Genomic DNA, 57,084 nt, shown 5'->3' with positions numbered 1-57,084 from the left:
TAGCCGCATTCAGACCGGCCTTCATCACTTCATCATTGAGCGGCGTAATGCATAAATTGCTCGCCTCTTTCAGCAGCGGCAGCGCTTTATCCTGGAAATAATCAGCCGGATTGAGCTGCGGGTTGCTATCGGCAGCCGAGAGGTAAATATAGAAAATATAGGGTATTTTCGGGTCGCCGCCGCTCGGCGCTTTGCCGCCTGCCGGCGGAAGAATGTCGGCTGCGGTGGTCCTCTTCTCAAAATACGGCGTTCCGGTCAGCACCGTTGCGCGAACATTCAGCTCCGGCGCGTAGTGGGGTTGATATCCGGCGCTGGCGAACGCGGCGTGCGCGCCCTGCGACTGTCCGACCAGAATGAGTTCATTTTTCAGCGGGAACTGTTTCAGGGCGGCGCGAACGCTATCAAGCACGCTCCACGCTTCGCCGCGGGCATTAAGATAATGGTGCAGGCCAGACGAACCCAGACCGGCATAATCCGGCGCGACCACCGCGTAGCCCAGCGACAGCCAGGTGTTCAGGTACTGCTTATCGCGATCGCTGCGCGGGTTTAACGACGGCGCGCAGTGATTAGCCACGCCCACGGTACCATGGGCCCAGACCACGACCGGCCATCCCCCTTCCGGGGTGGCGCCAAACGGAATAAAGACCGCGGCGGTATCTTCGCGGGCGGTTTTGCCGTCCACGCCGCTGCGGGAGGGATAGCGCAGGAGATACTGCTTTGCCGCTTTGCTTAAGCCATTTCCGGCGCTGAGCGGAGAGACCGCGTCGCTATTATCGGCGGCGGCGCTGGCCGGGACCGCGCTCATGGAGAGCAGTAGCAGCGCAGAGGTGGCGGCGAGGAATTTTTTTGAGAGGGAATACGTCATAACATCCTGTTCCTGAGTGGGGATGCACTTAGTGTAGACCCTGGCAGTTGAATATCAGGTCAATGAAGCCAGCGCGGCGAAATGATTTTCCTGAAGTCTGACCCGCCTCGCTGTTTGCCTGTCACAATAATGATAGCTTTTTATCATTACCCTCAAAGGAAGAGAATCATGTCAGCAAAAAAAGTCACCATGGCGGATATCGCCAAAGAGGCCAGAGTCGGTATCGCGACGGTGGACAGGGTCCTCAATAAACGCACGCCCGTGAAAGAGAGCACCGAACGTAAAGTGCTGGAATCCGCGCGGCGCTTAGGCTTCGCGCTGGAGCAATCCCGCTATCGGCTGGCGGCGGATCGGCCGGCGGTAGCCCTCAGAATGGGCTTCATTCTGCTACAGCAGTCACACTCGTTTTACCATCAGCTGGCGCAGGCGCTGGAGCAGGCGGCGTTACCGTGGCATAGCCCGGCGCAGGCCCCCGCTTTTCTGCATTACGATATTAACGCCATCGACGATATGGCCGCCGCGATCGCCCGTCTGAGCGATACGGTCGACGTTATCGGTATTGTCGCGCTGGATAATCCGCTTATCCGCCATGCGGTCGTGCAGGCCATCGAGAAAGGCGTCCGCGTCTTCACCCTGCTCTCCGATATGAGTATCCCGCAGCGTACCGGCTATATCGGGCTGGATAACCAGAAAGCGGGCCGCACCGCCGGTTGGGCGGTGGACAGGCTGTGCCACGACGACGGCGAAATTGGCATTATCGTCGGCGATAACCGGTTTATTTGTCAGGAAAGCTGCGAGATAAGTTTCCGCTCCTACCTGCGTGAACAGGGCAAAGGCGATCGGGTGCTTGAACCGGTGCGCAGCCACGAACGCGCCGATGTCGCGCGCCAGGTCACGGAAGAGATGCTGCAACAGTACCCCGATCTGAAGGCCATTTACGCGCCCTGCGGCGGCGTGGAAGGGATTGTCGCCGCCCTGCGCGCGCGCCAGCGCCAGCATCAGGTCACCCTGATTTGTCATGGCCCGGTGGATAGCGGCGAGCTGGCGCTAATTGACGGCACTATCGATCTCATGCTTACCCACCGGCTTGATGAATTTGCCGCCGCCACCATCAACGCGTTTGTCCACGCCGCCAGCCAGCCGCAGGCGGCGTTTATCAACGCTCTGCAGCCGTTTGACCTCCTCACTAAAGAAAACCTCTGATTGCCGCAGGCGCGGGTAAAGTCGCCGCGCCCCGCTTCAGTGCTGCATTTGATAAAAAACTATCATTTACGCTATCAAAATAAACCTTGAATCCCATCAAAGAATTTAAATTTCATCATTGTTGGATATGAAATTTTCATTCAATACTGGTCATGTTTTCTCCTCATCTGAAAAGGAAGCCATCATGACCATACATATTGCCAACGCGCCGTGCAGCTGGGGCGTCGATGATCCCAAAAATCCTTATCTGCCGCCGTGGTCCAAGGTACTGGAAGAAGCGGCGACCGCCGGTTATAAAAGCATTGAACTGGGCCCGTGGAGCTATCTGCCGACCCGGGCCGATGAACTCAGCGCAGCGCTGAATAAACAGGGGCTGTCGCTGGTTGCCGGAACGATCTTCGACGATCTGGTCAGCGAAGAGAACTTCGCGAATATTGTCGAACTGACGCATAACCTCTGCCGCAACCTGTCGCAGGTGCCGTCGGCGGAAAAGACGCCGGGCAACCCCTTCCAGCCGCCTTATCTGGTCATTATTGATTTCGGCAATCCGCAGCGGGCGAAATATGCCGGGCGCGGCGAGCTGGCTCCCCGCCTGTCACCCGCCGACTGGCAGCGGATGGTCGACCACATTGTGACCATCAGCCGACTGGCGTGGCAGGAGTACGGCGTTCGCCCGGTTATCCATCCTCACGCCGGCGGCTGCATTGAGTTTGCCGATGAAATCGATCTGCTGGCGGCGCAAATCCCCCATGACGTAGCCGGTTTATGTCTCGACACCGGCCATCTCTTCTATTCGGGCATGGACCCCATCAGCTGGCTGGATCGCCATTTTGATCGCCTTGACTACCTGCACTTTAAAGATGTCGACCCGCAGGTATTCAGGAGCGTGATTTCCCGCGGCATCGACTTCTTCTCCGCCTGCGCGGAGGGGGTGATGTGCCCGCTCGGCAGCGGCGCCATTGATTATCCGGCGGTGCGCGCCTTTCTCGACAAGCGGGGCTATCAGGGCTGGATCACCATTGAGCAAGAGCGCGATCCGCGCAACGTCGAGGGCAGCCTGCAGGCGGTCACGGAAAGCCTGCGCTACCTGCGCTCGGTTGGTTTTTAATCGGGAGAAAACACATGATTAACGGTATTAAACCTGTTGGCCGCTCCTTGCGCTGGGGCATGGTGGGCGGCGGCGGAAGCAGCCAGATTGGCTATATTCACCGCTCTGCGGCGCTGCGTGACGGATCGTTTACCCTGCTGGCCGGAGCCTTTGATATTGACCCCCAGCGCGGGCGCGAGTTTGGCCAGCAGCTGGGCGTGGAGGCCGGGCGCTGTTACCCCGACTACCAAACGTTGTTTCGCGAAGAGGCGGCGCGGGAAGACGGCATTGAAGCGATCTCCATCGCCACGCCAAACAACACCCACTACGCTATTTGCCGCGCGGCGCTGGAGGCCGGACTGCATGTGGTCTGCGAAAAACCGCTCTGTTTTACCGGCGAAGAGGCCGATGCGCTGGTGGCCCTGAGCGAAAAACAGCGCAAAATCATCGGCGTCACCTACGGCTACGCCGGGCATCAGCTGATTCTGCAGGCGCGGCAGATGATTGAACAGGGGCTGCTGGGCGAGATCCGCATCATCAATATGCAGTTCGCCCACGGTTTCCATAACCAGCCGGTAGAGCAGGATAACCCCAGCACCCGCTGGCGGGTGGACCCGAAATTTGTCGGCCCCAGCTACGTGCTGGGCGATCTGGCCACCCACCCGCTGTTCCTGGCGGAGACCATGGCGCCGAAGCTCAATATCACTCGCCTGATGTGCTCCCGCCAGAGCTTTGTCAAAAGCCGCGCGCCGCTGGAGGATAACGCGCATGTGCTGATGGAGTACGACAACGGCGCCGTAGGGTCGATGTGGTGCTCGGCGGTCAACAGCGGCTCAATGCACGGACAGAAAGTCCGCATCGTCGGGGAGAAAGCCAGCCTGGAGTGGTGGGATGAACAGCCGAACCAGCTGCGCTACGAAATTCAGGGCGAGCCGGTGCGCATCCTCGAACGCGGAATGTCCTATCTCGATCCGCTGGCCCTGCAGGACGACCGGATCGGCGGCGGCCATCCCGAAGGGCTGTTTGAGGCCTGGTCGAATCTGTATCGCCGCTTTGCCATCGCCATGGATGCCACCGACCGTCGCGACGCGGCTTTGCTGGAAAACTTCTGGTATCCGGATGCCAGAGCCGGGGCGCTCGGCGTGCACTGGGTCGAGAAGTGCGTACGTTCAGCAGACAGCGGCGCCAGCTGGGTAGAATTTCACTGATCCTTTGATAATACGCGCCCGGCAAGGCATCAGCCGCCGCCGGGCTGCCACGATGCAAAAAGCCCTTTCTCGCGACTCTCACACGTGACAACGTCACCTTTCCTCATAAAATTCACAGCATTGTAATCAAAAAGGGAATGTCGTATAACAGGGGCCAAACCGAGGGGTGTCCCGTGAGGGCTGAGATGGCGTAAGCCGAACCCTTTGAACCTGATCTGGGTCATGCCAGCGAAGGGACGGATCGGCATTTCCGCCAGTTTTGCGCCATTGCCTGTTCACACTTCTTTCAGCACGCCCGGATCTCCCTTTTTTCAGGAGGTCCTGTGATTCTTCCCGCGTTTACCCAGGGTATTTATGGTCGTCTGCGTCAGCAGGCCGGCGCCGACTGGCAGCACTACGTCGCCCACCCCTTCCTGCGCCAGCTCGCCGACGGTACCCTCCCCGAGCCCGCTTTTCGCCGCTATCTGACGCAGGACTATCTGTTTCTGATCCACTTCGCCCGCAGCTACGCCCTGCTGGTCAGCAAGCTGCGCACCCTGGCGGAAATGCGCGCTGCCGCCGCGTCGATGAACGCCATTCTCGACGAACTGCCGCTCCACGTTGGCTACTGCCGGGAATGGGGGCTGGATGAAGCGACGATGGCCGCCGAAACGGAAGCCGCGGAAACCGTCAACTACACCCGCTACGTACTGGACATTGGCCACTCCGGCGACGCCCTGGATCTGCTGGCGGCGCTGATGCCCTGCGTTGCCGGCTACGCGGAAATCGGCCTCGGCCTGCTGCACGATCCGGCGACCCACTTAGCTGACAATACTTACGCCTCGTGGATCCGCAACTACGGCGATGAGGGTTACCTGAACGGCGTCAATAACGCCATCGGCCTGCTGGAAACCCTCTGGCAGCAGCGCGGCGGCGAGGCGCGTTTCGCTGAACTCAGCGCTATTTTCACCACCGCCACGCGTCTGGAGGCTAACTTCTGGCAGATGGGCCTTAACGCCGTCACGGAGCGCCCGGCGTGACGGCTCCCGGAATTGAGGTGCACGGCCTGGGCCTGCGCTTTGGCTCGCGGCAGATCTTCGACAATCTGACGTTCACTATCCCCGGCGGCCAGTGGGTATCGCTGCTGGGGGCCAGCGGCGCCGGAAAGACCAGCCTGCTGCGTATTATCGCCGGGCTGGCAAAAGCCACCGCCGGTGAGGTTCGCGCCAGCGACGGGCAGCCAATAGACAAGCGGCTGGCGTGGATGGGGCAAAAAGATCTGCTGTATCCGTGGTTAAGCGTGCGCGACAACGTCTCGCTTGGCGCGCGTCTGCGCGGGGAGCGCGTAGACCATCGGCGGGTTGCCGCGCTGTTACAGCAGGTTGGCCTTGAACACTGCGCCGGCGACCGCCCGGCCGCCCTCTCAGGCGGCATGCGCCAGCGTGCGGCGCTGGCGCGTACGCTCTACGAAGACCGGCCCATCGTGCTGATGGACGAGCCCTTTTCCGCGCTCGACACGATTACCCGCACGCGCATTCAGACCCTGGCCGCCGGGCTGCTGGTAAACCGCACCGTCGTGCTGATCACCCACGACCCGATGGAAGCCTGCCGCCTGAGCCACCGTCTGCTGGTCCTTTCCCCCGCTCCCGGCGGGATTGACGACGGGCATCACCTCTCCGGCATGCCGCCGCGCGCGCCGGACGACCCGGCGCTGTTGGCCAGCCAGGCGGAGCTGCTGCAACAGCTCATAAGGGCTAACGGATGAGCGCAAAACTGTTTCGCGCCGCCGTGGTGTTCTGCGGCCTGCTGCTGCTCTGGTGGCTGGCGACCCGCAGCGGCATTCCCGCTTTCCTGCTGCCTTCCCCCGCGGCGGTAGCAAGCGCTCTGTGGGTCAACCGCGCGTACCTCGGCGAACACACGCTGATCACATTAAGCGAGATCCTCAGCGGCCTCACGCTCGGCGTTCTGCTCGGCGTGATCCTGGCGCTGTGCATGATTGTCTCGCCTCGCCTTCAGCGCTGGCTGATGCCGCTGGTGCTGACCAGTCAGGCGATCCCGGTTTTCGCCCTTGCCCCGCTGCTGGTGCTGTGGTTCGGTTTCGGCATGAGCGCCAAGGTCATGATGGCGGTGCTGGTGATTTTCTTTCCCGTCACCTCGGCGTTTTTCGACGGTCTGCGCCGGGTTAACCACGACTATCTCGATCTGGCGCGCACGATGGGGGCCTCTTTTGGCGCGCAGCTGCGCCACGTTCGCCTGATGGCTGCCCTTCCAGCCCTCGGTTCCGGCCTGCGGATGGCGGCCGCCGTCGCCCCCATCGGGGCGATCATCGGCGAATGGGTCGGTTCAGCCGAAGGATTGGGCTACGTGATGCTTAACGCCAACGCCCGTCTGCAAACCGATATCTGCTTTGCGGCCCTGTTTATTCTGGTGCTACTGACCGTCCTGCTCTGGCTGGCGGTGGATGCTTTCTTACACCGGCTGATTAACTGGACGCCGGAATAACGCTCTTAAATAAAAGGACTAACCATGCGTAAACGTGTTTATGCCGGTATGACGATTGCCGCGCTGTTCAGCGGTCAGGCGCTGGCCAACGAGAAACTCACCCTGGTGCTGGACTGGTATATCAATCCCGACCACGCGCCGATCCTGGTGGCCGAACAGATTGGCGCCTTTAAAGACGCGGGGCTGGACGTCAACATTGTGCCGCCGTCCGACCCGGCGCTGCCGCCGCGGCTGGTCGCCGCCCGCCAGGCGGACCTGGCGATTACCTACCAGCCGCAGGTGCATTTTTTTGCTGATGAAGGGCTGCCGCTGGTCCGCGTCGGCACGCTGATTAATTCGCCGCTGAATACGGTGATCGCGCTGGATAAAAGCATAAAATCTCCCGCCGATCTGCAGGGCAAAAAAGTAGGGTATTCGGTGAGCGGCATCGAACAGGCGACGCTGGCCACCATGGCGCAGCATGCGAAAATCGATCCCAAAAGCATCAAGCTCATCAATGTTAACTTCCAGCTGACCAGCGCCCTGCTGGCCGGACAGGTCGACGCGGTCATTGGCGGCTATCGTAATATCGAAGCGCTGGAGCTGAAGCTGCAGGGGAAAGATCCGCAGGTGATGAACGTTGAGGATTACGGCGTACCGGCCTACGACGAGCTGGTGATTGTCGCCAACCGGGATGAAGTCCACGCGGCGAAAATCAGGGCCTTCCTCAAGGCGCTGCAAAAAGGCGTCGCTTACCTGCGCGCTCACCCGCAGGAGACCTGGCAGGCGTTTGCCGCCGCGCATCCCGAGCTCAACACCGAACTGAACAAGCAGGCATGGCTGAAAACCCTTCCTCTGTTTGCCAGCGATCCGGCGGCGCTGGATAAACCACGGTATGAAGCTTATGAACAGTTTTTATATAACAATAAGTTGGTGAAAAAAGTTACACCTTTAACGAATTATGCGGTTGAGCTGCATTGAGTCATGCCATTGCTGGCGGAAACTTTTCGCCAGCAATGGCCGCGCGGCAGTATTAAAAAACGAGAAACTTCCTCACTAATAATTACAATTTTAAAGGTCTTTTATCCTTTAAAACACCTGATTTAAATCAAGGGATTACGTTGGTTTTTGCCTGTGTAAAAATAACGTAAATATACCTTAATCAATAAAACGTTGAATGCGTATCTAAAAAGCCATATATTGTGCCCGCTTTAATGCATGGCGATTCAATTTCTTACACCAATTTATTCAACCAGCGCTCAACCGTAACGCTGGTTGTGGGAGTGATATGATGACGGATAAAGTCCGTATTGATACTTTAGGCGCAGATTTATTAGATGCAAACAACGATACCTTTTTGGCCCGTCAGGCTGAATTCGAATCGAATGTCAGGAGCTACCCGCGCAAGCTGCCCCTTGCGATTACCAAAGCGGAAGGCGTCTGGCTGACCGATGCGGATAATAAACAGTATCTGGACTGCCTTGCCGGCGCAGGTACTCTGGCACTCGGCCACAACCACCCTGATGTGCTGCAGAGCATCCAAAGTGTCATTACCAGCGGCTTGCCGTTACATACTCTCGATCTGACCACTCCGTTAAAAGATCGCTTCTCTGAATACCTGCTTTCCCTGCTGCCGGGCGAAGGCAAAGAATACTGCCTGCAGTTCACCGGTCCGTCCGGCGCTGACGCCGTGGAAGCGGCGCTGAAGCTGGCGAAAAAATACACCGGCCGTTCTTCCGTGATCAGCTTCTCCGGCGGCTACCATGGGATGACCCACGGCGCGCTGTCCGTCACCGGCAACCTGTCGCCAAAAGCGGCGGTTAACGGCATGATGCCGGAAGTGCAGTTTATGCCTTACCCGCACCAGTACCGCTGCCCGCTGGGTATCGGCGGTGAAGCCGGCGTGAAAGCGCTGACTTACTACTTCGAAAACCTGATCAATGACGTCGAAAGCGGCGTGCGTAAACCGGCGGCGGTGATCCTGGAAGCCGTTCAGGGTGAAGGCGGCGTGAACCCGGCTCCGGTCGAGTGGCTGCAGCGCATCCGTAAAGTGACTCAGGAACACGGCATTCTGCTGATCATCGATGAAGTTCAGGCTGGCTTTGCGCGTACCGGTAAATTCTTCGCCTTCGAACACGCGGGCATCGAGCCGGACATTATCGTGATGTCGAAAGCCGTTGGCGGCGGTCTGCCGCTGGCCGTTCTCGGTATCAAAAAGCAGTTCGACGCCTGGGAACCGGGTCACCATACCGGCACCTTCCGCGGCAACCAGCTGGCGATGGCCACCGGCCTGACTACCCTGCGCCACCTGAAAGACAATAACATTGCGGATAAAACCGCCGCTCAGGGCGAATGGCTGAAAGGCAAGCTGGCCGAGATGCAGAAACGCTATCCGGTTATCGGCCACGTTCGCGGTCTGGGCCTGATGATCGGCATCGAGATCGTTAAACCGAACGAAGCGCCGGACCACATGGGCTGCTACCCGGCGGATGGCGAACTTTCCGCGCTGCTGCAGAAGAAATGCTTCGAAGCGGGTCTGATCCTCGAGCGCGGCGGCCGCCACGGCTGCGTGCTGCGTCTGCTGCCGTCCCTGCTGATCAGCAACGCTGAGCTGGAAATTTTCTTCGACAAATTTGAACAGGCCCTGCTGGCCGCCGGCGTAAAACCGGTCTGAGTGGAGTAAGTGACCGCAATGTCCAAGTTGAATCCGATTCTTGCTGGTTCCGCGCAAAGTATTGATGCCTACCAGCAAGCGATCGCCCAGACCAGCCAGGCGGTAGCGCAGTGGCTGCAGCAGCCTGAAATGTATCAGGGGAAAAGCGTTGACGAACTGCGTGAGCGCATCACCCTTGATTTCAACGAACAGGGTCTGGGCAACCAGGCGGCGATTGAACGTGCGATCGAGTACTTCCTTAAAGACAGCCTGTCGGTACATCACCCGCAGTGCGTGGCGCATCTGCACTGCCCGAGCCTGGTGATTAGCCAGGCGGCGGAAGTGCTGATTAACGCCACCAACCAGAGCATGGACTCCTGGGACCAAAGCCCGTCAGCCACCATCATCGAGATCAAGCTGATTGAATGGCTGCGCGCTCAAGTCGGCTACGGCGCCGGCGATGCGGGCGTTTTCACCAGCGGCGGTACCCAGAGTAACATGATGGGCCTGATGCTGGCGCGCGATGCCTTCTTTGCCCGCCGGGGTCATTCCATCCAGCAGGATGGTTTGCCGGGCGATATTCGTCAGTACAAAGTGCTGTGTTCAGAAAACGCCCACTTCTCGGTGCAGAAGAACATGGCGCTGATGGGCCTCGGCTACCGTTCCGTGACGCTGGTGAAAACCGACGAATTCGCGCGGATGGACGTGGCGGATCTGAAAGCGAAAATCGCCGAGGCGCAGGCTAACGGCGAACAGATTATGGCCATCGTCGCCACCGCCGGCACCACCGACGCGGGGGCAATCGACCCGCTGCGCGAGATTGCGGCCGTCGCGGCTGAGCACCAGATCTGGCTGCACGTTGACGCGGCCTGGGGCGGCGCGCTGCTGATGTCCGAGAAGTATCGCGATCGTCTGGACGGCATTGACTTAGTGGACTCCATCACCCTGGATTTCCATAAGCAGTTCTTCCAGACCATCAGCTGCGGCGCGTTTCTGTTAAAAGAAGCCCGTCACTATGAGCTGATGCGCTATCAAGCGGCCTATCTGAACTCTGAGTTTGATGAAGAGCACGGCGTACCGAACCTGGTATCCAAATCGCTGCAGACCACCCGCCGCTTCGACGCGCTGAAGCTGTGGATGGGCCTGGAGGCGCTGGGCCAGAAGCAGTACGCGGAAATCATCGATCACGGCGTGACGATGGCGCTGAACGTGGCGGATTACGTCAAAACGCAGCCGACGCTGGAGCTGGTCATGCAGCCGCAGCTGGCGAGCGTGCTGTTCCGTTCCCGTCCGCAGCAGATGGCGGGCAGCGACGATGCCGCGATCGCCCTGCTCAACCAGCGGGTTGGCGATGCGCTGCTGGCTTCCGGTCGCGCTAACGTCGGCGTGACCGAGCACGACGGCGTCACCTGTCTGAAGCTGACGCTGCTGAACCCGATCGTGACGTTAGAGGACGTGAAGGTGCTGCTGAGTCTGGTAGAGCGTACCGCCCAGGAGCTGCTGGCGCAGTAAATTTGTTTTCGCATTAACCTTGAAAGCCGATAACTCACCTTATCGGCTTTTTTATTGGTTTTTTGCCCTGAATTTGTGACGTTGTCACGATATTGAGGCTACCGGCCTGAAGATGGCTGTGAACCTGTAGCCCAGACAGGTGCGCAGCACCGCCTCCGGGTATTCTGCCACTCAGCGCTCTTCTCCCGGGGGCGGCGCCGGGCTACCGGCCCGATGATGGCTGTGCGCAGCACTGCCTTCCAGAGGCACTGTATCCGTGCCGGGCGTGACATGGCGGGATGTTGTCGCACCGTGTATCGACTCTCCTTTCCGATACACGGTGCGACAAACTCACGATCGCGACAGGTAACGGGCCGCGGGTTCAGATTGCGCAAAGCCGGGGAGCATGGCCTGACGCGTCGCGTTCAGCGCCTGCCACTGCGTTTCATCATGCAGCGGCGGTATGGTCACCGATTCGCTGCGGTCGAACCCCACCAGGGCGGCATCCACCAGTTTATCCACCTCCATGACGCCGGGAATGGTATCCACGTCTTTGCCGCTGTGCTGCCAAATCTCGGTGCGCGTTGCCGCCGGCAGTACCGCCTGAACGTATACGCCTTTCGCGCTCAGCTCAACGTCGAGCCCCTGCGAGAGAAACAGCACAAAGGCTTTCGTGGCGCCGTAGACGGTCAACCCCATTTCCGGACCCAGCCCAACGACCGACGCAATGTTGACAATCGCCCCCTCTCCGGCCTCGGCCAGACGCGGCGCGATCGCGTTCGCCAGGCGAGCCACAGAGGTCACGTTGAGGGTAATCAGGCGAGTGATATCGTCACTGCTCTGGTGGAGGAAATCACCGGGAATCGAGGTGCCGGCATTGTTGACCAGAATCCTGATACGCGCGTCTTCCCGCAGCCGCTGCTCCACGGCGGCGATGTCGCTATCCTGGGTTAAGTCGGCCTGCAGGATGTCGACCTGAACGCCGGTTTCGTCGCGCAGCCGCTCGGCCAGCGCCGTCAGCCGCTCGTGATTACGCGCGACCAGCACCAGGTCGTGGCCGCGGCGGGCAAAACGTTCGGCATAGACTGCGCCGATTCCGGTCGATGCGCCGGTTACCAGCACCGCTGATTCACTGCTCATAGGTGTACTCCTCAATTTATACATGATGATCGTCATGTATAATGGCACGGGCTGGGTATGCTGTAAATAATGTTATATGATGGTCATCATAAATAATTTCGCAGCAGGACGACGCCATGAGAGTGAGCAGAAAACAGGTTGAAGAGAATAAGCAGACAATCCTGACCGCCGCCGGGCGGTTGTTTCGCGAGCGGGGTTTTGACGCGGTCACGGTCACCGATATTATGAAATCAGCCGGTCTGACCCACGGCGGATTCTACGGCTACTTCAAATCGAAGGATGACCTGATCGCCCAAACCCTCGCGGAACTGAAGATAGAGAACGACGCGGCGAAAAACGACGTCGTCGCGCAAATCGAGCGTTATCTTTCCCCCGAACATCGGGATAATTTTGCCAGCGGCTGCCCGCTGGCGGCGCTGGCGGCGGAAACCATCCGCCAGTCCGAACCCGCGCGTGACGAAATGAGCGCACGGCTGCAGCAGCAGATAGCGCAGCTCAGTGAAGCGATGGATGATCGGGACGCTCAAGCCAGCCGCCGCGCGGCGATTGGCAGCTGGTCGGCCATGGTCGGCGCGTTAATTCTGGCGCGGATGACCGCGGATGCAGCGTTTTCCGACGAAATCCTCGGTGAAACGGCGGCCTGGCTCGCGGAAAAACAGCGCTGAGGTTAAGCCGGGTTCAGGTCTGGCTGCAGGTAGCCTGCGACAAAGCGGGTCAGAATCGCCGAGGCCACCGGGCTCTCCACAACGTCACGACTCAGCCTGTCCGGGTCAACCCCCTCGTTGCGCAGCGCCGCCTGGCGGAACGCGATCAGCGAGCGGGCAATCGCCGGGGTGATCTCCGGATGAAACTGCGTAGAAACGGCATGCGCGCCGTAGCGTACAATCTGGTGAGGGTCGTGCTGCGACGAAGCCAGCACCTTTGCCCCTGGCGGTAATCGGGTGACCGTTTGCATATGCGTGAGGTGCGCGCTGAACGGCGCCGGGTGGTCAGCCAGCAGACGATCCGCCAGGCCGTGTGCGGACAGCGAAATGGTTTTACTCCCGGCTTCGCGTCCGGCTGGATGGTAGTCCACCTCACCCCCCAGGGCGTGCGCCATCAGCTGATGCCCGTAGCAGACGCCAAACAGCGGCATCTCTATCGCCATCGCCTCGCGGATCCAGGCCGCGGTCATTTCACTCCACGGCAGGCGTTCGGTCACCATATCCCAGGAGCCGGTAATCACCGCGATGGTCGCGTTATCCGGCGCGGGAAGCGGCTCTCCGGCATAGACGCGCGCCACGCTGATTTTATTGCGCCACGGCGCCAGTAAATTGCCAAACCAGAGGGGAAGATCGCCGTGGTCGGAGACGATTTCATCCGGCGGAGTCCCGGTTTGTACAAGAAGAAGCGTATTTCGGCTTAACGACATCAGAGCGCCTTTTTTCACAGCAACACAGAACGCTACTATGAGCAAAAGCGCCGGCGGCGGCAAATAACCAATCCGCTAACGCTTATGCTCAGAGTGAATAACGTTTACTGCGCGTCGGCGCTCTCCACCTGCGGCACCGTCGACGTCGCGCCCTGTTCCGCCGGCGCATTGGCCGGGTCGAAGATATGGTCGAGGATGGCGCGCGCCGTCGGTCCCGCAACCACGCCATCGCCGCCGCCGTTCTCCAGAATCAGCGCCATCGCCACCTTCGGATGCTGATAGGGGGCAAACAGGGTATAGAAGATATGGTCGCGCAGGCGCACCGGGATCATCTTCGCGTTGTAGGTCTGGTTCTCCTTCAGGCTGAAGACCTGGGACGTCCCGGATTTTGCGGCGATCTGGTACGGCGCGGTATGGAACAGCTTATAGCCGGTGCCGTTTGGCAGGTTCGCCATGCCGTACATGCCGTTGCGCACCACGCCCCAGTAGGGCGAATGCGGATCGCCAACCTGCGGCAGATCCTGCGGCGGCTGATAGCGCTCGACCTTATTACCCTGCTTCATGGAGTAAAGCAGATGCGGATTTTGCACTTTGCCGTTGTTAATCAGGGTCGTCAGCGCCTTGACCATCTGGATCGGCGTGGCAATCCAGTAGCCCTGACCGATACCGACGGAAATGGTATCCCCCTGATACCACGGTTTTTTATGCACCCGCTGTTTCCACTCCCGGCTCGGCAGCACCCCGGCATACTCTTCGTTAAGATCGATGCCGGTAGACTGACCGTAGCCAAACTTGCTTAGCCACTCGTGAATGCGGTCGATACCCATCTCAAACGCCACCTGATAGAAGAAAGTATCCGCCGATTCTTCTATCGCTTTGGTGACGTTAAGCATGCCGTGGCCGCTCTTCAGCCAGTCGCGGTAGCGGCGCTGGGTCCCTGGCAGCGTCCAGGTCGGCGCGCCGAAGAAGGAGGTGGTTGGCGTGATTACGCCCGCCGACAGCGCCGACAGCGCCATGTAGGGCTTCACCGTCGACGCGGGTGGATAGAGGCCCTGGGTGACCCGGTTAATCAGCGGCCGGTCCGGGTTATCGAGCAGCGAACGGTAGGCCTGATAGCCGATGCCCCTGACAAAGGGATTGGGATCGTAGCTGGGGCTCGACACCATGGCCAGCACGCCGCCATCGCGCGGATCGACGGCCACCACCGCCGCGCGCTGCCCCTTCAGCACCGATTCGATATACTGCTGCAGGTGCAGATCCAGCGTCAGGTAGATGTTCTTCCCGGCCACCGGCGGGACCTCTTTTAGCAGACGCACGACCCGCCCGTGGTTATCCACTTCCACTTCCTGATAGCCGGTGGTGCCGTGCAGCGCTTTCTCGTAGTAGCCTTCAATGCCCTGCTTACCGATATTATGGTCGGCGGCGTAGTTCTCTTCTTCCCCGGCTTTGGCCAGCTTTTGCAGATCGCTGTCGTTGATCTTCGAGACATAGCCAACCACGTGCGCCAGTTCGGCGCCGTAGGGGTAAGCGCGCTGCTGATAGCTTTCCACCGTGACGCCGGGGAAGTGAAACTCATTGACCGCAAAACGCGCTACTTCAACATCGCTCAGGTCCGATTTTAACGTCACCTCTTTGTAGCGGCTGTTGTGGTGCATATCGTCGCGGAAGTCGGCGATATCCTGCGGGGTTAAATCAACGATCGGCGTCAGCTGCTGCAGCAGCGCCGTCATATCGGCGATTTTGCTCGGGATCACCTGCAAACGGTAGAGGGTAATATTTTGTACCAGTGGGATGCCGTTGCGGTCGAAAATTAGCCCCCGGCTCGGCGCGATGGGCAGCATTTTAATGTCGTTCTGGTTTGAACGCGTCTGATAAAAGTCGTGCTGATCCACCTGCAGGCGGTAAAGATTAAGGATCAGGATGGCGAAGCAAATCACCACCAGTAGAAACGCAATGACGGCACGGCGGACAAATAGCATCTTTTCCGCTGAATGGTCGCGAATTTCATCTCTCATTAGGGACATTAGCGGTCATTTACCTGGGTTACAAAGTGCCTGAAAAGGGAAAAGCGGGGAAGAATAGCGTTATCGCAGCGGGAGCCCTACCGAAAGGTTGCTAATGATCTGGCAGAAATGTTTCAGCATGTTAGAAATTTAAGGTGACAGTGTCACCAATCCCCTCCATCAAAAAGCGATGGAGGGGTTGTAGTTTAACGTGCCAGCCAGGCGCGCCAGCCGCCGTAGGCGGTAATCTCCGTGGCTTCGCCTAATCCGTTGGCTTCGCAGATAAAGCCCGCTAACCGACGTCCGTCGGCAAGCTCAACTTTTCCCAGACCCAGCGGCGCGGGGATGGCCGCCAGCAGCGAACCGACCTCCGCGCTGGGTAGCTCCCACACTTCAACCGCGATCGACGCCCCGCCGCTATCGGCGCGAACCATCGCCGGGCGTTTGCCGTCCGCGAGAGCGTATAAACGATAGTGCGGCGCGCTGCGGGTCGCCTGCAGCAGCCGACCGCCCCGCGCCAGCAGCTGGCCGTTAAGCGGCAGGCCAGAGAGATGAGCGCCGCAAACAACCAGCGCCATTCGGTCATGGCCGGCGACGCGTTCAGGCGGCGGGGTCTCCAGCCGCGCTCCGCCCGCCAGCGGCAGCCGCTCAGCGCGCTGAAACGCATCGGCCAGGCCCAGTAAATACTGGTCGGTAAAGGCCCGGCCAAACAGCGTGACGCCCGAAGGCAATCCGTCCGGCATAAATCCGCATGGCACGCTCACCGCGGCATAGTCCAGCAGGTTCATAAAGTTGGTGTAGTACCCGAGATCGGCGTTGCGCGCGATCGGCTCCGCCTCCAGCTCGTCAAGCGTCACCGGGCGCGGATAGGTTGGCGTCAGCACGCAGTCCAGGGTCTCGAGTATCGCGTCGCACCGGGCTTTGTACTGCTGTAGCTGATAGATCGCCGTAAAGGTCGCCGTGGCGTCGGTGCCCGGCGCTTTTGCCAGCACGTCGCGAATAACCGGCAGTACCGCCTCCGGCTGCCGCGCCATCAGCGGGCCGACCACCGCGTAGCGTTCGGCGACCCACGGCCCGTCATACAGCAGCCGGGCTGCCGCCAGAAACGGCGTGAAATCAATCTCAACTGCCACCCCGCCCAGCGCCGTCAGCCGTTGCCGGGCCTGGGAAAACAGGCGTTCGCTTGCGCGGCAGCCGAGGAAATTGAGCTCGCGCGGAACGCCAAAACGAAACCCCGCGGACGGCCTGCCGAACGCCTGACGGCTGTTCCACTGAGGATTACGGCGGCTCCAGGCGTCCTGCGGATCGCACTGTGCGACGAGCGCCAGCAGCTGGCTGGCCTCGTCGGCGGTGGGGCTGAAAAAGGTCACGCAGTCTAACGTACGACAGGCGGGGACCACCCCTGCGGTGGATATCAGCCCTTTACTGGCCTTCAGACCCACCAGGTTATTCAGCCCTGCCGGGACGCGGCCGCTACCGGCGGTATCCGTGCCCAACGAGAAGCTGGCAACGCCCAGCGCCACCGCCAGCGCGGAACCGGCGCTGGAACCGCCGGAGGGATACTCCGCATGATAGCTATTGCGGCAGCGACCGTAGGGCGATCGGGTACCGTTCAGGCCGGTAGCGAACTGATCGAGATTGGTTTTACCGACCGGCACGGCGCCCAGCGCAATCAGCTGAGCGACAATCGTCGCACTCTGATCCGCCCGATACGCAAACGCCGGACAGGCCGCGGTGGTGACAATCTCCGCCAGATCGATATTGTCTTTGATGGCGAACGGCACGCCGTACAGCGGCAGCGCGGCCGGCGAGAGGTCATCCAGCGCCGCCAGAAACGGCTCCTGCTCCTCTTCGCTCAGAATATGGATAAACAACCGGAACTCGGGGTTAAGCGCCTGCGCCCGCTGGCGGATGTCCGCCAGCACGCTGCGCGGTGTGGTTTTACCGGTGCGGTAACGCTCCGCCAGGGTTGCCAGGCGTAAATCAAAGGTCTGCTGCATCATGCCTTCTCCTCAATAATCACCGCCACCCGCTGCCCGGCGCGTACCGCGCTGCCCGGCTGCACGTGAACCTGTTGAATAACGCCATCGCAGGGGGCCAGCAGCGGGATCTCCATCTTCATCGACTCCAGCACGACCAGCACATCCCCCGCGCGGACCCGGCTGCCTGCCGCCGTTTGTACTTGCCACAGGTTTCCGGAAATCGGGCTTTCCACCCCCTGTTCACCCTGCCGCAGCGGCGCGTCTCCGCCCTCATCCACGGCGCTCTCCTGGCTGTCAAAATGGGCCTGCCCGCTGGCTATCCAGCGATCGCGTTCGGCGTTAAACGCCTGCTGCTGATGCTCGCGAAACGCGCCGATGCTGTGCGCTTCACGGCGGAGAAACTGCTGGTATTCCGCCAGCCGCAGCGTGCTGTGCTCAATGCGCAGCGGGTAGCGTCCGAGCGGGAAATCGCGGCGAATTTGCAGCAGCTCTTCGGCCGAAACCGGATAGAAACGCAGTTGGTCGAAGAAACGCAGCAGCCAGGGTTTGCCGGCAAAATCCGCTACCTCGCGATAGCGATTCCACATCTGCAGGGTCCGGCCAACGAACTGATAGCCGCCGGGCCCCTCCATGCCGTAGACGCACAGATAGGCCCCGCCGATGCCGACCGAGTTTTCCGCCGTCCAGGTGCGCGCCGGGTTGTACTTGGTGGTAACCAGGCGATGGCGCGGGTCAAGCGGCGTCGCCACCGGCGCGCCGAGATAAACATCGCCCAGCCCCATCACCAGATAGCTGGCGTCAAATACCGTATTCCATACCGCCTGTTCATCGGGCAGATCGTTGATGCGACGGATAAATTCCAGATTACTCGGGCACCAGGGCGCGTCCTGGCGCACGGTGGTCATATATTTATCGATTGCCCTGCGGCAGGCCGGATCGTCCCAGGAGAGCGGCAGATGCACCACGCGCGTCGGCACCTGCAGATCGTCGCTCAGGCAGACCGTGGACCACTCGCCGCGCACCCACGCCAGCAGCGTCTCAAGGGGCAACGTTTCCGGCTGAAAATGGATTTGCAGCGAGCGAATCCCCGGGGTGATATCGATCGCGCCTTCCCTTGATTGCGCTTCCAGAGCCTGCATCAGGGCGTGAATGCGGAAACGCAGAACCAGATCCAGCTCCGGCTCCCCGGCTTCCAGCAGCAGATGCGTGTCGCCGGAGAGTCGCGCCACCAGGCGTTTGTCCGCCTCGCCGCAGGTCATCACGACAGGCGACGTCAGCGGCGCGGGCTGCCAGGCTATCGCCTGGTGACTTAGGGTCGCCAGCTCGGCGCGCCGTCCTTCCGCCAGCCGCCGGGCGGTGGGTAAATCCACCGCCACGAAACGCACTTTATCCCCGGCCTTGAGCTGGCCTAACTGCCAGAGGTCGGCTTCAATCACCGTTACCGGGCAGACAAAACCGCCGAGGCTCGGCCCGTCCGGTCCAAGGATCACCGGCATATCGCCGGTAAAATCGACCGCGCCCACCGCGTAAGGGTTATCGTGAATATTCGACGGATGCAGCCCCGCTTCGCCGCCGCTGTCGCGGGCCCACAGCGGCTTGGGGCCAATCAGGCGCACGCCGGTGCGGCTGGAGTTAAAGTGGACCTCCCACTCCGTGGCGAAAAACGTCGCAATATATTCCGGCGCAAAGAATTCCGGCGCGCCGTGGGGGCCGTAAATCACCCGCAGCGTCCGCACCTCAGCCAGCGCCGTGCGTAGCGCGGCGGGTAGTTGATCCCCGCTTCTGGCGGCGGCGTGCGGCGCCAGATGCAGCACGTCGCCTCCGCGCAGCGCCCGTCCGCCGTGGCCGCCAAACTGGCCGAGGGTAAAGGTGCTTTTACTCCCCAGATAGTCCGGTACCTGAATGCCGCCGCTCAGGCAGAGATAGCTTCTGACCCCCGCGCCGCTTATCGCGCCCAGCTTCAGGGTCGCCCCCGCCGGAATAGTCAATACGCAGTCCAGCGGCTGGTCTACGCCATCGAGCGTCACCGCCAATGGCGCGCCGCACACCACCGCCTGAACGTCGGTATTAAATTTCAGGGTCGGCCCGTTGAGGGTGATTTCCAGCGCGGCCGCTCCCTCGGCATTGCCCAGCAGGCGGTTGCCGAGACGCAGGGCGCGATCGTCCATCGGTCCCGACGGCGGTACGCCCACCGCCCAGTACCCCAAACGTCCCGGATAGTCCTGCACGCTGGTCTGGGTTCCGGCGCTCAGCACCTCTACGGTCGCCGCGCGGTAGCGCAGCTGCTCAAGGCAGCGGGTCCAGGGCTCGCCTTCGGTAAAGGGCGCAAAGCCAAGAATTTGTTGCAAGTACACGCGGTTAGTTTCTACGCCGTACAGGCGGGTCTCCGCCAGCGCCTGCGCCAGGCCGGCAATAGCCTCATCGCGGCTGGGGCGCCAGGCGATCGCTTTCGCCAGCATCGGGTCGAAGAACGGCGGGACTTCGCACCCGGCTTCCACCCAGCGGTCAATACGCAGGGCAGCGCCGTCCGCCGGCGGAAAGAAGACGTCCGTTAACAGTCCGGGAGAAGGCTGGAATTGCCGCCCCGGATCTTCGGCGTAAATTCGCGCCTGGATAGCGTGGCCCTGGGGCCGTAACCCGGCGGCCAGCTCAGGTAGCGGAGGCAGTTCCCCCGCCGCCAGCTCAATCATCCAGCGCACCAGGTCAACGCCCCACACCTGCTCCGTGACGCCGTGTTCGACCTGAAGCCGGGTATTTACCTCGAGGAAATAAAACTGCCGCGCCGCGCTGTCGTAGACAAACTCCACCGTCCCGGCGCTGCGGTAGCTCACCGCTTTACCCAACGCGATAGCCGCCGCGCATAGCGCCTGCGCCATCCCGTCAGGCAGATTCGGCGCGGGCGTCTCTTCAATCACTTTCTGGTTACGCCGCTGGACTGAACAGTCGCGCACGCCGAGCGCGATGACCTCTCCCCGCCCGTCGCCGAAGATTTGTACCTCCAGATGGCGGGCGCGTTCGATATATTTTTCGAGAAATACCCCGCCGTCGCTGAAGTTGTTTTGTCCCAGCCGCTGCACCGCGGCAAACGCCTCAATCAGCTCACGGGCGTCGCGACAGACGCGCATGCCAATCCCGCCGCCGCCGGCGGTGCTTTTGAGCATGACCGGATAGCCCACCGCCTCAGCCGCCCGGCAGGCTTCGCCGCTGTCGGCCAGCAGCTCGCTGCCTTCCAGCAGCGGCACGCCCTCGGCTTTGGCTAAGGCCCGAGCGGTATGCTTCAGGCCGAAGGTGCGCAGCTGTTGCGGAGTGGGGCCGACAAACGCCACCCCCGCCGCCTCGCAGGCCTCGGCGAAGGCCGCGTTTTCAGACAGAAAGCCGTAGCCGGGGTGGATCGCTTTGGCGCCGCTCTGCTGCGCGGCGGCAATGATCTTCTCCGTCACCAGATAGGTTTGCGCCGCCGGGCCGTCGCCGAGGCTTAACGCTTCATCCGCGTCGCGGATATGCAGACTACTCAGGTCGGCTTCGGAATAGACGGCGACGCCCTTCACCTGCATCGCGCGCAGGGTGCGCAGAATGCGGCAGGCGATGGCGCCGCGGTTGGCAATCAGTAAGGTATCAAACATAAGCGCAACTCACAGGGTCGCGGGTCGTCCCGCAAAAAGTCGATGTTCCCCTGAGGTCGTCCCCGGGGTGAACCGGCGCTTAAGGTTTGCGCGTCGGCGTACTGTTCAGGCGGTCGGCGCGGACGGCGAAGAGCCGAAAGGCCAGCAGACGCCAGCGCTGCCAGCGGGTCAGTTCCATACCAGCACCTCGGCGGGCGTGGGGTTCCAGCCATTGCAGGGATTATTTAACTGCGGACAGTTGGAAATCAGCACCACGGCGTTGCACTCGGCGCGCAGCTCAACGTATTTCCCCGCCGCCGATATCCCGTCCTCAAAGGTCAGACCGCCTTCCGGCGTCACCGGGACGTTCATAAAAAAGTTAATGTTGGCGCCGATATCGCGCTTATGCAGGCGGCCATCGTGCAGGCAGGCGCAGAGGAAATTATCCCGACAGCTGTGCATATAGCGTTTATCCTGGGCGTAGCGCACGGTGTTGCTCTCCTGGGCACAGGCGCCGCCGAGGGTATCGTGGCGACCGCAGGTGTCGGCAACGATGGTCAGCAGCGGATTGCCCAGATTGGAATAGAGTACGCTGCCGGTAGTCAGGTAGGCATTGCCCTGGCGGCGCAGCGTGCGCTGCGGATCGTAGCGTTCTCGGGGGTTATCGGCGTTGTAAAACAGGGTATCAATGGCCTGGTTGCCTTCGAGGTCAAGCAGGCGCAGGGTCTGCCCTTTTTGTACCTCAAACAGCCAGGGTTCCCCTGCCGGGATCACATGGCGATAGACGGCATCTTCGGGACGACGGTTACTGGCGATCAGGGTCATCGCAGCCTCCTTACAGGGCAAAAAGTTGGGTGTTGAGGAACGCGCGCTGGTTTTCATCGCGGGTAAAGAGCGCTTCCGCGGCCGCCTGCGCATCGTCAGCCTGGTACCAGCTCAGCTGGATCGGCCGCGGAGCGTACTCAGCGGCAGGGTCCTGAGGATGCGGCAGCGCGGTCAGCACCATGAGGACATCCATCGGCGCAAACAGCTCAACGTAATCTCCGGCGCGGCTGTTGGCGGAAATAAACTGAAAACGGCCATCCTCATCGACCGTGACTTTGCTGAAGAAGTTAACCACCATCAGCAGGTCCTCCAGGCCCAGATCCCATTTACCCATTTCAACCAGCAGGTTATCGACGCCGTTGCGGTAGAAGCCATTGCGCAGCTCCTGGTAGCGTCCTGCGCCATATTTTTCACGCGTCTCGTCGGCGTTGAGTATCCCGCCGAACGGGTCGTGCCAGCCGCAGCTGTCGGCAACAATCCCGGCCAGAACGCGCCCCATATCGGAGTAGAAACAGTGCCCGGCGGTCAGGCGCGCGGTGTGCTGCCCCTTGAGGGTATCCGGCAGATTCAGGCGCTCACTCTTCTCATAGGGATTCAGCATCATCATGCTGACGTTGGCTCCGCCGTCGATATCGGTCAGGCGCAGAATCTGCCCTTTGCGCAAAATCAACGAGGTGTGCGCCCCGCCGGGTAGCCGCTCTTCGCGCAGGCTGGGGGATGAGTGAAAAAGTGCGGTCATCAAACTATCTCCTTAATGCGTAAACGTTATTGTCGCTGCCGGTGGTTATCTGCGACATCCGCGCTTCATTGAGCGGAATATCGTAGGTAACGCGCGCACCCCAGGCGTTGGGCGCCTGCGGATCGATGCGCACTTTGTCGAAAACCAGCAGCCGGGTGCCAAGGTTGAAGCCCTCCGCGAGGTCATGGGTGACCATAAAAACCGTCATCCGCGTTTCGCTCCACAGCTGGAGCAGCAGCCCGTGCATATCCTTGCGAATACCGGGATCCAGCGCGCCGAAGGGTTCATCAAGCAGCAGTACGCGCGGCTGCATGACGAAAGCCTGGGCGATCGCCAGCCGCTGCTGCATCCCGCCGGAGAGCTGCGCCGGATATTTATTCAGCGCGTGCCCCAGCCCGACTTTCTCCAGCATCCGCTGCGCCCGTTCGCGCGCGTCGCGTTTCCTGCCGGCAAACAGCCGGCCAAACAGCGGTGACGCCGGGAGTTCGAGGCCAATGGCGACGTTATCCAGCACGTTGAGGTGCGGGAAAACCGAATAACGCTGAAACACCACGCCGCGGCTGCGGTCCGGCTCCGCCGCCAGCGGCTGGCCGTCGAGGGTGATTTCCCCGCGAGTCGGCTTTTCCTGGCCGAGCAGCAGGCGTAAAAACGTCGACTTCCCGCAGCCGGACGCGCCGACCATCGAACAGAACTCGCCCTCTTTCACCTGCAAATTGATGCGCTCCAGCACCACGTGGTCGCCGTACTCCTGCCAGATATTTTTGATGTCGATAAAGCTCATGCCCGGCCTCCTTTCGCCCACGGGAAACAGGCTTTGTGCAGCTGACGCAGCGCCAGATCCATCAGCCATGCCAGCAGGGTTATCCAGATGACGTAAGGAATAATCACATCCATCGCCATATAGCGGCGGACGAGGAATATGCGATAGCCGAGACCGGCGGTGGCGGAAATGGCCTCGGCGGAGATCAAAAACAGCCATGCGGAGCCCAGCAGCAGGCGCAGGGAGGTTATCAGCCGCGACAGCAGCTGCGGCAGCACTACCCGCAGCACCACCGTCCAGCTATTGGCGCCTAGGGTTTGCGCTTTGATAAACAGCTCCGCCGGGATTTCCCGCGCCCGCTGTTCAAGGTCGCGCGCCAGCATCGGCGTAATGCCAATAACGATAAGCATCACTTTTGATAGCTCATCCAGGCCGAAGACGATAAACAGCACCGGCAGGATCGCCAGCGGCGGGATCATCGACACCACGGTCATCAGCGGCGACAGCGCCGCGCGGTACATCGGGAACACGCCGGCGGCGATGCCGATGCCCAGGCCAATCAGCGACGAGAGCGCCAGACCAATCAGCAGGCGGCTCATACTAATCAGCGTGTCGGCCCACAGCAGATACTCGCCGCTGCGTTTATCCGGGGTGAAGGCCATCCGATCGATGGCCGCGATCATCTGCGACAGGCCGGGCAGCAGCTTATCCTGCGGGTTGGCTTCCAGCCGCACCGCCGAACCGATAAACCAGGCGGCGATCATCAGGACGAAGGGCAATAGCATCAGCGTCAGGCGCATACCCTGCCGGGGATAGCGGTTAATGTGGCGCATGGCGTGGACTCCCAAGGTCAATCATTACAGCTGCCCCGCCGCGGCCAGCTTCAGATAGCTGTCATCAAAGCGCAGCTTGCTGTTGGCGGTATCGCCGACGGTGACGCCGTCGGGGAAGGTCATGCCGATAAAGTCAGCGCTCTGCGCTCCCTCTCCCAGCAGCCCTTTGTCAAAAGAGAACTGCGCTACCCGCTGCATGGTTTTTGCCAGCGCCGGCGAGGAGATAAACGTCAGGGTATCGGCAGGCGTCCAGAAGAGATGGGTTGTTTTTAGCTGCGCCCGGTAGCCCGCGAGGTCGGTGCCGGAATCGGCGGCCATTGCGCTTAGCGCCTGCGTATCTCCGGCCTGCATTTTGGCCATCATCTCGAACCAGGCGCCGGTCAGGGCTTTACCCAGCGCCGGGTTATCTTTCAGGGTCTGAGTATTCACCACCATCATGTCGATCAGCTCGCCGGGCACCTGCGAAGAGCTAAAGACCTCCGTGGTTTGCGGTGTCTTTTTGATAACCGAAAGCTGTGGATTCCAGGCCACCGCCGCGCGTACGCCGCTGGTGCCAAAAGCCGAGACGATATCCGCATCCGAGGTATTGACCACTTTGACGTCTTTTTCCTGCAGCCCGGCTTTTTCCAGACCGCGAACCAGCAGGTAGTGCGATACCGAAAGCTCCGGGAGATACACCGCCATGCCTTTCAGATCGCTGAGCTTTTTATCCGCCCCCTTCAGCACCACGCCGTCGTTGCCGTCGGAGTAGCTGCCGGTAATGAGCGCCGTGGTATCTACGCCCCCCGCCGCCGGAATGGTCAGGGCATCCATGTTGGTCATGGTGCAGCCGTCAAACTGGCCCGCGGTGTACTGGTTAATGGATTCGATGTAGTCGTTAAGCTGAACGATATTGATTTTGATGCCGTATTTACCGGCCCATTTATCGATGATTTTTTCGTTGCTGATGGTGCCCCAGGGCATCCATCCGGCATAGATAGTCCAGCAGATGTTGAACTCTTTTTTGACGGCGGCAAACGAAGGGACGCTGGCCAGTAGCGCCAGCGACAGGATAAGAGAGCGGAGGATCGGCGGTGTCTTCATGGTGGACCTCTGGTTAGCACGAGAAACGGGGGCAGCGCGACACCCAACGGTGCTGCTGTCTCCCGGGCTTTTGTCCCGCCGTGTAACCTCGCAGAGGTCGCCAGCTCTCGGACCAGACGTTCACCTGAGTGAACCGGAACCCTAGCCAGCTATTGTGTTATCTCAATTGTCTGTTGCGCTGCCTTCTGAACAGGAGTGTGCAAGGTCTATGCCAGGCGCGCAGCGCGCGTAAAATCAGCCCTACGACGGCAGGCGCCGCCGCGGCTCCCAAAAATGGGGAGTGATGATGGGGCATTGCATGGATTTGGTGCGTATGGCGTGAAGGCGGCGAGCGGTCGGGACGATAGCCGCTCGCCGGGAAACACTTGCTAGCGCGCTTTTTCGCTCACCGTCATGGTGAATCGCGCGATCTTATCCCCGGCGTTAGCGTAGCTATGCGGGGCGTCGGTACGCGCGACGGCGGAATCCCCCTCTCGAATCAGATAGACCCCGTCGTTAACCGTCAGGGTTAAGGCGCCCTCGGTCACGAAAAGCAGCTCAGTCGTCCCCTCCCCGTGCCCCGGCGATGTGAACATTTCTCCCGGATTGAGGCTCCACTGCCAGAGCTCAACCATATCCGGACCGCTGGTACCGGCAAGGAGCCGCGCCTTGCCGCCCTGCTCGCCCTGCCACAGCGTGGGAATCTCGCCTTCTGCAATCACCTTTACCGGCGGCGCTGTGGCGACATTGACAAAATCGGCCACGGAAACGCCCAGCGCCGAGGCCAGACGGCACAACAGCGCAATGCTGGGATTGGCCCTGCAGGCTTCAATGTCTACCAGCATACCTTTGCTGACGCCCGCGCGTCGCGACAGCTCATCCAGGGAGATCTTCTTTTCCGCCCGGTAGCGCTTAATGCGCGCCGCAACGGCTTCATTAATCATGGCGGCATCGGCGCCCGCGTCGGTCGTTATATTGACTTTATTGGTCATCGGTCGATATTATGCTTTAAAATGGTCGTTACAGGATTATCCAATGAATAGCGTATTACCGTCAATCAGCCCGCAGGTCTCCGCGCTGGCCCCCGGCTTTCGCGCCCTGAGCATTGATGTCGTTTCCGCCGCCGTACGCGCCCCCCTGGTCGGGTCCGATGCGCTCCGCTCCGCCTGCCAGGCGGTTATCGCCGGCGAGCCGCAGTGGGCGGAGGCGCACCTGCAGGCCTGGAACGAGGTATTCCGCGCCTTTGGCGCAAAACCCAAGCGGACGCCCTGCTCGGCGGAAGCCTTGCGCAGGCGGGTGCTGCGCGATGGCGAGATGGCTGCGATCGATCCCATCGTCGATCTCTATAATGCGGTGAGCCTGCGCTACGCCGTGCCGGTCGGCGGCGAAAACCTGGCGGCTTACGTTGGCGCCCCGCACCTCAAGCTCGCGGACGGCAGCGAACCGTTCGATACCGTCAAAGAGGGGCAGATCGTTCACGAATATCCCGACGCGGGAGAAGTGGTCTGGGGCGACGATCGCGGCGTGACCTGCCGACGCTGGAACTGGCGACAGGGAGTACGTACTCGTCTGAGCGTGGAGAGTCCGCGGATGTGGTTTATTCTTGAAAGCCTGCCGGAAATGCCGCTTAGCGCGCTGCAGGAGGCGGGAGAGATGCTGAGCAACGGCCTGCTGGAGATGATGCCGGAGGCGACGATCCGCTCACAGCTGATAGGGCCAGGGGCCTAAAGCCATTCCCCTGCGCCCGGCAGCGTAGCGCCGCCGGGCGCAGCGATTACTTCCGCGCCTCGAAGGCAATTTTCACCGCCATCCCCGCCAGCACCGTCGCCATCAGCCAGCGCTGAAACTGCTGCCATAACGGGCGCCCCGCGAGAAACAGCGACACCTGCCCGGCCATCACCACAATCAGCGCATTAACCGCTACGCTAATGAGCGCCTGCGTCCCTCCCAGCACCAGCGACTGCGCAAGGATACTGCCGTGTCCGGGCGAGATAAACTGCGGCAGCAGTGAGAGATACATGATGGCGATTTTAGGGTTCGCCAGGTTAGTAATAAAGCCCATCATAAACAGCTTACGGCCGCTATCGGCAGGCAGGTCGCGCACCGCAAAGACCGAGCGCCCGCCGGGCTTCACCGCCTGCCAGGCCAGATAAAGCAGATAGACCACGCCGCTGATGCGCAACGCGTCGTAAGCGTAGGGAACGGCGAAGATCAGTGCGGTAATACCGAACGCGGCGCACAGCATATAAAACACAAACCCCAGCGCCACCCCGCCGAGGGAGACCAGTCCGGCCCTTCTTCCCTGGCAAATCGAGCGCGAAATCAGATAGATCATATTCGGCCCCGGAGTCAATACCAGGCCAAGGGCAACAAGCGCGAAGGTCAGCAGCGACGGTATCTCAGGCATAGCGTATCTCCGGTAAAGTGATGTGATGCCCAGGCGCGCGGCGGCGATACCCATGCTCCCCGACAGTAACCAGTCTAAAGCGCCAGTCACAGGGTGACGAACAGTATGACCGCGGTTGGCGATGCGCGACAACTCACCTGAACAGGTGGGCTAACTCTCCTTATCTTCAGCTTTTGCCGCCGCGCTGGAGCGGTAAATAAAGAACAGCGCCAGCCCCAGACAGACGATGGCCCCCAGCCGCCCCGCTGAAAAGGCAATGGCGTCGTTACCCAGCCAGCCAAAATTATCGATCAGCAGACTCATGGCCAGTTGGCCAAAAATCACCGCCACCGTGGCCGTCGCGGTACCGATACGCTGCACCGCCACCACCATAATCACGATATAGGGAACCCCGCAAAATGCGCCCAGCAGCTGCCATTTCGGCACATCCAGCAGCGTTGTCGACTGATGGGGGGCAAAATAAAAAATCAGCAGCGCCGTGATCAAGGCGCCCACCGCAAACGTGAGAAACGCGCTGCGAAATACGCCCACCTGGCTGCCCAAACGGCCGTTAATCGCCGCCTGCATACTCAACATCGCGCCGCCGACCAGCGCCAGCAAAATCATTATGCTACTCATGTTAACTCCTCAGCTTGTAGCGATCAGAATCAGGGCGACGATGATAAACAGCAGCGCGATAACCCGCCGTCCATCGATTTTACGTTTTGCCGAACCAAACAGACCGTAGTGGTCAATCAGCAGGCTTTTGCATACCTGACCGGCCAGAATGCCGATCATCGTCATGGCGATACCGATAACCGGTACGGCGATGGTTAAGATGACGACGTAAATGGGCCCCAGTACGCCCCCGGTAAGCTGCCAGCCCGGTAAGGAGAAGAACGAGGGGCCCTGCCTGGGGCCAAACAGCAGCATCAGCAGAAAGGTTAGCGCGCTCCCGACGCTAAAAATGCTGAAGGTGGCCCACAGGTCCCCTACCTGACCGGCAAGCGGCCCGAGTAGTCCGGCTTCCACGGATAACCCCATGCCGCCGGCAATCACAAGAAAAATAAGTAATAACTGCATCGTTGATATCCGATTATTGATTGGGTGGCAGAGCATAAAGCAGCGAAGTAATGTGAAAAACGATACAATCAGGGAAACACTTTTGCGGATATTGCATTAATGAGCGATGCGGGTAATGTGAATTTTCGGGCGCTACAGCTGTTTATCGCCGTCTATGACAGCCAGAGTTTCTCCGTAGTGGCGAGGCGGGAAGGCGTTTCGCCCTCGATGGTGTCGCGCGTCATTCACCAGCTTGAGGATGCGCTCGGCCAGCAGCTCTTTTATCGTAATACCCGGGCGGTGGTTCCCACCGAAGCGGGACGCCTGTTTGCCGAACATGCCAGAGGGCTCGGCGAACGGTTCAGCGTTGCCAGGCGCGACCTGCAGGACCGTCGTCTTGAGCCGGGTGGACTGGTGCGGATCAACGCCCCGGTCTATTTTGGCCAGCGCCATATCGCGCCGTGGCTGCCGGGGCTAACGCAGCGCTATCCACAGATGCAAATTGCGCTGGCGCTGACCGATGATTTTATCGATCCGCACCGCGAAGCGACCGACCTGATTTTCCGCATCGGCAGCCTGCCGGACTCCAGCGTTCATGCCAGAGTACTGGGTATGCAGCATCACTATCTGGTTGCGGCTCCGGACTATCTGCAGCGCTGCGGCACGCCGGAGAAACCGGAAGATCTTCGCCATCACAGCACGCTGGTCTACAGCGGTTCAAATGGACCTAACCGCTGGCTGTTCCGCCTCGCGGAGGGAGAATGGGTTCACTATCCGCAAACGCCGCGGCTGGCATCAAATAACGCCGATGCGCTGCTGACCGCTGCGCTGGGAGGCATGGGGGTGGTGCTCTTTCCCGATTGGATGGTCAATGAAGCCATGGGGGCTGGAAGGCTGGTTCAGCTGATGCCTCACTACAGCGCGGCGATCGGCACCAGCTCCTCGCCGGTGTCGGCGATCTACCCTCATGCCCGCCATCCTTCGTTAAACGTACGTGCGGTAATTGACTATTTTATCGACGTTTTTGGTACGCCTTTATACTGGCAGCGCTAAGCCGTTTTACGCACTAAAATTGTCGTAACTCAAACAATCGCTCTTCGCTGGCGGGGATGATGTCTTAACGATTCCTTTACGCGTATGTTACGACTATTGTGGTTGAGTCAATACTGAACAATCAATCATTGAGCAATGATATATGTTCGGTTTTTACAAAGGCATTGAACGGAAATAACTATTAAATCCGTAGACTCATTCAAATATCGCTTATTGGTAGCAGTGTATATCGTAATGGCATTCACAAAAGCAAACGGAGCCTGATATGAGCACGTCAAACGATCCTTCGAATACCCCGTCGGCAGGGAAATGCCCTTTCCACGCCGAGACGGCGACGCCCACCCAGAGCGCGGGCGGTGGCACCGGCAACCGCGACTGGTGGCCAAATCAACTACGGGTGGATCTGCTGAATCAGCACTCCAATCGTTCAAACCCGCTGGGCGAACACTTTAACTACCGCGAAGAGTTTAAGAAGCTCGACTACTCGGCCCTGAAGGCCGATCTGCGCGCCCTGCTCACCGATTCTCAGGAGTGGTGGCCAGCGGACTGGGGTAGCTATATCGGGCTGTTTATTCGTATGGCGTGGCACGGCGCCGGTACCTATCGTACCGTTGACGGGCGCGGCGGCGCGGGCCGCGGTCAGCAGCGTTTCGCACCGCTCAACTCCTGGCCGGATAACGTCAGCCTCGACAAAGCCCGTCGCCTGCTGTGGCCGGTAAAACAAAAATACGGGCAAAAAATCTCCTGGGCCGACCTCTATATGCTGGCAGGCAACGTGGCGCTGGAAAATGCCGGTTTCCGTACGTTTGGCTTCGGTGCCGGTCGTGAAGACGTTTGGGAACCGGATCTGGACGTCGACTGGGGTAACGAAACCGAATGGCTGGCCCATCGTCATCCGGAAAGCCTGAATCAGCAGGCCATTGGCGCGACCGAAATGGGGCTGATTTACGTCAACCCTGAAGGCCCCAACGCCAGCGGCGACCCGCTCTCCGCCGCCTCCGCGATTCGCGCGACCTTCGGCAATATGGCAATGAATGATGAAGAGATCGTCGCGCTGATCGCCGGCGGTCATACGCTGGGCAAAACCCACGGTTCCGCGGTGACCAGCCACGTTGGCGCAGAGCCGGAAGCGGCGCCGATTGAAGCGCAGGGACTCGGCTGGGCGAACAGCTACGGCAGCGGCGCGGGCGCCGACGCGATCACCTCCGGTCTGGAAGTGGTCTGGACGCAAACGCCGACCCAGTGGAGCAACTACTTCTTCGAAAACCTGTACAAATATGAGTGGGTGCAAACCCGCAGCCCGGCAGGCGCGATTCAGTTCGAAGCGAAAGACGGCCCGGAAATTATTCCAGACCCGTTTAATCCGGACAAAAAACGCAAGCCGACCATGCTGGTCACCGACCTGACGCTGCGCTTCGACCCGGAGTTCGACAAGATTTCCCGCCGCTTCCTTAACGACCCGCAGGCCTTTAACGAAGCCTTTGCCCGCGCATGGTTTAAACTTATCCACCGCGATATGGGGCCGAAGTCCCGCTACATGGGCCCGGAAGTGCCGAAAGAAGATCTGATCTGGCAAGATCCGCTACCGGCGGCGGTCCACACCCCAACCGCAGAGGATATCGCGACGCTGAAAACCGCCATTGCCGACGCCGGCCTTTCGGTCAGCGAGCTGGTTTCCGTGGCCTGGGCATCGGCCTCCACCTTCCGCGGCGGCGATAAACGCGGCGGCGCCAACGGCGCGCGTCTGGCGCTGGAACCGCAGAAATCCTGGCCGGTAAACGCCATCGCGTCCCGCGTGCTGCCGACCCTGCAGGGGATTCAGCAGGCATCCGGTAAAGCGTCGCTGGCCGATATTATCGTTCTGGCCGGCGTGGTGGGCATTGAGCAGGCTGCCGCGGCGGCGGGCGTTCAGGTTAGCGTTCCCTTCGCCCCTGGCCGCGTCGATGCGCGTCAGGATCAGACCGATGTGGAAGCGATGGATCTGCTGCAGCCGCTGGCCGATGGTTTCCGCAACTATCGTCGCGTTGGCGGCGGCATCTCCACCGAAACGCTGCTGATTGATAAAGCGCAGCAGTTAACGCTGACGGCGCCGGAAATGACGGTACTGGTGGGCGGTCTGCGCGTGCTGGGCGCGAACTTCGACGGCAGCCGACAAGGCGTGTTTACCGACCGCGTGGGCGTGTTGAGCAATGATTTCTTCGCTAACCTGCTCGATATGGGTACCGTCTGGAAAGCCGCTGACGAGCACGCTGAGCTGTTTATCGGCCGCGACCGTAAGAGCGGCGAAGAGAAATATACCGCGACCCGCGTTGACCTGGTGTTTGGCTCCAACTCCGTCCTGCGCGCCCTGGCTGAAGTGTATGCCTGCAGCGATGCGCGGCAGAAGTTCGTGAATGACTTCGTTGCCGCATGGACCAAGGTGATGAACCTCGACCGCTTCGATCTGTAATCCTTTCCCCGGCAGAAATGCTAAACCCGGGCCAATGGCCCGGGCTCCTCTTATCTAATCCAGATTGTCAGCAGAATAATGATGGCCGCAATAATCGCCACCTGAATAAAGACTTTATCCAGCGATCCTCTGCGCATCGCGCCCCCTTTTTCAGAACAGGATTTGCCAGATAGCCAGCAACAGCACCAGCAGACCCACCAGGAAAAATATCAGCGCGATGAGGGTGTCCGGAGAACGATTCATCTCTGCGCCTCCTTATCATCAGAACCACTGACCAAAGCGTTTGATATAGAAACGCTTCATGCCCTGCGCGACCAGGCAGTAGCTGAGCAGCGTCGCGATCAGCCACGGGAAGTAGCTCAGCGGCAGCGGCTCCAGCCCGACCATCGCCCCCAGCGGCGAGAATGGAATGTAGATGCCCATCGCCATAATGACCGCGGTGGTGAGCAGCACCGGCAACGTCGCTCGACTCTGGATAAACGGAATTTTCTGCGTTCTCAGCATATGCACCACCAGCGTTTGCGACAGCAGCCCTTCAATAAACCACCCGGACTGGAACAGCGCCTGGGCTTCGACGTGATTCGCCGCAAACACGTACCACATCAGCGCGAAGGTGGTGATATCAAAAATGGACGACGTCGGGCCAATCCACAGCATAAAGCGGCCGATATTTTTCGCATCCCACTTGCGCGGCTTACGCAGGAATTCCTTATCCATCTTGTCCCACGGCAGCGAGAGCTGAGAGAGATCGTACATCAGGTTCTGGATCAGCAGATGAATCGCCAGCATCGGCAGAAACGGAATAAACGCGCTGGCCACCAGTACCGAGAAGACGTTGCCGAAGTTAGAGCTGGCGGTCATATTCAGGTACTTAATGATATTGCCAAAGGTCTCACGCCCTTTGATCACCCCTTCTTCCAGCACCATCAAATCCTTTTCCAGCAGGATGATATCGGATGCCTCTTTGGCGATATCCGCCGCGCTGTCGACCGAAATTCCGACGTCCGCATCGCGCAGCGCCGGCGCATCGTTGATGCCATCGCCGAGGAAGCCGACGGTGTGGCCGTTTTTCTGCAGCGTTTTCAGGATGCGCGACTTCTGCAGCGGCGTCAGTTTAGCGAATACCGAACGCGTTTCCACTTCGCGCTGCAGTTCGTTATCCGTCATCGCTTCAATCTGTGCGCCGGTCAGGATACCGTGGGCATCAATCCCCACTTCCAGGCAAATACGCGCCGTGACCACCGGGTTATCGCCGGTCAACACTTTGACCGCCACGCCGTTATCGCGCAGCGCGGTAATCGCTTTTCCCGCGCTCTCCTTCGGCGGATCGAGGAAGGTCAGCATCCCTTCGACCGTCAGCCCCTGCTCATCCGCGGCGCACAGCGGGGTTGTCAGGGCGGAGTCATCCAGCTTGCAGGTCGCGACCAGCAGCACGCGGAAACCCTGGGCGTTGTAATCCTGCGTTTTGGCTAACAGCAGATCGCGGCGGGTTTCATCCAGCGCAACCACGCGGTCGCCTTCGCGCAGATGCGTGGCCACCATCAGCATCTCTTCGACCGCGCCTTTGCAGATCAGGCTTTTATCGCCGTGGCGGACATCTTCCACCGACACCGAGACCCGACGGCGGACAAAATCAAACGGCAGTTCATCAAGCTTTACGAAGCGCTCTTTGGTCGCTGGCGCAATCCGCCCCTCGCCAAAGCGCAGCACCGCCCGGTCCATCAGGTTGCGCGCCCCGCTCTGGCTGCTGCTGTTGAGCCACGCCAGCGTCAGCACCCGGTCGCTCTCGCTGCCGCTGACGTCAAGATGATGCTCAAGAATGATATTGTCCTGCGTCAGCGTGCCGGTTTTATCGGTGCACAGCACGTCCATGGCGCCAAAGTTCTGAATGGCGTTCAGCCGCTTGACGATCACTTTGCGCCGCGACATGGCGATAGCGCCTTTCGCCAGGTTTGAGCTGACGATCATCGGCAGCATTTCCGGCGTCAGGCCCACCGCGACCGCCAGGGCAAACAGCGATGCCTCAACCCAGTCTCCTTTGCTGAAGCCGTTAATCAGCAGCACAATCGGCACCATCACCAGCATAAAACGGATCAGCAGCCAGCTGACGCTGTTTACCCCACGGTCGAACGCCGTCTGGGTGCGCGTACCGACAATGGACTTCGCCAGCGAACCAAACCAGGTGCGGTTTCCGGTGGCCACCACCACCGCCTGCGCCCTGCCGCTGGTCACGTTGGTGCCCATCAGACAGATATTGCCCATCTCCAGCAGGCTTTTATCTTTGTTCGGTTCGGGAAGCCTGTCGCACCCTTTGCCGGACACGCTGGCCAGAACGTCATACTTTTCCACCGGCAGCGATTCGCCGCTAAGTATCGACTGGCTGACGAACAGGTCCCGGGACTCCAGCAGGCGGACATCCGCCGGAACCAGATCCCCCGCAGCCAGGAAGATGATGTCACCGGGCACCAGTTCCTCAATGGCAATCTCCTCCTGCGCCGGCCCCATGTTACCAGGACCGCGACGCAGCACCGTCGCCGTGGTGCGAACCATGGATTTCAGCGCCTGCGCCGCTTTGTTGGTGCGAAACTCCTGCCAGAAACGCAATAACCCGCTCAGGCTGACCATCGTGACGATAATGATAATCCCGGTCAGATCGGTCTCTTCGCCGTTACGCAGCGGTAGCCAGTAATCGGTCACGAAGCTGACGGCGGCCAGCGCCATCAGGACATAGATAAACGGGTTATTGAATGCCTGCAAAAGCTGGATTAGCGCCGGCGGCGCCTGCTCGTGCGCGACTTCATTGCGGCCATATTCATTCAGCCGTTCAAGGACATCTTCGGTGGTGAGCCCCTGACGGCTGCTGTTGAGCCGCGCCAGCGTATGATCCGGGCTGTTAAATGCCTCGGTTTCAATGGCGAAGCTTTTTTTATGCTGCTTATCATTTTCTGACGCAGACCGGTTTATTTTCCGGTTTTCTATTTTCATGTCAGTCATGATTATTCCTCAAATTTAAGACGTCGTTATCCCTGCATAATTGACTTATGCATAATTCATTTTTACGTTATTAAACGCTTATTACTTTAATTGCCTGGGAATATCCATCATTCCCTCCTTAGACAAATCATTGCCAGAGTAGAATATCAGGGAGGCTAACTCCCCTCGACGCACCAGCGCACTGACGTAATGTTTTCGTCACCGCCAATTCTTGACATAATAAGATCTCGCGCTTTGCGGGAGTCGGTATTACCAACCAGTTCGATGCGGATTTCTTTATGTCCTTGTTCTTTTGCTGCTATCGACACCAGCCCCTGCAAGCTGAGCGTCATCTCTTTACTGATATTAAGCAATAGCTGACGAATCGCGTTTTCATGTTCGCTATGACAGATAATATTCAGGACGTAGCATTTTTCTTCTTCTGTCGCGCCGGGGATCTGATTAATTCTCTGCGCCGCTTCGCGCAGTAGAATATTGGCGCACAGGATGATCAGCGTTGCCGCCGCCGCTTGCCAGAACTGGCCTAAGCCACACAGTACGCCAATCGCCGCAGAGCACCACAGGGTTGCCGCGGTATTCAGGCCGCGCACGTTCATGCCTTCCCGCATGATGACCCCGGCGCCGAGAAAACCAATTCCGGAAACCACCTGCGCGGCAATACGTCCCGGACTATCCGGCGATGTGGAGATAGAGCTCAGAATAAAAACCGCCGCGCCGGTGGCGACCAGCGCATTGGTGCGCAGGCCAGCCATCTGCTGACGCCACTGTCTTTCGGCGCCAATCAGCGCGCCCAACAGCATCGCGGCGAGTAAATTTGCGATATAAGGAAACATCAACATAGCTTCCTCCATTTTTGCTGGAAGAATTAACTACGTGCTTTATTAAGCACACGACAAATTGTCGCCAGAGAGGCGATTAACGTCGCGTTGACGGTGGAGGGAATAATGTATTTTTAAACATGAACATGACGATTATCCTCGCAGCCATGCTGCGTTATGTTTTATGGGATGCAATCGTCTGGATGAGGAGATTGCTGCCCGCCGGTTGGCAAGCAGCGCAGGAAAAATAGCGTCAGCTTGCCTTGATGTTTAAGTAAGGGTGACTGTCCAACATATTTCTCCTGTGTGAATTTGTGCTCATTATAGTCATTCAATTATTTGAGTAAAGTTAAAATCTCGCTTTAGTGACGATTTGTTTAGAATGACCTTAATGCGCTAAGCCTGCCCGCCAGGATTCACCCCGGCGCGAACCGGGGTTAATTCACTAGTCAAAGACGCCATTAATTATCGACGTCACGATCGCCGTACTCAGCGCGATCAGCACCAAATCCTGGCCCACCACGCGCCATTCATAGCCAGGATAGTAAGGCAGTTCGTTGAGCATCGATGCCGGAACCGCTTTTTTTGCAATCCCCGGAGGTAAGGGTTTACCGCGAGCCAGATTTTTGGCGATTCCCGGCGGCAGCGACTGATAGCCGGTTAAACCGTAGTTTACCGCCAGCGAACGCGCTCTGGAGAAGCTGATATCAGCGGAGACATGATCGGGTTTGCCGTAGTTTTTTCTCTGCCCCGGATTTCCTTCTTTATGACCCTGGTTGCCCTTATCAACGTTGTTTTTACCGCTATTGCCGTTGTTACCGTTATTGCCATGGTTACCGCTATTCCCATGATTACCGCCGCCGTTGCCATTACCCGGGTTGGCGAAAACCGGCGTGGCCATCATTGACAGCGAAAGCGCCGCCGCCAGCGCTGCTTGTAAAATTTTCTTGCTAGACATGATTATTTTCCTGAGTGGGAGTACTCGCTTTGAATGTAGGTGAATAACCTGAGCGCAACAATCTCTCGTTATCTTAAATTTATTTCAGGTCAAACTTTGCGGCCCGATGGTGAATTCCTTCACTCCGCGGCCGGGCCACAGGCGAAAACCAGCATACAACGCCAGCCAAACCACATTGGCATTATTTTATTCTGCAAATCTCTCTCCCCCGATGCGATTAAAAATTTAAAACCATTAACAATCAAATAACATTAGCAGGCAAACATTTTATCTGAGGAAAATAATAATATGTCTACCACCCAGGTTCTGGGCGACGCCGCGTTCGCCTCCCCAGGACATCCCCACTCCAGCCTGACCGCTCGCATCGATGCGCTGCCCGCCTCCGTTGGCCTGTGGTCTTTTATCACCCTCCTGGCGCTGGGCGGCTTCTTCGAGCTGTACGATCTTTTTCAGACCGGTTATATCAGTACCGGGCTGCTGGCAGAGGATATTTTCCATACCGGCGAGCAGGGTATCTTCGGTATCTCCGACCAGGCCGCCTTCGCGTCGTCCACCTTTATGGGGCTGTTTATTGGCGCCAGCCTGCTTGCGCCGCTGGCGGATAAACTGGGCCGCCGCCTGACGTTTATGTTTGCCCTCGCCTGGTACGGCGTATTTTCGATGATGATGGCCCTGCAAAGCAGCGCCGAAGGGGTTATCTTCTGCCGCTTTCTGGTCGGCGTCGGTCTCGGCATTGAGCTGGTGACCATCGACACCTATTTAAGCGAATGGGTGCCGACGCATCTGCGCAATAAAGCCTTCGCTTTCGCCTTCTTTATTCAGTTTTTATCGGTCCCCGCCGTGGCGCTGATGTCGTGGCTGCTGGTGCCGATTACCCTTTTCGGCCTGACCGGCTGGCGCTGGGTGATTATCTTCGGCGCGCTCTGTTCGCTGATTATCTGGGTTATCCGCAAGAAGCTGCCGGAGTCGGCGCGCTGGCTGGATGAAAAAGGCCGCCACGAGGAAGCCCATAAGGTGATGTGCGAAATGGAACAGCGCTGCGGCGTTTCTCCCTCGCCGCGCCACCAGGTTGAGACGCAGGATAACCCGCGCAGGCTGGGAAGCTTTAAAGCGATCTGGGCGCCGCAGTACCGCAAACGTACGATCATGCTGATGGTAATGAACTTCTTCCAGGCCATCGGCTTCTTTGGCTTCGGCAACTGGCTACCGGCCCTGCTTTCCGGTCAGGGGGCGAGCATCACCCACAGCCTGCTGTACGCGTTCTTTATTACCCTCGCCTATCCGATTGGCTGTCTGTTCTGCACCCGCTTCGTTCATCGTTTTGAAAACAAATGGCAAATTGTGCTTTCCGCGCTGATGACGGTGGTGTTTGGTACCCTGTTTGCCCTGCAGAACAGCCCGGTGCTGCTGGTGATTTGCGGGTTTATGATCACCTGGTCAAACGCCTGGCTGACCATTAGCTATCACGCCTACCAGGCCGAAGTTTTCCCGACCCACATTCGCGCGCGGGCGGTCGGCTTCTGCTACTCCTTCAGCCGGCTGTCGACGGCGATCACCAGCATTTTGATCGGCATTATTTTGCAATACGCCGGTACCCCAGGCGTGATTAGCTTTATCGTCGCCAGTATGCTGATGGTGATGCTGTCGGTGGGCATCTTTGGTCCGAAAACCCGCGGGATCAGCCTGGAGAATATTTGACGGTAGCCGCCGCCGGGTTAGCCGGCGGCGCGCGTGGCTAATCTTTTCTCCTGAACCCGCAGCAGCCACGGCAGCGGCAATGCGCTCAGGGCGCAGAGCAGCAATATCCCCTGCGTCGCCCGCTCGCCGTTGCCGTCAACCGAGAGCACCCACGACGAAAGCAGAAAGGCCGCCGCCGTACTTAATGACATCAGGGTATTCTGTAAAAGCGTAAACCCGGACCTGGCGCTATCCGCTGGAAAACGCATTGCCACAGCCGATGAGGCCACCAGACGACAGTAGGCGGCGGCCAGAAACAGCACCATAAACAGTGCGCCGCCGCGGTTGCAGGTAAAAGCGATGCTCAGGCTCAGTATAAACAGCAGACTGGCCAGCAGGCTGATGCGGTAGCCGCTGTAATGCTGGCATAGCTTGCCGGTGAGTTTAGTTGCGCATAGTCCGGCCACGCCTCCGCCGAAAAAGAGCCACGGCAATTCATCGCCGCTGGCCCCCATTTTCACCGTCAGTAACGGTACCAGCAGCGGAATGATTAACATCGGACTGAACTGCGCGAGCGCGTTGCCGGAGGCGTAAAACAGCACCGATGACGACCAGCGCAAACCCGCCTGACGGCTCGCCTCGATGGGTTGCTCCGGCAGCGCCAGTTTTATCAGCGGTAACGCGATTAAGCAGAGTCCGCCGATCGTCGCGGGGGCTATCTGCCAGCCGATTTTTGCACTGAGAAATAGCATCGTCGGCATACCGACAATACTGACCAGCGAGAATGCGGCAATCGTGGAGGCCAATGCCCGCGGGCGCAGGTGCGGCGGCATAATGTTGATTAACAGACTGCTGCCCACGCCCATTGTGGTCCCGCCAACCAGACCGGCAAGAAAACGCCAGAACAACAATCCGTCAAACCGGGTGGTGGTCAGCGTCATCATCGTTAATCCCCCCAACAGGGCCATATTGCAGAGCAAAAAGCGCCGCGGTTTAACGTTACCGACCCATCGCCAGACGCTTACCCCAGCAATGACGGAAGCCAGCGTATAAACGCCGGTGACGTAACCCGCCTGGCTTACCGGCACCTGAAACGTCGGCGCCATCCAGGTAAATAAGGGATTAAAAATCATATATTCGAGGGCGTTGATGAATTGAACAAAGGCCATGATCAACGTTATTCGTACCAGATATCCGGGCATGTAAGACTCCTGACTATGTAATGCGGAGAGTCTAGCGTCTGGCAAAACCGGGCATAAGACGGTAAAAATGACGTTGTTAATTATCAAAATCGGGATAATCGAGAGTGAAAAAATTGGATCTCAACGCCCTGCGGGTGTTCGTCACCGTGGCGGAAAATGGCTCCTTTCGCGCCGGAGCAAAAGCGCTGCAGATGCCCTCATCGAACGTGAGCCGACAGATTTCGCAGCTTGAGGAGAGCCTTCAGCTGCGCCTGATACAGCGCAGTACCCGGCACATGAAGCTGACCCCTGCCGGTCAGACGCTGCTCGCCAGTATGCGACCGGTGCTGGAGCAACTTGCCGCTACGGAAGCTGAACTGACGCAGCAGCAGGCCGAACCCGAAGGGCCGCTACGCTTGTGTCTTCCGAACGAAATTGGCCCCTCGCTGTTTGCGCCGCTGATGGCGCAATTTGCCATGCGCTATCCAAAAATAATCGTCAGCTGTACCACGAATCTGGCGGGAACGGAGGTGTTAAAAGAGGATGTGGATATTGCGGTGATTATCACCCGCGGCAAAATGGAAGACGCCAGCGTCATTGCGCGCCCGCTCTTTTCGTTTCCCTGCTGCGTGGTCGCTTCTCCGCAGCTGATTGCCAGAACGGGTATGCCGACACACAGCGAGCAATTAACCGCGCAGCCCTGCATTACCACCGTCAGCGCCCTCGCGGGGCAAGCCTGGCAATTTGCCGCGGCGGACGGTAGCTTTAAAAAGGTTAACGTCAACGGGCACTATCGCGTCAACAGCGGCGAAATGGCGCTGCATGCCGCGCTTGCCGGCGTTGGCTTCGCTATTCTGGGGGAGAAACCCTGCCGCCCGTTTATCGATCGCGGTGAACTCCAGGAAGTCACGCTGGAGCTGCCGCCGGCGCCGTTACAGCTCTCCGCCCTCTATCGGGAGCGCCACTTTATGCCCGCCAGAACGCGCGTCTGGCTTGAATTTATCCAGTCGCAGATGGCCAGCTAAGCGCCGTCAGCCGACTGGCGTTCGCTAAAAATCACCTGCGCATCGGCGAAGCATTTTTCCGCCAGCGACGACACTGGCTCTTTGTTGCGCATGATCAGCGCCAGCATCGAGTCGACCTCCGTCTCGGGGATCGGCCTGATTTCCAGATTATCGCTTAGCGCTTCGAGGCCGTTGTTCAGCGGCATAATCGCACAGCAGATCCCGGCCTGCACCGCCTGGATGATCTGAAACGTGGAGTCGCTTTCAAAAACGTATTTTGGCGCCAGCCCCTTGGCCTTAAAGCTCATCTCAATCGATTCACGGTAGTACATGCCCTTGGTCAGAAAGCCCAGCGGCAGCGCGGCCAGGGTATCCCACTCAGGCGTCGCGTCGGCAAACTGATAATGACGCCTATCGTGCAGCAGCCCCATGCGGGTATTCGGCAGCCAGACCACGTTGAACAGTTGGCTATCGACGTGGTGCAGATAGCAGATCCCCAGATCCAGCTGGTTGCGGCTAACGCCGTCGATAATCTGTTCCGAGGTCATGGACAGCAGACTGAACTGCAGCTCCGGGTATTTATCCGCCAGCGGCTTAATCAGCTGCATCGGATTCAGACTGGCTAAAGGCACCATCCCGACTCTTAGCTGGCCGACCATCTGCCCGCGACAGATAGCCGCCTCCGCCTCCAGCCCGTCGTGCGCCGCCAGCAGCGCTCGCGCCCAGGCCAGAATACGCTCACCCTCTGGGGTAAACCCTTCAAACCGCTGCCCGCGCTGAATCAGCGTCAGATTAAGTTCTTCTTCAAGATTGCGGATACGCATCGATAGCGTGGGCTGGGTGATATGGCAGGCCGCCGCGGCCTGGCCGAAATGTCGTGTTCTGTCGAGCGCAATCAGGTACTTAAGCTGTTTAATATCCATTATCATCCACTGTTTGCGCAATCTGCTGGCAGCGCAGCAGGCAAAATGTTAGCTAAATGTTATGTTCTGCGTTGATGAAATTCAAGCGCCGGTGGACCGTTGCTCGTCCCGCGTGCCTGAGGCTACACTCATGCTATGCCCCGGCAGGAGAAACCGTTGAAAACTCGCCTTCATCACGTTCAGCAGCACCGGCTCGCCATGCCGGGACTGGAAGCCATGTCGTTAGTCACGGAACAGAGTTTTCCGCGCCATGCCCACGACCAGTTCGGCATCGGGATTTTCACTCAGGGCGCGCAGCGTTCGTGGAGCCATCTGGGCAAAATTGAGGCCGCCGCCGGAAATATCATTATGGTTAATCCGGGGGAGATGCACGACGGTATCCCGCTGAATGGCCCGCGCAGCTGGCAGATGATCTATCTCGATCCCGAGCGGGTTGCCGCTGAATTTCAGGGGGCGATAAAGGCCGAAGATATTCTCCTGCGCCCGGTGGTCGAGGACCCGCAGCTGCGCGGACTGATGCAGCGGCTGTTTAGCGAGATTGTCACCAGCGCCCCCGAAGATACCGCCGTAGAAGAGGCGCTACTGCTCTGCCTGATGCGGGTAAGCCGATACCATCTCTGCGCACGGCGGCCTGATAAACACGGTACCCCCTCCATCGCGCTGGCCAGGCAATATCTCGATGATGCCCCCGAAGAGAAAATCTCTCTCGAGGTGCTTGCTACCCTCTGCGGCCTCAGCCGCTTTCAGCTGATCCGCGGCTTCGCTCGCGAAACCGGCATCACGCCGCACGCTTATCTGGTACAGGCCCGCCTGCGTCTGGCGCGCCGCCTGCTCGCCGAAGGTCACTCCCCCGCCGATACCGCCTTCATGGCCGGCTTTGCCGATCAAAGCCATCTGACCCGCGCGTTTCAAAGGCAGTTCGCCATGACCCCAGGCAGCTATCAGGCGAGCCGCTAGCCGACGTTGTGCAATTTTGTTCAATACCGGCGCGCGGCTTTGCGAAATACTCAGGGCCTCGATTCTCTGCAACAGGAATGACATCATGGCGTTCATCACCCCTGAGTTTCTTTTGACTTCGCTGATTGTGGTCATCGCCCCCGGCACCGGGACGCTTTACACCATTGCCACCGGCCTGGCGGCGGGCAGAGGCATGAGTTTTGCCGCGGCCTTCGGCTGCACGCTGGGCATTATTCCGCATATGCTGGCGGCGATAACCGGGCTGGCGGCCATCCTCCACAGCACCCCCGGCGCCTTCGAGCTGGTGAAGTACGCCGGCGTCGCCTGGCTGCTGTACCTCGCATGGGCCACCCTGACCCAGCGCGGCAGCCTGAACGTGGAGGGCGTCGAACAACGCAACCCGCGCCAGGTCATCAGCCACGCGATTCTGATTAATTTGCTTAACCCCAAGCTGCCGCTCTTCTTTCTCGCCTTTCTGCCGCAGTTTATCCAGCGCGGCTCGGCTTCGCCGATCGGGGAAATGCTGATCCTGAGCGCCGTTTTTATGCTGATGACGCTGCTGGTTTTTATGCTCTATGGCGCCTTTTCGGCGGCGATGCGCGGATACGTGCTGTCGCGTCCGCGGGTGTTACAGGGGCTGAGAGCCTGCTTTGCCGCCGGTTTTGTCGGGCTGGGGATTAAGCTGATTCTGGCGCAGAGGTAGCGATTTTGCCCACGACGCGACGATCGCCGCGGGCAAACGGCGCTTTAGCGAAGCCCCGCCAGCGCGCGGATCTCTTTCGAGCGCAGCGTTAAACGGACGGGCGCCGATTTATACGACGGCGTGCCGCTCTCTTTATCGAGATAATCCAGAGGGACCAGCACGTTGGCTTCGGGGTAATAGGCGGCAACGGTGCCCGGCGCGATGCTGTAGGCGACCAGCGTGATATCTTCCAGCCGCTGATGGTGGCCCGGCAGCGCGGAGCTGATATCCACCCGATCGCCGTGTTCGAATCCCTGCTCAGCCATATCCTGCTCGTTCATAAACAACACGTCGCGACGGCCAAACACGCCGCGGTAGCGGTCGTCCATGGCGTAAATGGTGGTGTTGTACTGATCGTGGCTGCGCAGCGTCACCAGGCGCATCACGTCATGCCCTGCTACCTGCTGGTTTTCGTGCACCCCGTGAAAAACGGAAAACATCGCTTTGCCGGTCGGCGTCGGCCAGATACGCTCCGTCGGCGGCAGCGGCATGCGAAAACCGCCGGGATGGCGAATACGCTGGTTGTACTGGTCAAAGCCGGGAATGGTCTGCTCGATCAGATCGCGAATGCGATCGTAGTCGGCGACCAGCGACAGCCAGTCAACATTGCTTTCCGGCAGCGTCGCCATGGCCATCGCCGCGACAATCGCCGGCTCCGATCGCAGCTCTGGCGAACCGGGTTTCAGCTTGCCAGACGACGCGTGCACCATCGACATCGAATCTTCCACGGTGATCGACTGGCGTCCCGTCTCCTGAATATCGAGTTCGGTTCGACCAAGGCACGGCAGGATAAAGGTCTCATTGGCCACCAGAAGATGCGAGCGATTCAGCTTGGTGCCAATATGCACGCTCAGATCCAGCCCCCGCATCGCCGGAAAAGCCCGTTCGCTATCCGGCATAGCCACCGCGAAGTTCCCGCCAAGGCAGAGCAGCGCTTTCGATTCGCCGTCGATCATCGCCTGTAGCGCTTTTACCGCATCGTGACCATGCTCCTGCGGCGGCGTAAAACCAAACACCCGCTGCAAGTTGGCGAGAAACTGGGGGCTCGGCTTTTCCGTGATGCCGACGGTACGGTTGCCCTGTACGTTGGAGTGCCCGCGCAGCGGGCAGATCCCGGCCCCCGGCTTGCCGATATTCCCGCGCATCAGCAGCAGGTCGGCTATCAGGCGTACATTAGAGGTGCCCTTATTGTGCTGGGTGATGCCCATGCCGTAGGTGATAATCGTGGCGTTAGATTTAGCGTAAGCCGCCGCCACCCGTTCAAGATCGCCGCGCGTCAGGCCGGACTCCCGTTCAATATCCGGCCACGGCGTCGCGTCCACATCCTGCGCAAACTCGGTAAAGCCCAGCGTATGCTCATCGATAAACGCCCGATCCAGCACATCGCCCTTCTCTGCTTCCAGCCGGAGCAGCGCCTTCGCGATACCCTTAAGCGCCGCCGCGTCGCCGCCCGCTTTGACCTGGAAATAGGTCGACGCGATGTTGGTTGAGCCGTAGGTCGCCATCTCAATGACGTTCTGCGGATCGGCGAAACGCTCCAGCGCCCGCTCTTTTAGCGGGTTGAAGACGATAATCGGCACCCCCCGGCGCGCCAGTTCGTGCAGCGTGCCCATCATGCGCGGATGGTTGGTTCCGGGATTGTGGCCGATAGAGATAACCAGCTCGGTCTTATCAAAGTCATCGAGGGAGACCGTCCCTTTACCGATGCCGATGGACTGCGGCAGGCCGACGCTGGTCGACTCGTGGCACATATTGGAGCAGTCCGGAAAGTTGTTGGTGCCATATTCGCGGGCAAACAGCTGGAACAGGAAGGCCACTTCGTTAGAGGCGCGCCCGGAGGTATAAAACTCGACTTCATTGGGCTGCAGCGTACGAAGAATGGCGCCGATGCGGGTAAACGCCGCGTCCCATGAGACCGGACGCAGGGTATCGCTGGCCTTATCGTAGGCCAGGGGCTGGGTTAAGCGCCCGTAGCCTTCGAGCTCAAAATCGCTGCGCGCCAGCAGCGACGTCACGGTGTTAGCCGCGAGAAACTCAGCCGTGACCCGTTTACTGGTGGCTTCCCAGGTCACCGCTTTGGCGCCGTTTTCGCAGAACTGAAACGTCGATTTATGCTCTTTGTCGGGCCAGGCGCAGCCGGGACAATCAAAGCCATCCGGCTGATTGGTCCGCAGCAGCGTGGCGGGGGCATCGAGCGCATCCATTTGCGTACGAACGGCGATAGCGGTGGCTTTTAAGGCACCCCAGCCGCCCGCCGGACCATCATAGGGATGGACGCCGGGAACGACGCGTCTTCTGTTACTCATGTTCACTCCTGATGCGCTTTCGGCGGCGTATGGCAGGTGAAACGCCGCACGATCTCTTATCACCCGTTACCAGCCAGGGTAACGGGTGTTTTTTGTTAACGAAAGCATAACAATCAGAGCGGTGACTGTATAATCAATGTTATCTATCACGCGTTAGATTTAACTTATTTAACGAATAATAAACATACAAAAATCAGGTCAGATTGTAGTGGCGGTCCGGCGCCAGTTTCTCCGGTAAGGGATGCTGGCCGGTCATATCCAGCAGGTTGCGCTCAATGGTGTTACACATCGCGTTCAGCGGCAAATCGTTGGCTGCGGTACCGAACGGGTCCTCCAGCTCTTCCGCCAGCGAATCCCACGACAAGAAGGTGTAGGAGATAAACACCGACACGAACGGCGTCATATAGTGAAGATCGCCGACCAGCGCAAACGGCAGCAGCGTACAGAACAGATACACGGTGCGCTGCAAAATGAGCGTGTAGGCAAAGGGCACCGGGGTGCTGGCGAGGCGCTCACAGCCGCCCAGCGCGTGCCCCAGCTCATCAAGCTTATTGTCCATCAGGCTGAAGGTGACATCGCCGATCTTCCCTTCTGCGCGCAGGCGCCCAAGCTCATCGCCTGCCAGCAGCAGAATGCGGTTGGTTGGCATCGAACTGGCGAGAATTTCCGCCACGCTTTGCGCCGGCAGCAGACGCGCTAAATCGGCGCTCGGATCCGTCTTGCGCAGCTGATGCTTCAGGCTCCAGCTAAACGCCACCAGGTAGCTCACCAGGCGTTGATGGGCTGCGCTTTCGGCCGGCAGGATATTCTTCAGCTGGCGCACCAGCGTTCTCTGGGCAATCAGCACCGTTCCCCACAAATTGCGCGCTTCAACAAAGCGGTTGTATCCGGCGCTATTGCGAAAGCCAAGAAAAATGGCAATGGCGATCCCCAGCAGGCTAAACGGCGCGACGGTAAGATGGATACCCAGCTGTTCGTACCATTGATAGCTGATGATCGCGATAATCGACATCATCAGGTTAAGCAGCAGGCGAAAGACGATTTTTGACAGCACGGAGCCGTGCCAGTCAAACAAGCGAAGGAACCAGTGTTGTTCTGGCCGGATAATCATTGTTTTACTTCCTGAAGTTTCGAACGAATAATAGATACTTTCTATTATGCGATTGCCTTTTTATATTGTTTAAAAACACGACACGGCGTCAGCCGGCTATTTATCAGCGATGAAAGAATAGCCGCTGGATTATGGTCCTTTTTTATTTCACAGGCAATATTATCCGCAGGCTGACAAAGCCCTCAAGCGTTCAGGGGAATAACCTAAGCGATAATCGCGTCGCTATCCGCGCGGCAAGGGTCAATATGAATCATCATATGCAGCACGTTTTGGCTGTTTAGCACCCGCGCGCGGGCCAACAGCGCAATATCGTGCCCTTCCGCCACCGATAAATCTCCCGGCACCTCGATATGTACATCGACCAGGATCCCATCGCCGGCGCGTCGGGTTTTCAGGTCATGCAGCGCCACGACGCCGGGCGTTGCCAGAATAGTGGTGATTATCTGCTGCTCGCTGTCGCTATCCACTGACCGATCCATCAAGTCATGGAGGGCGTCATACGAAAAGGTATAGCCCATGCGGGTGACCAGCGCGCCGACGGCCAGCGCGGCCACCGGATCGAACCAGGCGAAGCCGGCCAGGTTACCGATGATGCCGACCGCGACCACCACCGACGACGCGGCATCCGAGCGGGCGTGCCAGGCATTGGCAATCAGCATGGACGACTGAATTTGTTTAGCCGCCCTGAGCATATAGCGGAATAACATCTCTTTGGCGGTCAGCGCGGCGAGCGCCACCCACAGAGCGGTAATATGCACGCTCGGGATAGACGCCGGATGCAGCAGTTTGCCGCAGGCGGACCACAGCATACCCGCGCCAACCAGTAACAGCAGCGCGCCAATCACCAGTGAAGCGCCGTTTTCATAGCGCCGGTGTCCGTAGTGATGATCGCTATCCGAGGGTTTGCCGCTTTTTTTATTGGCCAACAGCACGACGAAATCAGCGACTAAATCGGAAAGAGAATGAATACCATCGGCAATTAATCCCTGCGAACCGGAAAAAACGCCCGCCAGAACCTGGGCGCTGGATAAAAAAAGATTGACCACCACGCTGACCAGCGTCGTTTTACGCGCAATCTGGGCGCGCTGACCATCGTCAGTCATTTTCGCCATGATGACGTCCCCGTAAAAAAAGAAATAACGTACGCGATTTAGCTTAATTTTTCCTGAATAATCCGCCGCCGTTAAGAGAATGTTTACTTATTTTTATTGCTGTCAAATATATAAATGAGAATAGTTTGTTTTTAAAAAATATAGCCATGACAATAATAGCCGTGGCTATATTTTTGGCGTAAAAACGCAGCCGGAATAATTAAAACTGATTCATCCGGCGCATTGCGCAATGATACGCGCCGTTACGCACCGACGCGCGCAGTACGCGGGCGACGCCGTGTACCGCAATTCGTGCGCTGTGCCGCTGCAGCGCGCTCATCGGCAAATTGAGCATCGCCTGCGCCCACGGCGGCAGCAGGTCAATCCCGGCGCGCATCATCATTCGCCCGACGGGCTGACTCAGGCGCCCCGGCAGACGGGTCGATAGCAGGACGTCGGCAACCTCCTGCGTTCGCTCATCGCAGCGCAGCGTTGGGCGCATATCCTGCAGGTAGTCGGCAACCTGCCGCGGCGTTACCGGGATATCCCGAGCGCCAAGGTGGCGGGCAATTTCGGCGGCCTCCTGATAATACTGCTCCTGGCGAGCGGCGCTGACCACGGTCCGCTTGTAGCGCAGGTGCGAGGCCATAAAGCTGCTGCATTCGGCGACATGAACCCAGGTGAGCAGCGCCGGGTCGCTGGCCTGATAGGGCGTGCCATCTTTATCCTTGCCGCTCACCCGCAGGTGGATCCCCTGCACTTTTGCGATCAGCCGTTCGGCGTCGGCGGTGGTACCAAAGGTGGTGGCGGAAATAAACTGGCTGGTACGGCGCAGGCGGCCAAAGATATCTTCGCGGAAGTTTGAGTGATCCCAGACGCCCGCCAGCGCCAGAGGATGCAGCATCTGTAACAGCAGCGCGCTGACGCCGCCGCAGAGCATGGAGGTAAAATCGCCATGAACCTGCCAGATGGCCGACTGCGGACCAAATAGCCCCGGTTCGCCTTTGGGGTGTTCAAAATCGATCTCTTTTAGCGCCATGCCGGTTAAGCCCAGAACCTGAGCTTCAATCATTCCGCGTATGCTGGTCATTACCCACCTGCTCTGATCCGTGAGCGAGAAAGATAGCATTTATTAACGCCGGGGGCATTTGCCAACGATGGCTTTTAGGGCAGGAGCGCCCGCCGATAGCGGGCGCCAGCGAGCTTATGGATTGAGCTGGTAGTCGAGGCTTATCTCCGCGTTCAGCACCTGCGACACCGGGCAACCGGCTTTGGCTTTTTGAATGATGCCGTCAAACGCATCGGCCTCGATGCCTGGCAGCACAATTTTACTCTGCAGCGCGATTTGGGTGATGGCAAAGCCGCCGCCGGACTTATCCAGCGTCACCACCGCCACGGTATCAATGGAGGTGGCGGTGTAGCCCTCTTCGCTCAGCATCAGCGAGAGCGCCATGGAGAAACAGGCGGCATGGGCGGCCCCGATAAGCTCTTCCGGATTGGTGCCCTTGACGCCTTCGAAACGAGTGTTAAAACCATAAGGCTGCTGGTTCAGTGCGCCGCTCTCGGTCGAGACGGTTCCTTTTCCGCTTTTCAGATCCCCTTCCCAATGCGCCTGACCTTTCTTATGGATTGCCATAATATCGCTCCTTTTTTGATATGAAAGAGTTAAGTATAGAACCCCCTAAGGCATTTGGGCGGCGCGCGGCGTTTTTCAGATCAATCCGTCGGGATATTTTTACTCATATTAACGCCGGTAACGCGGAAACCCGCGGCGTCGTAGAGATGGCGCGCGCGCTGATTATCCCCGGCGACGCGCAGTTTAATTTGGCCGATCCCCTGGCTTTTCAGCGCATGCTCAAAAGCCGCCATCGCTTGTTTACCCAGGCCCTGTCCCTGAAACGCCGGATAAATATAAAAATCGCAGATAAAGGCGGAGCGCATTTCTTCGTCAGGCTTGTACCAGAGATAGCCGACCCGCTTTTCTGCGCCGTCACTGTCATCGAATAAGCAGCATAAAACCTGGCCGCGAGTATTGACGCCGTCGGGCAGATCCGCGGCGATTTCGCGCTGCGCCTGGGCTAACGCGGCCACCGGCGAGAGCGCGTAATTGGCGGAGATTTCCGCCGCGTAGTCGGGGATAAAGTAGTCGAGATACGCGGGGTACTCCGTATCGCGCATTGGGCGAAGCACTATCATTAAAGGGTTCCTTTTATATCGTGAGTTTGCGCCAGTTTCTGCTGTATCTCACCGAGAAACAGCGGCAGCGCGCTTGGCTGATAGTCCCGTGAAAGGTAAATACCATATACGCTTAGCGCTTTTGGCCGCCAGGCCGGTAAAACCTGTTTCAGCGCCCCGCTGTTGAGCGCCCGCTGCGCCTCCAGCTCCGGCAGCATCGCGATGCCGCAGCCGGCGACCGCCGCCTCCATCAGCAGCGAGGAGATCCCGGCGCTAAGGTTGCCGGAAACCGCCACCGCCACGTTTTCGCCGCTGACGTCGCTAAACTGCCAGGTCTGGCTGGCAAAATGGCTGTAATGCAGGCAGTTGTGACGAGTGAGATCTTCCGGCGTTTGCAGCGGACCGTTCTGCTGAAGCCAGCGCGGCGACGCGCACAGCACCGAACGACACACGCCAAGGCGGCGGGCGATAGCCCCGGGCTCCGGATTGTCGGTGATCCGAATCGCCACGTCGATCCGTTCGCCGATCAGGCTGACCGGGTGATTATTGATATCCAGCTCAAGGCGCAGCTGCGGATAACGGGCGAGAAAATCGGGTAGCAGCGGCGAAATCAGCTGCATCGCCGTAAAGTGAGCGCAGGCGACGCGCAGCGTCCCGCTGGGGATCGCACGCTCGCTTTGCCCGGCGATCTCATCCGACAGCTGCGTCAGGGTGCGCGTTTTTTGCAGCACCTTTTCCCCCGCAGCCGTGAGCGTCAGTTTGCGGGTTGAGCGATGGACCAGCCGGGTTCCCGCCCACTGCTCCATCTGTTCCAGATAGCGGCTGACCATCGGACGCGACATCCCCAGCGCGCGGGCGGCGGCGCTTAAGCTCCCCAGTTCACAAATGCGCATATACACCTGCGCGGCAATTACCCGATCCATAACTGATTTCCATCTGCACGTTTTATGAAACTCAGCATCTCTTTTTTCAGGAATTTTCGCAAATCATGAAATCCGTACAATAGCGCTCATTCACCTGACCAAGAGAAAACGAATATGAAATTATCTGCCCTTGCTATCGCAACCACGCTGTTCAGCACGTCAGTTCTGGCCGCGCCCCTAACGCTGCAAACCTACAACCCGCAGGAGAACGGCATTTTCGCGGTTAACTCCACCCTCGCCTCCGGCCCGCATGAAGCGGTGCTGTTTGACGCTCAATTCAGCGTCAAAGATGGCGAGAAGCTGGTTGAAATGATTAAGAAAAGCGGTAAAAAACTGACCCGCATCGTGATTACCTCCGGCGATCCGGACTTCTATTTCGGCCTCGAGCCGCTGGTGAAGGCTTTCCCGGATGTCAACGTGGTGGCGACCGCGGAAGTGGTTAAACACATTAACGCCACCAAAGCGGCCAAACTGGCCTACTGGGGCCCGCAGATGAAGGACGGCGCGCCGAAGCAGGTTTACGTCCCGCAAGCGCTGACGGCAAACACCTTCACCATCGACGGCGAAAAGGTTGAGATCCGCCAGCCGCAAAATTATGCCGCCTATGTCTGGATCCCGGCGAATAAAGCCATTCTTGGCGGGACCGGCGTGGCGTGGGGCATGCACGTCTGGACGGCGGATACCCAGAGCGTCGAAAGCCGCCAGCAGTGGATAAGTACGCTCGACGAGATGGCCGCGTTGCATCCGCAGCAGGTGATCCCCGGCCATTACCTGGGGACTCCGCCCGCAGGCGACCGCGCGATTACCTTTACCCGCGATTATCTGACCCAGTTCGAGCAGGCGCTCAACGCGCACAAAGATTCCACCGGCGTTATCAAAGCGATGAAACAGCGCTGGCCGGGACTCGCGGAAGAGAGTTCGCTGGATCTGAGCGCCAAAGTGAATACCGGCGAAATGAAGTGGTAAGACTGGCTAACGTGCGGGTCTTTCTGCCGGATGGCGGGTGACCTCCTGTCCGGCCGACGAACCGGGGTCCGCTAAAAAGACTGTTCTTAATCTGCCGACTCAACGTTGCTAATCCCGGCAAAATGGGCCACGATGATTATCGCCGCGCTAAAAATGCGCGGCGTACTTAAGGGTTAAATTTCGTCCGACACCCGTCGGGCTTGTCCTTGAAACCGACACAGGATAAAGGAGTAAGAATGAAATCGAACCAACAGGCACGTCATCTTCTTGGTCTGAACTACAAGCTTTCTCAGCAGAAAAAAGTGCTGCTGGAAGGCGATGCGGAAACCACGGTTAACCATGTTCGCGCCACCGGCCGCAAGCGCCGCGGTGGCTAACTTTTCAGCTGAATGATGATAAAAACACCGTCCTCTCCCCGGGATGGTGTTTTTTTAAGACTATCGGCCTCATGTTTACCCTCCTTTGATGTCTTCTGCTTTATACTCTGCCCGCTGCCATTCCCTGCCAGCCCCCCGCCTGTCGCCGCGCCCGGGCTGAAGCGATTATCAAGGAGTTAGTGCGATGCAATTCACTCATAAGAAAAACCGCTCTCTATACATCCCTTACGCCGGCCCCGTGCTGCTTGAATTTCCGCTGCTCAATAAAGGCAGCGCCTTCAGCATGGAAGAGCGCAGCAGCTTCAACCTGCTGGGCCTGCTGCCGGAAGTGGTCGAAACCATCGAAGAACAGGCCGAACGCGCGTGGATCCAGTACCAGGGATTTAAAACCGAGATCGACAAGCACATCTACCTGCGCAATATCCAGGATACCAACGAAACGCTGTTCTACCGCCTGGTCGGCAACCACCTTGACGAAATGATGCCGGTTATCTACACCCCAACCGTCGGCGCCGCCTGTGAACGCTTCTCTGAGATCTATCGTCGCGCCCGCGGCGTGTTTATCTCTTATCAGAACCGCAATAACCTCGACGATATTCTGCAAAACGTACCGAACCACAACGTCAAGGTTATCGTGATGACCGACGGCGAACGTATTCTCGGCCTCGGTGACCAGGGTATCGGCGGGATGGGCATTCCTATCGGCAAACTGTCGCTGTATACCACCTGCGGCGGTATCAGCCCGGCCTACACGCTGCCGGTGGTGCTGGACGTCGGTACTAACAACCAGCAGCTGCTGGACGATCCGCTGTATATGGGCTGGCGCCACCCGCGCATCACCGACGACGAGTACTATCAGTTTGTCGACGACGTTATCCAGGCGATTAAAGCCCGCTGGCCGGACGTACTGCTGCAGTTCGAAGACTTCGCGCAGAAAAACGCCATGCCCCTGCTCAACCGCTATCGCCACGAAGTGTGCTCCTTTAACGATGATATCCAGGGAACCGCTTCGGTCACCGTCGGTACGCTGATCGCCGCCAGCCGCGGCGCGGGCAGCCAGCTGAGCGAGCAGAAAATTGTCTTCCTCGGCGCCGGCTCCGCGGGCTGCGGTATCGCAGAGCAGATCGTCGCGCAAATCCAGCGCGAAGGGTTAAGCGAAGAGGAAGCCCGTAAACGTGTCTTTATGGTTGACCGTTTCGGTCTGCTGACCGACGCCATGCCGAACCTGCTGCCGTTCCAGAGCAAACTGGTGCAAAAGCGTGAGCACCTGCAAGCGTGGGACACCACGAATGATGTGCTGTCGCTGCTCGACGTGGTGCGCAACGTCAAACCGGATATCCTGATCGGCGTTTCCGGGCAGCCGGGGCTGTTCACCGAAGAGATTATCCGCGAGATGCACAAGCACTGCCCGCGGCCAATCGTGATGCCGCTGTCCAACCCGACCTCCCGGGTGGAAGCCACGCCGCAGAATATCCTCAGCTGGACCGACGGCGCGGCGCTGGTCGCCACCGGCAGCCCGTTTGCCCCGGTCACCCTCAAAGGCAAACAGTACGTTATCGCCCAGTGCAATAACTCCTATATCTTCCCGGGAATTGGCCTCGGCGTTATCGCTTCGGGCGCATCGCGCGTGACCGATGAGATGCTGATGGCCGCCAGCGAAACCCTGGCGAAACATTCGCCGCTGGTGAATAACGGTGAAGGCCCGGTTCTGCCGGAGCTGAAGGATATTCAGAGCGTTTCACGCGCTATCGCGTTTGCGGTGGGCAAAATCGCCCAGGAACAGGGCGTGGCGGTGAAAACCTCCGCCGAAGCGTTGCTGCAGGCGATCGCCGATAACTTCTGGCAGCCGGAGTACCGGAACTACCGCCGCACGTCGATTTAACCGGTAGATGAGTCATACAGGGGGCCTGCTTTGCAGGCCTTTTTTTATTCTCATCTGGTCAAAACCGCTTTCTCCCTCTACACTGCCAGCACCCATCAACTCACTGAATAAAAAAGGAGGATCCCATGTCGTACTGTGAAATGTTTTTTTCACGTGCATTTGGCGATCGCACCTGCTCAAGCGTTATCGGTATCGTGCTGCGATAACTTCAGCTTGAGCGAAGAAACCATAGACTAACTCCCTTCCCTCGGGCTTACCGGGTTATCGTCAGCGATGTTTGACGAGGCATTCACATGCCTGTAACTCTTGAGTAAGTTCACAATGAGCACATTACTAACTGCACAATCTCTTCATGTTGATACGGCGTTTGGCCCGCTGTTCACAAACCTCTCCTTTACCCTGAAAAAAGGCGACCGTATTGGCCTGATTGGCTATAACGGCTGCGGAAAAAGTACCCTGCTACAGGTGCTGGACGGCACGATCGTGCCCAGTTCGGGCTGCGTGGCGCTGGCCAGTCACTGTCTGATGGCGCGTGTGGAACAGCATCTACCCGATGCGCTGTTAGCGCAGCCCCTGCTGCAGGTAGTACTGGCGAAACTTCCCGCCCCTGAGCGTGAGAGTCAGCGCTGGCAAGCGGAGAGGCTATTGGCAGAGATGGGCTTTACACCAGATGAGGCCGCGCAGCGGGCGTCAACCCTGAGCGGCGGTCAGCATACCCGGCTGCTGCTTGCCAGGGCGCTGATTCTGCAGCCGGATCTCCTGCTGCTGGATGAGCCGGGAAACCATCTCGACCTGCCGACCCTCCTGTGGCTGGAAAGCTTCCTGCAAACCTGGCAGGGGAGCTTCGTTCTGGTGTCGCATGATAATATCTTATTGGATGCTGTAACTAATTCCAGTTGGATCCTGCGCGACAGAACGCTGCACGCCTTCTCCCTGCCCTGCAGCGCCGCCCGCCGGGCGCTGGAAGAGCAGGACGCCAGCGATGCGCAGCGCCATAAAGCCGAGCAAAAGGAGATCGACCGGGTCGCCGCCAGCGCCAAACGGCTGGCTATCTGGGGTCGGACCTATGACAACGAAGATCTCTCCCGCAAAGCCAAGCAGATGGAGAAGCAGGTTCAACGCCTGAAGGAGAGCCAAACCGAGCTGACCATGGGCACCCCCTGGCGGCTGGCGCTCCACGGCGACATGCTGCGGGCTGACCGACTGCTGGAGATGGAACAGCTCCCCGTTCCCCCCGCGCCCGGTCTGCCGGCCCTGTTTACCGCGGGCCTGGCTCGCCTGAAAAGCGGCGATCGGGTGGCGGTGATGGGCCGTAACGGCGGCGGCAAGTCTTCGCTGCTGCGTCTGCTGTGGCGGCAAATGCAGCAGGAAACGACGGAAAGCGGTTTGCGCCTGCATCCGCGGCTGAAGCCGGGTTATTACGACCAGACCCTGCATCAGCTGGCGGATGACGATACCCTTCTCGACGCGCTGGAGCCCTTTGAACCAGGCCCGGATGCGCGCAGGCGGGCGCTAATTTCCGCCGGATTCAACTGGCCGCGTCACGGGCAAAAGGTCGCCACCTTAAGCGGCGGCGAGCGTTCGCGCCTGCTGTTCGTCGGCCTCTCTCTGGCCCGCTATAGCCTGCTGCTGCTGGATGAGCCCACCAACCATTTAGATATGGATGGCAAAACGGCGCTGGCGGCTACGCTGCGCGACTATCCCGGCGGCCTGCTGCTGGTGAGCCACGATCGCGAGCTCATTAACCGCAGCTGCAATCGCTTCTGGCTTATCGACGAGCGCGGGCTGAGCGAATGGCACAGCAGCGAAGAGGTGTATGAGATTTTGCGCACCGCCGTTCGTCGTCCGGCGACGCAGGCCGCGACGGTGAACAGTAGCGAACCGGAGGAGGACCAGGATGCGCTGCTGGAGCGGTTAGTCACGCTTGAGCAGCTGCTGGCCGACGATCTGGCGCGCAAACCAAAACATCAAAAACCGCAGCTGCAGGCGCAGTGGCGTAAGGAGATAACAACGATTGCGACGTTATTAGGTTAACAGGCGCTCTCCCGGCGCGGCGATCCGCGCCGGGAGATTATTCCGCGCCGGCAGGCGAAGCCGGTTTGACCCGACTAAACTGCTGCTCGGTCATCATCCGCCCCCACTGATCCCCCTGCCACGCTTTATCCAGCGTAAAGCCAAAGGATTCATACAGCCTGCGGGCGGCGTTCAGCCCGCTGAAGGTCCACAGCCGCACCGCGGCGAAGTTCTGGCTATCGCAAAAGGCCATCGATTCATTCAGCAGACGTCGGCCAACGCCGCTTCCCCGGCAGCTATCGTCGAGGATAAACCAGCGCAGATGCGCTTCATTATTACCAAGATCTTCGCCGTCAATCGCCACCGATCCGACAATCTGCTCACCCTGAATGGCAAGCCAAACCCGGTTGCACGGTTTCTCAAGACGACCGGAAAACTCCGCTAGCCCGCTGGCCACTTTGCTCTCGAAAAAGTGACCAAATTCATAATGCTTCGCATAGTACTCGCCGTGCATCTGCGTAATGCGGCCAATCATTCCCGGACGATAGCCGGTAACGATATCAATCCTGGCGGTTAAGTCGATCATTTTATCTCCTCGTCAGAGCCAAGTGAGGCAATGGCCTCCCTTGGTACCATGTGCGGGTGTAGACATAGCATTTCCTTATAAATAAATTTCAAACAATGCTAAAATTTGATGTTTTGATGATTACCA

Annotated in this window: 50 protein-coding genes, 1 pseudogene and 2 riboswitches (1 of these 53 only partly in view); of the genes and pseudogenes, 21 read left to right on the top strand and 30 right to left on the bottom strand. The window is 59.1% G+C overall.

Features of this window, described 5'->3' with window-relative positions; all coding sequences use genetic code 11:
• Nucleotides 1-865, bottom strand: partial view of an alpha/beta hydrolase gene (locus tag FQK12_RS22330; RefSeq protein WP_014229336.1) — the 5' portion only. 278 nt of this gene lie to the left of the window's left edge; 865 of the gene's 1,143 nt are visible here — the first part of the coding sequence; the start codon lies at nt 863-865; its stop codon lies off the left edge, out of view.
• Between the two features lie 168 nt (nt 866-1,033).
• On the opposite strand from FQK12_RS22330, the gene FQK12_RS22325 reads away from it, so the two are divergent.
• From FQK12_RS22325 to FQK12_RS22285, 9 genes are all read left to right on the top strand, one after another.
• A complete protein-coding gene (locus FQK12_RS22325) occupies nt 1,034-2,068 on the top strand; it encodes a LacI family DNA-binding transcriptional regulator (protein ID WP_014229335.1) in 1,035 nt (344 codons plus the stop codon).
• 184 nt (nt 2,069-2,252) lie between these two features.
• Complete coding sequence (locus FQK12_RS22320; RefSeq protein WP_009652232.1) at nt 2,253-3,176, top strand: sugar phosphate isomerase/epimerase family protein; 924 nt, start codon at nt 2,253-2,255, stop codon at nt 3,174-3,176.
• Between the two features lie 14 nt (nt 3,177-3,190).
• On the top strand, nt 3,191-4,363 hold the full coding sequence (locus FQK12_RS22315) for a Gfo/Idh/MocA family protein (RefSeq protein WP_014229334.1): 1,173 nt from the start codon (nt 3,191-3,193) through the stop codon (nt 4,361-4,363).
• A gap of 152 nt (nt 4,364-4,515) precedes the next feature.
• Nucleotides 4,516-4,617, top strand: a riboswitch (TPP riboswitch).
• Between the two features lie 69 nt (nt 4,618-4,686).
• Nucleotides 4,687-5,382 carry a TenA family protein gene (locus FQK12_RS22310; protein ID WP_014229333.1) on the top strand — a complete coding sequence of 232 codons (696 nt, stop codon included), beginning with the start codon at nt 4,687-4,689 and terminating at the stop codon, nt 5,380-5,382.
• The gene (locus tag FQK12_RS22305) at nt 5,379-6,107 is read left to right on the top strand and encodes an ABC transporter ATP-binding protein (protein ID WP_014229332.1); all 729 of its coding nucleotides are present in this window, start codon (nt 5,379-5,381) and stop codon (nt 6,105-6,107) included. The genes FQK12_RS22310 and FQK12_RS22305 overlap by 4 nt, the downstream gene beginning before the upstream one ends.
• Nucleotides 6,104-6,844, top strand: a complete 741-nt coding sequence (locus FQK12_RS22300) for an ABC transporter permease (RefSeq protein WP_014229331.1) — start codon at nt 6,104-6,106, stop codon at nt 6,842-6,844. Before FQK12_RS22305 ends, FQK12_RS22300 begins: the two co-directional genes overlap by 4 nt.
• Nucleotides 6,845-6,868: 24 nt before the next feature.
• Nucleotides 6,869-7,804, top strand: a complete 936-nt coding sequence (locus FQK12_RS22295; RefSeq protein ID WP_014229330.1) for an ABC transporter substrate-binding protein — start codon at nt 6,869-6,871, stop codon at nt 7,802-7,804.
• 307 nt (nt 7,805-8,111) lie between these two features.
• Nucleotides 8,112-9,497 carry a diaminobutyrate--2-oxoglutarate transaminase gene (locus FQK12_RS22290; RefSeq protein ID WP_009652210.1) on the top strand — a complete coding sequence of 462 codons (1,386 nt, stop codon included), beginning with the start codon at nt 8,112-8,114 and terminating at the stop codon, nt 9,495-9,497.
• Between the two features lie 9 nt (nt 9,498-9,506).
• On the top strand, nt 9,507-10,988 hold the full coding sequence (locus FQK12_RS22285; protein ID WP_162097171.1) for a pyridoxal phosphate-dependent decarboxylase family protein: 1,482 nt from the start codon (nt 9,507-9,509) through the stop codon (nt 10,986-10,988).
• A 330-nt stretch (nt 10,989-11,318) separates the two neighbouring features.
• Here the strand turns inward: FQK12_RS22285 and FQK12_RS22280 are convergent, their stop codons facing one another.
• The gene (locus FQK12_RS22280; protein ID WP_014229328.1) at nt 11,319-12,107 is read right to left on the bottom strand and encodes an SDR family NAD(P)-dependent oxidoreductase; all 789 of its coding nucleotides are present in this window, start codon (nt 12,105-12,107) and stop codon (nt 11,319-11,321) included.
• 116 nt (nt 12,108-12,223) lie between these two features.
• Here FQK12_RS22280 and FQK12_RS22275 point away from each other — a divergent pair, with 116 nt between their 5' ends.
• Complete coding sequence (locus FQK12_RS22275) at nt 12,224-12,772, top strand: TetR/AcrR family transcriptional regulator (RefSeq protein WP_014229327.1); 549 nt, start codon at nt 12,224-12,226, stop codon at nt 12,770-12,772.
• Nucleotides 12,773-12,774: 2 nt separating this feature from the next.
• Here the strand turns inward: FQK12_RS22275 and FQK12_RS22270 are convergent, their stop codons facing one another.
• The 10 genes from FQK12_RS22270 to FQK12_RS22225 form a co-directional block, all read right to left on the bottom strand.
• A complete protein-coding gene (locus tag FQK12_RS22270) occupies nt 12,775-13,518 on the bottom strand; it encodes a glutamine amidotransferase (protein WP_014229326.1) in 744 nt (247 codons plus the stop codon).
• Between the two features lie 104 nt (nt 13,519-13,622).
• Complete coding sequence (mrdA, locus tag FQK12_RS22265; RefSeq protein WP_014838458.1) at nt 13,623-15,542, bottom strand: penicillin-binding protein 2; 1,920 nt, start codon at nt 15,540-15,542, stop codon at nt 13,623-13,625.
• 185 nt (nt 15,543-15,727) lie between these two features.
• Nucleotides 15,728-17,524: an allophanate hydrolase gene (gene atzF, locus FQK12_RS22260; RefSeq protein ID WP_038423170.1), complete on the bottom strand. Its 1,797-nt coding sequence runs from the start codon at nt 17,522-17,524 to the stop codon at nt 15,728-15,730.
• A complete protein-coding gene (uca, locus tag FQK12_RS22255; RefSeq protein ID WP_014229323.1) occupies nt 17,521-21,126 on the bottom strand; it encodes an urea carboxylase in 3,606 nt (1,201 codons plus the stop codon). Before uca ends, atzF begins: the two co-directional genes overlap by 4 nt.
• Nucleotides 21,127-21,294: 168 nt before the next feature.
• The gene (locus FQK12_RS22250) at nt 21,295-21,930 is read right to left on the bottom strand and encodes an urea amidolyase associated protein UAAP2 (RefSeq protein WP_009652130.1); all 636 of its coding nucleotides are present in this window, start codon (nt 21,928-21,930) and stop codon (nt 21,295-21,297) included.
• A 10-nt stretch (nt 21,931-21,940) separates the two neighbouring features.
• Nucleotides 21,941-22,669: an urea amidolyase associated protein UAAP1 gene (locus FQK12_RS22245; protein ID WP_014229322.1), complete on the bottom strand. Its 729-nt coding sequence runs from the start codon at nt 22,667-22,669 to the stop codon at nt 21,941-21,943.
• Nucleotides 22,670-22,673: 4 nt separating this feature from the next.
• Nucleotides 22,674-23,450 carry an ABC transporter ATP-binding protein gene (locus tag FQK12_RS22240; protein WP_009652163.1) on the bottom strand — a complete coding sequence of 259 codons (777 nt, stop codon included), beginning with the start codon at nt 23,448-23,450 and terminating at the stop codon, nt 22,674-22,676.
• The gene (locus tag FQK12_RS22235; RefSeq protein WP_014229321.1) at nt 23,447-24,262 is read right to left on the bottom strand and encodes an ABC transporter permease; all 816 of its coding nucleotides are present in this window, start codon (nt 24,260-24,262) and stop codon (nt 23,447-23,449) included. The genes FQK12_RS22240 and FQK12_RS22235 overlap by 4 nt, the downstream gene beginning before the upstream one ends.
• Nucleotides 24,263-24,286: 24 nt before the next feature.
• The gene (locus tag FQK12_RS22230) at nt 24,287-25,345 is read right to left on the bottom strand and encodes a putative urea ABC transporter substrate-binding protein (protein WP_014229320.1); all 1,059 of its coding nucleotides are present in this window, start codon (nt 25,343-25,345) and stop codon (nt 24,287-24,289) included.
• Between the two features lie 57 nt (nt 25,346-25,402).
• A riboswitch (guanidine-I (ykkC/yxkD leader) is annotated at nt 25,403-25,501 on the bottom strand.
• A 212-nt stretch (nt 25,502-25,713) separates the two neighbouring features.
• The gene (locus FQK12_RS22225; RefSeq protein WP_014229319.1) at nt 25,714-26,316 is read right to left on the bottom strand and encodes a helix-turn-helix domain-containing protein; all 603 of its coding nucleotides are present in this window, start codon (nt 26,314-26,316) and stop codon (nt 25,714-25,716) included.
• Between the two features lie 43 nt (nt 26,317-26,359).
• On the opposite strand from FQK12_RS22225, the gene FQK12_RS22220 reads away from it, so the two are divergent.
• Nucleotides 26,360-27,052, top strand: coding sequence for a B3/4 domain-containing protein (locus FQK12_RS22220; RefSeq protein WP_014229318.1), 693 nt, complete (start codon nt 26,360-26,362; stop codon nt 27,050-27,052).
• Nucleotides 27,053-27,098: 46 nt separating this feature from the next.
• Here the strand turns inward: FQK12_RS22220 and FQK12_RS22215 are convergent, their stop codons facing one another.
• The 3 genes from FQK12_RS22215 to FQK12_RS22205 all read right to left on the bottom strand — a co-directional run bounded on the left by FQK12_RS22215 (nt 27,099) and on the right by FQK12_RS22205 (nt 28,793).
• The gene (locus FQK12_RS22215) at nt 27,099-27,731 is read right to left on the bottom strand and encodes a LysE family translocator (protein WP_014229317.1); all 633 of its coding nucleotides are present in this window, start codon (nt 27,729-27,731) and stop codon (nt 27,099-27,101) included.
• Between the two features lie 150 nt (nt 27,732-27,881).
• Nucleotides 27,882-28,349, bottom strand: coding sequence for a DMT family transporter (locus FQK12_RS22210; RefSeq protein ID WP_025108281.1), 468 nt, complete (start codon nt 28,347-28,349; stop codon nt 27,882-27,884).
• Between the two features lie 9 nt (nt 28,350-28,358).
• Nucleotides 28,359-28,793 carry a DMT family transporter gene (locus FQK12_RS22205; protein ID WP_004850792.1) on the bottom strand — a complete coding sequence of 145 codons (435 nt, stop codon included), beginning with the start codon at nt 28,791-28,793 and terminating at the stop codon, nt 28,359-28,361.
• A 99-nt stretch (nt 28,794-28,892) separates the two neighbouring features.
• On the opposite strand from FQK12_RS22205, the gene FQK12_RS22200 reads away from it, so the two are divergent.
• Together FQK12_RS22200 and katG are read left to right on the top strand one after the other, a co-directional pair.
• A complete protein-coding gene (locus FQK12_RS22200) occupies nt 28,893-29,825 on the top strand; it encodes a LysR family transcriptional regulator (protein ID WP_014229315.1) in 933 nt (310 codons plus the stop codon).
• A 265-nt stretch (nt 29,826-30,090) separates the two neighbouring features.
• Nucleotides 30,091-32,274 (top strand): catalase/peroxidase HPI, encoded by a 2,184-nt coding sequence (katG, locus tag FQK12_RS22195; RefSeq protein ID WP_014229314.1) that lies wholly within the window; start codon nt 30,091-30,093, stop codon nt 32,272-32,274.
• Nucleotides 32,275-32,324: 50 nt separating this feature from the next.
• Here the strand turns inward: katG and mgtU are convergent, their stop codons facing one another.
• The 5 genes from mgtU to FQK12_RS27490 all read right to left on the bottom strand — a co-directional run bounded on the left by mgtU (nt 32,325) and on the right by FQK12_RS27490 (nt 37,044).
• Nucleotides 32,325-32,411: a magnesium transporter protection protein MgtU gene (mgtU, locus tag FQK12_RS27745; protein ID WP_251009858.1), complete on the bottom strand. Its 87-nt coding sequence runs from the start codon at nt 32,409-32,411 to the stop codon at nt 32,325-32,327.
• A gap of 13 nt (nt 32,412-32,424) precedes the next feature.
• Nucleotides 32,425-32,517 carry a protein MgtR gene (gene mgtR / locus FQK12_RS22190; RefSeq protein ID WP_014229313.1) on the bottom strand — a complete coding sequence of 31 codons (93 nt, stop codon included), beginning with the start codon at nt 32,515-32,517 and terminating at the stop codon, nt 32,425-32,427.
• 18 nt (nt 32,518-32,535) lie between these two features.
• The gene (gene mgtA / locus FQK12_RS22185; RefSeq protein ID WP_014229312.1) at nt 32,536-35,268 is read right to left on the bottom strand and encodes a magnesium-translocating P-type ATPase; all 2,733 of its coding nucleotides are present in this window, start codon (nt 35,266-35,268) and stop codon (nt 32,536-32,538) included.
• A gap of 155 nt (nt 35,269-35,423) precedes the next feature.
• A complete protein-coding gene (locus tag FQK12_RS22180) occupies nt 35,424-36,119 on the bottom strand; it encodes an MgtC family protein (protein ID WP_014229311.1) in 696 nt (231 codons plus the stop codon).
• Between the two features lie 412 nt (nt 36,120-36,531).
• Nucleotides 36,532-37,044 carry an anti-virulence regulator CigR family protein gene (locus FQK12_RS27490; RefSeq protein WP_014229309.1) on the bottom strand — a complete coding sequence of 171 codons (513 nt, stop codon included), beginning with the start codon at nt 37,042-37,044 and terminating at the stop codon, nt 36,532-36,534.
• Nucleotides 37,045-37,332: 288 nt separating this feature from the next.
• Here FQK12_RS27490 and FQK12_RS22170 point away from each other — a divergent pair, with 288 nt between their 5' ends.
• On the top strand, nt 37,333-38,742 hold the full coding sequence (locus tag FQK12_RS22170) for an MFS transporter (protein WP_014229308.1): 1,410 nt from the start codon (nt 37,333-37,335) through the stop codon (nt 38,740-38,742).
• A gap of 17 nt (nt 38,743-38,759) precedes the next feature.
• Here the strand turns inward: FQK12_RS22170 and FQK12_RS22165 are convergent, their stop codons facing one another.
• Nucleotides 38,760-39,923 carry an MFS transporter gene (locus FQK12_RS22165; RefSeq protein WP_014229307.1) on the bottom strand — a complete coding sequence of 388 codons (1,164 nt, stop codon included), beginning with the start codon at nt 39,921-39,923 and terminating at the stop codon, nt 38,760-38,762.
• A gap of 104 nt (nt 39,924-40,027) precedes the next feature.
• Between FQK12_RS22165 and FQK12_RS22160 the strand changes: the two genes are divergently transcribed.
• A complete protein-coding gene (locus FQK12_RS22160; protein ID WP_014229306.1) occupies nt 40,028-40,927 on the top strand; it encodes a LysR family transcriptional regulator in 900 nt (299 codons plus the stop codon).
• Here FQK12_RS22160 and FQK12_RS22155 read toward each other — a convergent pair.
• Entirely contained in the window at nt 40,924-41,829 is a 906-nt protein-coding gene (locus FQK12_RS22155) for a LysR family transcriptional regulator (RefSeq protein ID WP_014229305.1), read from the bottom strand. The genes FQK12_RS22160 and FQK12_RS22155 overlap by 4 nt on opposite strands.
• Before the next feature lie 156 nt (nt 41,830-41,985).
• Between FQK12_RS22155 and FQK12_RS22150 the strand changes: the two genes are divergently transcribed.
• Nucleotides 41,986-42,786 carry an AraC family transcriptional regulator gene (locus tag FQK12_RS22150; RefSeq protein WP_014229304.1) on the top strand — a complete coding sequence of 267 codons (801 nt, stop codon included), beginning with the start codon at nt 41,986-41,988 and terminating at the stop codon, nt 42,784-42,786.
• An 85-nt stretch (nt 42,787-42,871) separates the two neighbouring features.
• A complete protein-coding gene (locus FQK12_RS22145; protein WP_014229303.1) occupies nt 42,872-43,489 on the top strand; it encodes a LysE family translocator in 618 nt (205 codons plus the stop codon).
• A 44-nt stretch (nt 43,490-43,533) separates the two neighbouring features.
• Here the strand turns inward: FQK12_RS22145 and FQK12_RS22140 are convergent, their stop codons facing one another.
• The 7 genes from FQK12_RS22140 to FQK12_RS22110 form a co-directional block, all read right to left on the bottom strand.
• A complete protein-coding gene (locus FQK12_RS22140) occupies nt 43,534-45,834 on the bottom strand; it encodes an FdhF/YdeP family oxidoreductase (protein WP_014229302.1) in 2,301 nt (766 codons plus the stop codon).
• A gap of 193 nt (nt 45,835-46,027) precedes the next feature.
• Nucleotides 46,028-46,945 (bottom strand): bestrophin family protein, encoded by a 918-nt coding sequence (locus FQK12_RS22135; protein WP_014229301.1) that lies wholly within the window; start codon nt 46,943-46,945, stop codon nt 46,028-46,030.
• Between the two features lie 203 nt (nt 46,946-47,148).
• Nucleotides 47,149-48,057, bottom strand: coding sequence for a cation diffusion facilitator family transporter (locus tag FQK12_RS22130; RefSeq protein WP_014229300.1), 909 nt, complete (start codon nt 48,055-48,057; stop codon nt 47,149-47,151).
• Nucleotides 48,058-48,256: 199 nt separating this feature from the next.
• The gene (locus FQK12_RS22125) at nt 48,257-49,126 is read right to left on the bottom strand and encodes an oxygenase MpaB family protein (RefSeq protein WP_014229299.1); all 870 of its coding nucleotides are present in this window, start codon (nt 49,124-49,126) and stop codon (nt 48,257-48,259) included.
• Nucleotides 49,127-49,240: 114 nt separating this feature from the next.
• A complete protein-coding gene (locus tag FQK12_RS22120; RefSeq protein WP_004138064.1) occupies nt 49,241-49,672 on the bottom strand; it encodes an OsmC family protein in 432 nt (143 codons plus the stop codon).
• Nucleotides 49,673-49,752: 80 nt separating this feature from the next.
• Nucleotides 49,753-50,232: a GNAT family N-acetyltransferase gene (locus tag FQK12_RS22115; RefSeq protein WP_014229298.1), complete on the bottom strand. Its 480-nt coding sequence runs from the start codon at nt 50,230-50,232 to the stop codon at nt 49,753-49,755.
• On the bottom strand, nt 50,232-51,134 hold the full coding sequence (locus FQK12_RS22110; RefSeq protein ID WP_014229297.1) for a LysR family transcriptional regulator: 903 nt from the start codon (nt 51,132-51,134) through the stop codon (nt 50,232-50,234). Before FQK12_RS22110 ends, FQK12_RS22115 begins: the two co-directional genes overlap by 1 nt.
• Before the next feature lie 114 nt (nt 51,135-51,248).
• Here FQK12_RS22110 and FQK12_RS22105 point away from each other — a divergent pair, with 114 nt between their 5' ends.
• The 4 genes from FQK12_RS22105 (at nt 51,249) to FQK12_RS22090 (ending at nt 56,393) form a co-directional block, all read left to right on the top strand.
• On the top strand, nt 51,249-52,100 hold the full coding sequence (locus tag FQK12_RS22105) for a Vmh family MBL fold metallo-hydrolase (RefSeq protein WP_014229296.1): 852 nt from the start codon (nt 51,249-51,251) through the stop codon (nt 52,098-52,100).
• Nucleotides 52,101-52,336: 236 nt separating this feature from the next.
• Nucleotides 52,337-52,477, top strand: a complete 141-nt coding sequence (sra, locus tag FQK12_RS22100; protein ID WP_004101955.1) for a stationary-phase-induced ribosome-associated protein — start codon at nt 52,337-52,339, stop codon at nt 52,475-52,477.
• Between the two features lie 184 nt (nt 52,478-52,661).
• Entirely contained in the window at nt 52,662-54,359 is a 1,698-nt protein-coding gene (locus FQK12_RS22095) for an NAD-dependent malic enzyme (RefSeq protein ID WP_014229295.1), read from the top strand.
• A 321-nt stretch (nt 54,360-54,680) separates the two neighbouring features.
• Nucleotides 54,681-56,393, top strand: a complete 1,713-nt coding sequence (locus FQK12_RS22090; protein ID WP_014229294.1) for an ABC-F family ATP-binding cassette domain-containing protein — start codon at nt 54,681-54,683, stop codon at nt 56,391-56,393.
• A 37-nt stretch (nt 56,394-56,430) separates the two neighbouring features.
• On the opposite strand, the pseudogene FQK12_RS22085 reads toward FQK12_RS22090, so the two are convergent.
• A pseudogene (locus FQK12_RS22085) lies at nt 56,431-56,937 on the bottom strand (GNAT family N-acetyltransferase); the annotation flags it as partial.
• Nucleotides 56,938-57,084 lie beyond the last annotated feature (147 nt).

The organism is Klebsiella sp. ME-303 (assembly GCF_007910085.1).
In the GTDB taxonomy this organism is placed as follows: Bacteria; Pseudomonadota; Gammaproteobacteria; order Enterobacterales; family Enterobacteriaceae; genus Klebsiella; species Klebsiella michiganensis.
Note: the sequence above shows the minus strand (reverse complement) of the source record. Positions and strands in the feature narration are given on the sequence as shown.

What these genes read in the sequence shown, in the direction of transcription:
- FQK12_RS22325 (WP_014229335.1), top strand. Translation starts at nt 1,034, where the DNA reads ATGTCAGCAAAAAAAGTCACCATGGCGGATATCGCCAAAGAGGCCAGA.
- FQK12_RS22320 (WP_009652232.1), top strand. Translation starts at nt 2,253, where the DNA reads ATGACCATACATATTGCCAACGCGCCGTGCAGCTGGGGCGTCGATGAT.
- FQK12_RS22315 (WP_014229334.1), top strand. Translation starts at nt 3,191, where the DNA reads ATGATTAACGGTATTAAACCTGTTGGCCGCTCCTTGCGCTGGGGCATG.
- FQK12_RS22300 (WP_014229331.1), top strand. Translation starts at nt 6,104, where the DNA reads ATGAGCGCAAAACTGTTTCGCGCCGCCGTGGTGTTCTGCGGCCTGCTG.
- FQK12_RS22295 (WP_014229330.1), top strand. Translation starts at nt 6,869, where the DNA reads ATGCGTAAACGTGTTTATGCCGGTATGACGATTGCCGCGCTGTTCAGC.
- FQK12_RS22290 (WP_009652210.1), top strand. Translation starts at nt 8,112, where the DNA reads ATGATGACGGATAAAGTCCGTATTGATACTTTAGGCGCAGATTTATTA.
- FQK12_RS22280 (WP_014229328.1), bottom strand. Translation starts at nt 12,107, where the DNA reads ATGAGCAGTGAATCAGCGGTGCTGGTAACCGGCGCATCGACCGGAATC.
- FQK12_RS22275 (WP_014229327.1), top strand. Translation starts at nt 12,224, where the DNA reads ATGAGAGTGAGCAGAAAACAGGTTGAAGAGAATAAGCAGACAATCCTG.
- FQK12_RS22270 (WP_014229326.1), bottom strand. Translation starts at nt 13,518, where the DNA reads ATGTCGTTAAGCCGAAATACGCTTCTTCTTGTACAAACCGGGACTCCG.
- mrdA (WP_014838458.1), bottom strand. Translation starts at nt 15,542, where the DNA reads ATGTCCCTAATGAGAGATGAAATTCGCGACCATTCAGCGGAAAAGATG.
- atzF (WP_038423170.1), bottom strand. Translation starts at nt 17,524, where the DNA reads ATGATGCAGCAGACCTTTGATTTACGCCTGGCAACCCTGGCGGAGCGT.
- uca (WP_014229323.1), bottom strand. Translation starts at nt 21,126, where the DNA reads ATGTTTGATACCTTACTGATTGCCAACCGCGGCGCCATCGCCTGCCGC.
- FQK12_RS22250 (WP_009652130.1), bottom strand. Translation starts at nt 21,930, where the DNA reads ATGACCCTGATCGCCAGTAACCGTCGTCCCGAAGATGCCGTCTATCGC.
- FQK12_RS22245 (WP_014229322.1), bottom strand. Translation starts at nt 22,669, where the DNA reads ATGACCGCACTTTTTCACTCATCCCCCAGCCTGCGCGAAGAGCGGCTA.
- FQK12_RS22240 (WP_009652163.1), bottom strand. Translation starts at nt 23,450, where the DNA reads ATGAGCTTTATCGACATCAAAAATATCTGGCAGGAGTACGGCGACCAC.
- FQK12_RS22235 (WP_014229321.1), bottom strand. Translation starts at nt 24,262, where the DNA reads ATGCGCCACATTAACCGCTATCCCCGGCAGGGTATGCGCCTGACGCTG.
- FQK12_RS22230 (WP_014229320.1), bottom strand. Translation starts at nt 25,345, where the DNA reads ATGAAGACACCGCCGATCCTCCGCTCTCTTATCCTGTCGCTGGCGCTA.
- FQK12_RS22225 (WP_014229319.1), bottom strand. Translation starts at nt 26,316, where the DNA reads ATGACCAATAAAGTCAATATAACGACCGACGCGGGCGCCGATGCCGCC.
- FQK12_RS22220 (WP_014229318.1), top strand. Translation starts at nt 26,360, where the DNA reads ATGAATAGCGTATTACCGTCAATCAGCCCGCAGGTCTCCGCGCTGGCC.
- FQK12_RS22215 (WP_014229317.1), bottom strand. Translation starts at nt 27,731, where the DNA reads ATGCCTGAGATACCGTCGCTGCTGACCTTCGCGCTTGTTGCCCTTGGC.
- FQK12_RS22210 (WP_025108281.1), bottom strand. Translation starts at nt 28,349, where the DNA reads ATGAGTAGCATAATGATTTTGCTGGCGCTGGTCGGCGGCGCGATGTTG.
- FQK12_RS22205 (WP_004850792.1), bottom strand. Translation starts at nt 28,793, where the DNA reads ATGCAGTTATTACTTATTTTTCTTGTGATTGCCGGCGGCATGGGGTTA.
- FQK12_RS22200 (WP_014229315.1), top strand. Translation starts at nt 28,893, where the DNA reads ATGAGCGATGCGGGTAATGTGAATTTTCGGGCGCTACAGCTGTTTATC.
- katG (WP_014229314.1), top strand. Translation starts at nt 30,091, where the DNA reads ATGAGCACGTCAAACGATCCTTCGAATACCCCGTCGGCAGGGAAATGC.
- mgtU (WP_251009858.1), bottom strand. Translation starts at nt 32,411, where the DNA reads ATGCGCAGAGGATCGCTGGATAAAGTCTTTATTCAGGTGGCGATTATT.
- mgtR (WP_014229313.1), bottom strand. Translation starts at nt 32,517, where the DNA reads ATGAATCGTTCTCCGGACACCCTCATCGCGCTGATATTTTTCCTGGTG.
- mgtA (WP_014229312.1), bottom strand. Translation starts at nt 35,268, where the DNA reads ATGACTGACATGAAAATAGAAAACCGGAAAATAAACCGGTCTGCGTCA.
- FQK12_RS22180 (WP_014229311.1), bottom strand. Translation starts at nt 36,119, where the DNA reads ATGGAGGAAGCTATGTTGATGTTTCCTTATATCGCAAATTTACTCGCC.
- FQK12_RS27490 (WP_014229309.1), bottom strand. Translation starts at nt 37,044, where the DNA reads ATGTCTAGCAAGAAAATTTTACAAGCAGCGCTGGCGGCGGCGCTTTCG.
- FQK12_RS22170 (WP_014229308.1), top strand. Translation starts at nt 37,333, where the DNA reads ATGTCTACCACCCAGGTTCTGGGCGACGCCGCGTTCGCCTCCCCAGGA.
- FQK12_RS22165 (WP_014229307.1), bottom strand. Translation starts at nt 39,923, where the DNA reads ATGCCCGGATATCTGGTACGAATAACGTTGATCATGGCCTTTGTTCAA.
- FQK12_RS22155 (WP_014229305.1), bottom strand. Translation starts at nt 41,829, where the DNA reads ATGGATATTAAACAGCTTAAGTACCTGATTGCGCTCGACAGAACACGA.
- FQK12_RS22145 (WP_014229303.1), top strand. Translation starts at nt 42,872, where the DNA reads ATGGCGTTCATCACCCCTGAGTTTCTTTTGACTTCGCTGATTGTGGTC.
- FQK12_RS22140 (WP_014229302.1), bottom strand. Translation starts at nt 45,834, where the DNA reads ATGAGTAACAGAAGACGCGTCGTTCCCGGCGTCCATCCCTATGATGGT.
- FQK12_RS22135 (WP_014229301.1), bottom strand. Translation starts at nt 46,945, where the DNA reads ATGATTATCCGGCCAGAACAACACTGGTTCCTTCGCTTGTTTGACTGG.
- FQK12_RS22130 (WP_014229300.1), bottom strand. Translation starts at nt 48,057, where the DNA reads ATGGCGAAAATGACTGACGATGGTCAGCGCGCCCAGATTGCGCGTAAA.
- FQK12_RS22125 (WP_014229299.1), bottom strand. Translation starts at nt 49,126, where the DNA reads ATGACCAGCATACGCGGAATGATTGAAGCTCAGGTTCTGGGCTTAACC.
- FQK12_RS22120 (WP_004138064.1), bottom strand. Translation starts at nt 49,672, where the DNA reads ATGGCAATCCATAAGAAAGGTCAGGCGCATTGGGAAGGGGATCTGAAA.
- FQK12_RS22115 (WP_014229298.1), bottom strand. Translation starts at nt 50,232, where the DNA reads ATGATAGTGCTTCGCCCAATGCGCGATACGGAGTACCCCGCGTATCTC.
- FQK12_RS22110 (WP_014229297.1), bottom strand. Translation starts at nt 51,134, where the DNA reads ATGGATCGGGTAATTGCCGCGCAGGTGTATATGCGCATTTGTGAACTG.
- FQK12_RS22105 (WP_014229296.1), top strand. Translation starts at nt 51,249, where the DNA reads ATGAAATTATCTGCCCTTGCTATCGCAACCACGCTGTTCAGCACGTCA.
- sra (WP_004101955.1), top strand. Translation starts at nt 52,337, where the DNA reads ATGAAATCGAACCAACAGGCACGTCATCTTCTTGGTCTGAACTACAAG.
- FQK12_RS22095 (WP_014229295.1), top strand. Translation starts at nt 52,662, where the DNA reads ATGCAATTCACTCATAAGAAAAACCGCTCTCTATACATCCCTTACGCC.
- FQK12_RS22090 (WP_014229294.1), top strand. Translation starts at nt 54,681, where the DNA reads ATGAGCACATTACTAACTGCACAATCTCTTCATGTTGATACGGCGTTT.